Origin of the sequence: Gordonia alkanivorans NBRC 16433 (assembly GCF_000225505.1) — a bacterium.
Taxonomy (GTDB): Bacteria; Actinomycetota; Actinomycetes; order Mycobacteriales; family Mycobacteriaceae; genus Gordonia; species Gordonia alkanivorans.
In genome coordinates this window covers 1-57,671 of record NZ_BACI01000014.1, presented here as the reverse complement: position 1 = coordinate 57,671, position 57,671 = coordinate 1, and the positions used below count along the sequence as shown (strand labels likewise).

At 68.9% G+C, this 57,671-nt stretch carries 46 protein-coding genes (1 of these 46 running past the window's edge); 40 read left to right on the top strand and 6 right to left on the bottom strand.

The genetic code is table 11. From position 1 onward, the window contains the following. The 3 genes from adhE to otsB form a co-directional block, all read right to left on the bottom strand. Positions 1-1,103: the start of a bifunctional acetaldehyde-CoA/alcohol dehydrogenase gene (adhE, locus tag GOALK_RS01445; RefSeq protein WP_006357000.1), read on the bottom strand. Its footprint begins 1,525 nt before the window's first position; the window shows 1,103 of its 2,628 coding nt (coding positions 1-1,103); its start codon is at positions 1,101-1,103; the stop codon falls past the left edge of the window. Positions 1,104-1,258: 155 nt separating this feature from the next. Next, the gene (locus tag GOALK_RS01440) at positions 1,259-2,188 is read right to left on the bottom strand and encodes an alpha/beta fold hydrolase (RefSeq protein WP_006356999.1); all 930 of its coding nucleotides are present in this window, start codon (positions 2,186-2,188) and stop codon (positions 1,259-1,261) included. A 35-nt stretch (positions 2,189-2,223) separates the two neighbouring features. Beyond that, on the bottom strand, positions 2,224-5,874 hold the full coding sequence (gene otsB, locus GOALK_RS01435) for a trehalose-phosphatase (protein WP_006356998.1): 3,651 nt from the start codon (positions 5,872-5,874) through the stop codon (positions 2,224-2,226). Positions 5,875-5,967: 93 nt separating this feature from the next. Between otsB and GOALK_RS01430 the strand changes: the two genes are divergently transcribed. From GOALK_RS01430 to GOALK_RS01315, 24 genes are all read left to right on the top strand, one after another. After that, positions 5,968-6,390: a TIGR02611 family protein gene (locus GOALK_RS01430; RefSeq protein ID WP_040003917.1), complete on the top strand. Its 423-nt coding sequence runs from the start codon at positions 5,968-5,970 to the stop codon at positions 6,388-6,390. A gap of 140 nt (positions 6,391-6,530) precedes the next feature. Next, entirely contained in the window at positions 6,531-8,606 is a 2,076-nt protein-coding gene (gene thrS, locus GOALK_RS01425; protein ID WP_006356996.1) for a threonine--tRNA ligase, read from the top strand. Beyond that, positions 8,599-9,147 carry an ATP adenylyltransferase gene (locus tag GOALK_RS01420; protein WP_006356995.1) on the top strand — a complete coding sequence of 183 codons (549 nt, stop codon included), beginning with the start codon at positions 8,599-8,601 and terminating at the stop codon, positions 9,145-9,147. The genes thrS and GOALK_RS01420 overlap by 8 nt, the downstream gene beginning before the upstream one ends. An 18-nt stretch (positions 9,148-9,165) precedes the next feature. Beyond that, entirely contained in the window at positions 9,166-9,852 is a 687-nt protein-coding gene (gene pgsA / locus GOALK_RS01415; protein WP_006356994.1) for a phosphatidylinositol phosphate synthase, read from the top strand. Further along, the gene (locus tag GOALK_RS01410) at positions 9,849-10,775 is read left to right on the top strand and encodes a phosphatidylinositol mannoside acyltransferase (RefSeq protein WP_006356993.1); all 927 of its coding nucleotides are present in this window, start codon (positions 9,849-9,851) and stop codon (positions 10,773-10,775) included. The genes pgsA and GOALK_RS01410 overlap by 4 nt, the downstream gene beginning before the upstream one ends. Beyond that, positions 10,772-11,896: a glycosyltransferase family 4 protein gene (locus tag GOALK_RS01405; protein WP_035751433.1), complete on the top strand. Its 1,125-nt coding sequence runs from the start codon at positions 10,772-10,774 to the stop codon at positions 11,894-11,896. The genes GOALK_RS01410 and GOALK_RS01405 overlap by 4 nt, the downstream gene beginning before the upstream one ends. Beyond that, positions 11,896-12,384, top strand: a complete 489-nt coding sequence (locus GOALK_RS01400; RefSeq protein WP_006356991.1) for a LemA family protein — start codon at positions 11,896-11,898, stop codon at positions 12,382-12,384. The genes GOALK_RS01405 and GOALK_RS01400 overlap by 1 nt, the downstream gene beginning before the upstream one ends. 113 nt (positions 12,385-12,497) lie before the next feature. Further along, entirely contained in the window at positions 12,498-13,409 is a 912-nt protein-coding gene (pdxS, locus tag GOALK_RS01395) for a pyridoxal 5'-phosphate synthase lyase subunit PdxS (protein ID WP_006356990.1), read from the top strand. Positions 13,410-13,886: 477 nt separating this feature from the next. Next, positions 13,887-14,813, top strand: coding sequence for a DUF4268 domain-containing protein (locus GOALK_RS01390; protein WP_006356989.1), 927 nt, complete (start codon positions 13,887-13,889; stop codon positions 14,811-14,813). 313 nt (positions 14,814-15,126) lie between these two features. Further along, positions 15,127-15,993, top strand: coding sequence for a PP2C family protein-serine/threonine phosphatase (locus GOALK_RS01385; RefSeq protein ID WP_006356988.1), 867 nt, complete (start codon positions 15,127-15,129; stop codon positions 15,991-15,993). Between the two features lie 13 nt (positions 15,994-16,006). Next, complete coding sequence (locus GOALK_RS01380; RefSeq protein ID WP_006356987.1) at positions 16,007-16,777, top strand: hypothetical protein; 771 nt, start codon at positions 16,007-16,009, stop codon at positions 16,775-16,777. A 160-nt stretch (positions 16,778-16,937) separates the two neighbouring features. Further along, positions 16,938-17,417, top strand: coding sequence for a helix-turn-helix transcriptional regulator (locus tag GOALK_RS01375; protein WP_006356986.1), 480 nt, complete (start codon positions 16,938-16,940; stop codon positions 17,415-17,417). Between the two features lie 45 nt (positions 17,418-17,462). Continuing rightward, positions 17,463-18,317 carry an acyl-CoA thioesterase gene (locus GOALK_RS01370; protein WP_006356985.1) on the top strand — a complete coding sequence of 285 codons (855 nt, stop codon included), beginning with the start codon at positions 17,463-17,465 and terminating at the stop codon, positions 18,315-18,317. Further along, complete coding sequence (gene pdxT, locus GOALK_RS01365) at positions 18,314-18,934, top strand: pyridoxal 5'-phosphate synthase glutaminase subunit PdxT (RefSeq protein ID WP_006356984.1); 621 nt, start codon at positions 18,314-18,316, stop codon at positions 18,932-18,934. The genes GOALK_RS01370 and pdxT overlap by 4 nt, the downstream gene beginning before the upstream one ends. Positions 18,935-19,078: 144 nt before the next feature. Next, positions 19,079-19,834, top strand: coding sequence for a YebC/PmpR family DNA-binding transcriptional regulator (locus GOALK_RS01360; RefSeq protein WP_040003920.1), 756 nt, complete (start codon positions 19,079-19,081; stop codon positions 19,832-19,834). Between the two features lie 108 nt (positions 19,835-19,942). After that, positions 19,943-20,512 (top strand): crossover junction endodeoxyribonuclease RuvC, encoded by a 570-nt coding sequence (gene ruvC / locus GOALK_RS01355; protein ID WP_035751443.1) that lies wholly within the window; start codon positions 19,943-19,945, stop codon positions 20,510-20,512. Next, on the top strand, positions 20,509-21,102 hold the full coding sequence (ruvA, locus tag GOALK_RS01350) for a Holliday junction branch migration protein RuvA (protein WP_006356981.1): 594 nt from the start codon (positions 20,509-20,511) through the stop codon (positions 21,100-21,102). Before ruvC ends, ruvA begins: the two co-directional genes overlap by 4 nt. Beyond that, positions 21,102-22,190: a Holliday junction branch migration DNA helicase RuvB gene (gene ruvB, locus GOALK_RS01345; RefSeq protein WP_006356980.1), complete on the top strand. Its 1,089-nt coding sequence runs from the start codon at positions 21,102-21,104 to the stop codon at positions 22,188-22,190. The genes ruvA and ruvB overlap by 1 nt, the downstream gene beginning before the upstream one ends. Before the next feature lie 177 nt (positions 22,191-22,367). Further along, positions 22,368-22,754 carry a preprotein translocase subunit YajC gene (gene yajC, locus GOALK_RS01340; RefSeq protein WP_006356979.1) on the top strand — a complete coding sequence of 129 codons (387 nt, stop codon included), beginning with the start codon at positions 22,368-22,370 and terminating at the stop codon, positions 22,752-22,754. Between the two features lie 189 nt (positions 22,755-22,943). Then, a complete protein-coding gene (gene secD / locus GOALK_RS01335; RefSeq protein WP_006356978.1) occupies positions 22,944-24,638 on the top strand; it encodes a protein translocase subunit SecD in 1,695 nt (564 codons plus the stop codon). Beyond that, positions 24,635-25,840 carry a protein translocase subunit SecF gene (secF, locus tag GOALK_RS01330; RefSeq protein ID WP_006356977.1) on the top strand — a complete coding sequence of 402 codons (1,206 nt, stop codon included), beginning with the start codon at positions 24,635-24,637 and terminating at the stop codon, positions 25,838-25,840. Before secD ends, secF begins: the two co-directional genes overlap by 4 nt. A 10-nt stretch (positions 25,841-25,850) precedes the next feature. Further along, positions 25,851-27,566, top strand: a complete 1,716-nt coding sequence (locus GOALK_RS01325; RefSeq protein ID WP_006356976.1) for an ABC transporter substrate-binding protein — start codon at positions 25,851-25,853, stop codon at positions 27,564-27,566. Between the two features lie 23 nt (positions 27,567-27,589). Further along, positions 27,590-28,165, top strand: a complete 576-nt coding sequence (locus GOALK_RS01320) for an adenine phosphoribosyltransferase (protein ID WP_006356975.1) — start codon at positions 27,590-27,592, stop codon at positions 28,163-28,165. Between the two features lie 52 nt (positions 28,166-28,217). Continuing rightward, on the top strand, positions 28,218-30,581 hold the full coding sequence (locus GOALK_RS01315) for a RelA/SpoT family protein (RefSeq protein WP_006356974.1): 2,364 nt from the start codon (positions 28,218-28,220) through the stop codon (positions 30,579-30,581). Positions 30,582-30,605: 24 nt separating this feature from the next. On the opposite strand, the gene GOALK_RS01310 is transcribed toward GOALK_RS01315, so the two are convergent. Beyond that, on the bottom strand, positions 30,606-31,526 hold the full coding sequence (locus GOALK_RS01310) for a peptidylprolyl isomerase (RefSeq protein WP_006356973.1): 921 nt from the start codon (positions 31,524-31,526) through the stop codon (positions 30,606-30,608). Positions 31,527-31,744: 218 nt separating this feature from the next. On the opposite strand from GOALK_RS01310, the gene GOALK_RS01305 reads away from it, so the two are divergent. Beyond that, the gene (locus GOALK_RS01305; protein ID WP_006356972.1) at positions 31,745-32,494 is read left to right on the top strand and encodes an MBL fold metallo-hydrolase; all 750 of its coding nucleotides are present in this window, start codon (positions 31,745-31,747) and stop codon (positions 32,492-32,494) included. After that, positions 32,491-33,756, top strand: coding sequence for a histidine--tRNA ligase (gene hisS / locus GOALK_RS01300; protein ID WP_006356971.1), 1,266 nt, complete (start codon positions 32,491-32,493; stop codon positions 33,754-33,756). Before GOALK_RS01305 ends, hisS begins: the two co-directional genes overlap by 4 nt. Positions 33,757-33,775: 19 nt before the next feature. Here hisS and GOALK_RS01295 read toward each other — a convergent pair whose 3' ends face one another. Together GOALK_RS01295 and ypfJ are read right to left on the bottom strand one after the other, a co-directional pair. Continuing rightward, positions 33,776-35,458, bottom strand: coding sequence for a DUF885 domain-containing protein (locus GOALK_RS01295; RefSeq protein WP_006356970.1), 1,683 nt, complete (start codon positions 35,456-35,458; stop codon positions 33,776-33,778). Positions 35,459-35,470: 12 nt separating this feature from the next. After that, positions 35,471-36,328, bottom strand: a complete 858-nt coding sequence (gene ypfJ / locus GOALK_RS01290; protein WP_040003919.1) for a KPN_02809 family neutral zinc metallopeptidase — start codon at positions 36,326-36,328, stop codon at positions 35,471-35,473. Between the two features lie 193 nt (positions 36,329-36,521). Here ypfJ and aspS point away from each other — a divergent pair, with 193 nt between their 5' ends. The 14 genes from aspS to aroB form a co-directional block, all read left to right on the top strand. Continuing rightward, on the top strand, positions 36,522-38,354 hold the full coding sequence (aspS, locus tag GOALK_RS01285; RefSeq protein WP_006356968.1) for an aspartate--tRNA ligase: 1,833 nt from the start codon (positions 36,522-36,524) through the stop codon (positions 38,352-38,354). 143 nt (positions 38,355-38,497) lie between these two features. Beyond that, positions 38,498-42,016 (top strand): transglutaminase family protein, encoded by a 3,519-nt coding sequence (locus tag GOALK_RS01280; protein ID WP_006356967.1) that lies wholly within the window; start codon positions 38,498-38,500, stop codon positions 42,014-42,016. After that, positions 42,013-44,769, top strand: coding sequence for a circularly permuted type 2 ATP-grasp protein (locus GOALK_RS01275; RefSeq protein WP_006356966.1), 2,757 nt, complete (start codon positions 42,013-42,015; stop codon positions 44,767-44,769). The genes GOALK_RS01280 and GOALK_RS01275 overlap by 4 nt, the downstream gene beginning before the upstream one ends. After that, positions 44,766-45,728 (top strand): transglutaminase family protein, encoded by a 963-nt coding sequence (locus tag GOALK_RS01270; RefSeq protein WP_006356965.1) that lies wholly within the window; start codon positions 44,766-44,768, stop codon positions 45,726-45,728. The genes GOALK_RS01275 and GOALK_RS01270 overlap by 4 nt, the downstream gene beginning before the upstream one ends. 131 nt (positions 45,729-45,859) lie before the next feature. Then, positions 45,860-47,101, top strand: coding sequence for a hypothetical protein (locus GOALK_RS01265; protein ID WP_035751689.1), 1,242 nt, complete (start codon positions 45,860-45,862; stop codon positions 47,099-47,101). A gap of 7 nt (positions 47,102-47,108) precedes the next feature. After that, entirely contained in the window at positions 47,109-48,482 is a 1,374-nt protein-coding gene (locus tag GOALK_RS01260) for a replication-associated recombination protein A (protein ID WP_006356963.1), read from the top strand. A gap of 102 nt (positions 48,483-48,584) precedes the next feature. Next, entirely contained in the window at positions 48,585-51,260 is a 2,676-nt protein-coding gene (alaS, locus tag GOALK_RS01255) for an alanine--tRNA ligase (protein WP_040003916.1), read from the top strand. Next, positions 51,260-51,709 (top strand): Holliday junction resolvase RuvX, encoded by a 450-nt coding sequence (gene ruvX / locus GOALK_RS01250; protein WP_006356961.1) that lies wholly within the window; start codon positions 51,260-51,262, stop codon positions 51,707-51,709. Before alaS ends, ruvX begins: the two co-directional genes overlap by 1 nt. Further along, positions 51,696-53,456, top strand: coding sequence for an endolytic transglycosylase MltG (gene mltG / locus GOALK_RS01245; RefSeq protein ID WP_006356960.1), 1,761 nt, complete (start codon positions 51,696-51,698; stop codon positions 53,454-53,456). The genes ruvX and mltG overlap by 14 nt, the downstream gene beginning before the upstream one ends. Further along, positions 53,453-54,307 (top strand): shikimate dehydrogenase, encoded by an 855-nt coding sequence (locus GOALK_RS01240; RefSeq protein WP_006356959.1) that lies wholly within the window; start codon positions 53,453-53,455, stop codon positions 54,305-54,307. Before mltG ends, GOALK_RS01240 begins: the two co-directional genes overlap by 4 nt. Before the next feature lie 52 nt (positions 54,308-54,359). Then, a complete protein-coding gene (locus GOALK_RS01235; RefSeq protein WP_040003918.1) occupies positions 54,360-54,755 on the top strand; it encodes an A24 family peptidase in 396 nt (131 codons plus the stop codon). Between the two features lie 42 nt (positions 54,756-54,797). Continuing rightward, positions 54,798-56,006, top strand: coding sequence for a chorismate synthase (gene aroC / locus GOALK_RS01230; protein ID WP_006356957.1), 1,209 nt, complete (start codon positions 54,798-54,800; stop codon positions 56,004-56,006). Beyond that, positions 56,003-56,566: a shikimate kinase gene (locus GOALK_RS01225; protein WP_006356956.1), complete on the top strand. Its 564-nt coding sequence runs from the start codon at positions 56,003-56,005 to the stop codon at positions 56,564-56,566. Before aroC ends, GOALK_RS01225 begins: the two co-directional genes overlap by 4 nt. Then, on the top strand, positions 56,563-57,671 hold a 1,109-nt coding region (gene aroB, locus GOALK_RS01220; protein WP_006356955.1), incomplete at its 3' end, for a 3-dehydroquinate synthase. The genes GOALK_RS01225 and aroB, both read left to right, overlap by 4 nt.

Here is a 57,671-nt window from a genome sequence, read left to right as displayed (position 1 = left end):
GCGTCGATCCCGTGCTGCACGTCGCGGGCGCGGACGAGTCCGAGGACGGGCATCAGCTTCTCCTGCACCAGCGGGTGGATCGCGAGCTCGTCCAGATCCGACGGAAGTGGCGCCAGCAGCACCTTCACCGCGGGGTCGACGGTGAAACCGGCTCGGGCGGCCAACTCGGGAGCCTGCTGGCCGAGCGCGCCGAGGTTGACCTTGTCGCCGTCGCCGAACGCGAAGTCGGCGATGGCCGTCGCCTGCTCGTCGGTGAGCAGGTGAGCGCCCATCCGACGGAACTCTGCAACCGTGGCGTCGTAGATCGCGTCGTCGACGATGCAGGTCTGTTCGGCGGGGCAGATGACGGAGGCATCGAAGGTCTTGGAGATCAGGATGTCGACGACGGCACCCTTGATGTCGGCGGTTCGGTGCAGGTAGATCGGTGCGTTGCCGGGGCCGACGCCGAGCCCTGGTTTGCCGGCTGCGTTGGCGAGTGCGACGATCTTCTGTCCACCGGTGACCCAGATGAAGTCGACGAGCCGGTGCCGGAACAGGTAGTGGGTGACCTCATGGGCGGCGTCGGGAATCACCTGCAGGGCGCCGGGGGGCATGCCGGCCGCCTCGGCTGCCTCGCGCAGGATCGCCACCGTCCGTTCGCAGGAATGCGCCGCCACCGGTGAGGGGCGAAAGATGATGGCATTGCGGGTCTTTGCCGCGATGATCGCCTTGTACAGCACCGTCGACGTGGGATTGGTGACCGGAGTGATCGCGAGGACGACGCCGATCGGCTCGGCCACGCGCGCGACATCGCGTTCGGCGTCCTCCTCGATCACGCCCACCGACTTCTTGTCCTTGAGGTGGTCGTAGAGGAACTCCGTGGCGATGTAGTTCTTGACGACCTTGTCCTCGAAGACCCCGAAGCCGGTCTCCTCGATCGCCACCGCGGCGAGTTCGGCGGCGGCCCTCACCCCGGCCCGTGCCATGGCCGCGACGATCGCGTCGACCCGTTGCTGATCCAGCGTGCGGAACTCCGTCGCGGCGGCCGCGGCCCTCTCGACCGCGGCGTCGACATCGGTCAGATCGAGTGTTGGTGCTTCGGCGTTCTCGCGGATGGTCGACATTCGATATCACCTCGAACCGGTGTGTCGTCGCGCTTTCAGAAGATACGCGGCCGTGTTCGCGCACGTTACTCGCGACCGTGGGGACACGGGCCCCTTTGGGTCTTCCCCGGCACGATCTTCGACCCGGTGTGCGCCGGCAGTCGGGTTTGCCGGCATCAGCCGTCCGGGTTCTGAGCCAGGAAGTCCGCGAGTTCCCGACGCACCCGTTCGCTCTGACCGAGCAACAGGTGTCCACCGGAGTCGAGGCTGACCAGTCGCGCGCCGGGAATCCTCGACGCCGCCTCGGCGGCCGCGGAATACGACGTCAGTGGATCATCCACGGCGTGGACGATGAGCGTCGGGACAGCGATCTCCTCGAGTGGGTACGTGTTGATCTCGGGGTCGGCGACATATGCGTCGAAGACCGCACCCCGCCTGCGTAAGCCGATGGGGAAGATCGCGTTCGACAACTCCGTCAGGACGTGGCGCTGGGCGGGGGAACGTGGGAAACCCCTGGGCACACCCAGTAGGCGGAAGAACGCCGGGCGGGCGAAGTGCTTCAGCCACCACATCGCCGGATCGTTGTAGAACGATCGAGCCCATCGTGGCGGGATGCGTGTCGTCCGGCTGCCCGGGAAGCTGCCCGAGATGACGACCAGATGCCGGACCCGTCCGGGATGTCGAAGCGCGAACCGGACCGCGGCGCTCGTGCCGGCCGAGAGCCCGACGGCGTCCACCTCGTGATACCCGAGGTGGTCGAGCAATTCCGCGAATGCATCTGCCTGGTCGTCGACCGAGGCACCGTCGGGCATCATCGATCCCAGGTAGCCGAAGCGCGACGGCGCGATGATCCGGCTGTCCGCCACCAGGTCGCGCATCGACAGCAGTCCGCCATCGCAGCCCTGAAAGATGCCGTGGCTCACCAACAGTGGGTCTCCGGCGCCGCGTCCCGCGTAATCGATCGCACCGAACCGCGACTCGACCATGTGTCGGGGGGTCGACCCGATCCGTTTGCGAGCTGCGACCAGGTCGCGGACATAGGCGACACGGACGAGTCCGGCCACCGTCGCGACGACGGCGGCGACGATCAGGCGGAGTACGCGCACTCTCACCGGGGTTCGGCGACGGAGAGATCTCGATCTCATGAGAACTCGACCGTTTGTCCGGGGGCGAGTTGCACGAACGAGTCGCGACACTGGACATCGATCGGGTCGACGTCTCGTTGCTCGGAGGTCACCTCGACGCCGCTGCCGCTGACGGTCAGCTTCAGCCGGTGTCGCCGGTAGTAGATGCGAAACGACAGTGCGCCCAGCGATCGCGGCCACCGGGGATTGAGGATCAGCCGGTCGTTGCGGAGTTCGAGGCCGGTGAAGCACCGCTGCAACAGGTCGATGCTGCCGCACATGGCCGCCAGGTGGATGCCCTCCGACGTCGTGCCGCCCTGGATGTCGGTGATGTCGGCGTCGAGCACCTGCTCGAAGAACTTCACCGCGTGCTCGCGGTCGGCTCGGGCGAGGACCCACGAATGGACCACCGAACTCAGCGTCGAACCGTGCGAGGTCCGCGCCATGTAGTAGTCGATGGTGTGCGGAATCATTTCGGCCGGTAGCCCATAACCCAAGTCCTCCAACAGTTCCCGTAGCTCCTCCGCGGACAGCAGATAGAACAGCATGAGGACGTCGGCCTGCTTGGACACCTTGTACCGGGTCACATCGTCGTTCTCGGCCTCGAGGATGCGGTCGAGGCGTTGGATGCTCCCGTACCGGGCGCGGTAGGCCTCCCAGTCCAGTTCTTCGAGCCGGTCGTAGCCTTCGAACTGGCTGATCGTCCCGTCGTGGAAGGGCACGAACATCCGGCGGGTGAGGGACCGCCACAGTTCGAGCTCGGGTTCCCGCAGCCCGAGGTCGACGAGCAGATTCACGCGGTCCCGCTGCGGGATCGTCGCGAGTGCGTCGAGGGCGCGACGGATCACCCACACCGCCATGACGTTGGTGTACGCGTTGTTGTCGATCCCGTCGTAGGGCGCGTCCGGATAGCCGGCATGGAACTCGTCGGGTCCGATGACCCCGCGGATCACGTAGCGGTCGCGGTCGGGGTCGTACTCCGCGAGGTCGGCCCAGAAGCGTGCGATCTCGACGAGCATCTCGGCGCCGGGCCCGATCAGGAAGTCGAGGTCGTGCGTGATCTGGAAGTACTGCCAGACGTTGTAGGCGATCGCCAGGCCGACGTGATGCTGGCGCGCGCTCGGGTCCGGGTTCCACCGGCCCGAACGCGGGTTGAGATGCAGCTTCTGGCTCTCCTCGCGGCCGTCGCTGCCGGATTGCCAGGGGTACATCGCGCCGCGGTGGCCGGCGTCGCGGGCGGCGATCCGGGCCTCGTCGAGCCGGCGGTAGCGGTAGCGGAGCAGCGCTTCGGCCAGGCGGGGGAGTCGGGGGGTGACCACCGGGAGGACATACATCTCGTCCCAGAAGATGTGTCCGCGGTAGGCCTCTCCGTGCAGTCCGCGTGCGGGGATCCCCACATCGGTGTCCACGGTGTTGTGCGAGACCACCTGCAACATGTGCAGCATGTGGAACCGGATCGCCCGCTGCGGGTCGGGTTGGTCCTCGAGGTCGATCCGGCACAGATCCCACAGCCGCACACAGGCACGAGCGTGGTCGGCGAGCAGGCCGTGAAACCGTCCGAGCCGCGTCAGACCGTCGGCGGCGGCCATTCCCGGCTCGGAGATGCCGCGGTCGCGGGAGGTGTAGAGCGTCACGACCTTCTCAACGACGACCTCCTCACCGGCGGTGACGTCGACGGTGAGGAGATGTCCGATCCGACCGTGGTCGGAGACGAGGTCGCGGTGCGCGGGCAACTGTTCGTTCCCGCGCCACACCGTGGTCCGGGCCGCCATCGCGATCTGGACCCGCGACTGGTTGGTCTGCACCCGCAGCAGCACGGAATCCAGTGTGGGTGCGCTGGTCTCGTGCGCGGTCAGGTGCCGGCCGGCGAGTTCGCGGTAGCGATCGACCCCCGTGTTGGCGACCTCCCCGTCGAGAACCGAGGAGAACTCCACCCGGCCCGACCAGTCCTCGGCGAGGACGCTCGTCTCCAGGGCGCACACATGGGGCCGGTCCATCGACACGAAACGACGCTGCCGGAGCTTGGTGGTGCGTCCGTGCGCATCGCGGAATCGGATGTCACGGATCAGAACCGCGCGGCGCAGGTCGAGAATCTGACGGAACGCCAGGATCTCGACCGCGTCGATGTCGAAGTTCTCGCCGTCGTCGATCCGGAAGGTCAGCGGCAGCCAGTTCGGGAGGTTGACCAGGCTCTCGTTCTCCACCATGCCGGCCGGGAGATCGTCGCTGAGCCGGTTGTAGACGCCGGCGGCGTAGGTGCCCGGATAGTGGATCGCGCCGGCCACCGACTCCGGCGCGGCGCCACGCGTCGCGAAACAGCCGTTCCCGACCGTGCACAGGGCTTCCCGGAGTTTCTCCGCGCCCGGGTCGTAGTGGTCGTAGATCAGCGACCAGGCGCTCGAGGGTTGGGCGGCCTGTGCGACCAGGTCGACGACCCGGCGCAGCAGCGCAGGGACGGCCGCGGGCGACTCGACGGCGAACTGCGCGGCCGTGCGACGGTCGCGGTTCTCGTCGGCGCACACCACCACGCCGAGCCCGTCGGTGGCCACCCGGTCGAACGCATCCTCGTCGGGCAGATCGTCGCCGAAGTAGATCGGGATCGACTCGTCGTCGGCCGCGCCGACCTGATGGAGTATCCAGTCCACCGCTCGGCCCTTGTCCCAGTCGACATCCGGACGCAGCTCGAGCACCTTGCGGCCGGGAAGCGCCCGCAATCCGTGCCGGACTCCGATCTCGCGGGCTCCCGCGACGATCTCGTCGGCCAGGTCGGGGGCCGCGTTGCGGTAGTGCACCGCGACGCTGAACTGTTTGGATTCCACCAGGACTCCGGCCGAGTCGGCGAACCGCTGCCGGAGATCGGCGGTCGCGGCGGTCACCTCCGAGGTGGACGCCCGCGCGACGTCGTTGACGCGATGCTCGCCGTCCGGGCCGACGAGCTCGAGTCCATGACACCCGGCGTACCAGAGACCGGGAATGCCGACGCGCTGCCGGATGTCGGGCAGATCGCGTCCGCTGATGATCGCCACCGGGCACAGTTCCGACAGCCGGCTCAGTGCCTCGCCCGCACCGTCGACGAGGGTCGCCGCCGCCGGGTCGTTGACGATCTCCGACAGCGTCCCGTCGAAATCGAGGAAGACCACGGGTCGGCGCGCGACCGCGATGGCGTTCAGATGCTCCAGGTAGGTGACGGCGTCCGGCATCGTGGCGATCCGCGCGCCGCCGAGACGCGTTCTGATGTCTGCGGGGTGCTCGAGGACGGCATCGGCACCGTGACGCCGGAGTTCGTCGGCCGATGCGGTGCCGTCCACGCCGATCACCAGGGCGAACGCGCCGCTTCGAGCCGCGGCCACGCCGGCCGTGGAGGACTCGACGGCAACACATCGTGCCGGTGACACCCCGAGGCTCCCGGCCACGTGCCGGAGGGCGCCGCGGTCGGGCGGGCCGACCAGGGCCGGCAGATCACCCATACCCGCGGCGTCGAGCAGGGCGGGCAGGTCGCGATGCGACGAGTGCACCCCGCACGCGATGCCGAACCCCCGCAGCCGGTGGACGAGTGCCCCGGTGGATCGGAGCAGTGCCGAGTCGGCCTCGAGATCGACCGAATCGAGACCGAAGACCACGCCGTCGTGCAGGCGTGCGTCGATAGTGACCGTTCGCATCGTCCCCATCTGCTCAGCATGAACGCGTGCCCGGGCGTACACGCCGGACTTCGGTAGCCTGGTCCCGACTTTTGACATTGACGGGTCCGACGTAGGGGGAACATGGCGGAGTCGTGGTGGAAGCGCATGCGGGTCCGAGCGCGTCATCGCCGGTACGTAGTGCGTTCCGACCCGCGCTGGCATCGCATCTATCGCATCGGCGTCGCCGTCGTCGGCACGATCGTGCTGCTCTGCGGCATCGTCGCCATCCCATACCCGGGCCCCGGCTGGCTCATCGTGTTCCTCGGCCTCGGGATTCTGGCGTCGGAGTTCGAGTGGGCCCATCGCCTGCTGAAGTTCGCGCGAGCGAGGTACGACGCCTGGATGGAGTGGATCGGCCGGCAGCACTGGTCGGTGCAATCCGTGTTCTGGATCGGCACCTTCGCCATCGTCGTGGGAACGCTCTGGCTCCTGGGAGCACTGCACACGGCGGCCGGATGGGTGAACCTCGACTACCAGTGGCTCGCCAGCCCCATCTTCTCCTGATCGCCCTTCCCGGGCCGCGCCGCGCGCCGGGAGAGGAGGGGTACGGCCGGTCGGGATGACACGCGGATACCATCGGAGTCGCAAACGTCCGCCGACTCCACGCGAACTCAGCGTGTCCGAACCCATTCGAGGAGCGTCCCGTGCCCGACGACGTCCAGGTGACCAGCCCAGCCACGATCCGTGTGCCGGCTGGAACTACCGCGGGCACCGCACTCCGTGACCACGACCTGCCCAACAAGGGCCCCGAGGCGATCGTCGTCGTCCGCGACGCCGCCGGCGACCTTCGTGACCTGTCCTGGGCGCCCGCCGAGGACGCCGAGGTCGAGCCGGTGGCGGCCAACACCGAGGCCGGACGCAGCGTCATCCGGCATTCGTGCGCGCACGTGCTCGCGCAGGCGGTCCAGGATCTGTTCCCCGACGCCAAGCTGGGCATCGGACCGCCCATCAAGGACGGCTTCTACTACGACTTCGATGTCGCCGAACCCTTCACGCCCGAGGACATCAAGGCCCTCGAGAAGAAGATGAAGCAGATCATCAAGTCCGGTCAGCGTTTCTCGCGCCGCGTCTATGAATCCAAGGACGAGGCACGCGCCGAACTGGCGAACGAGCCGTTCAAGCTCGAACTGATCGACGACAAGGGTGCCGCCGACGACGCCGAGGTCATGGAGGTCGGCGGCGGAGAGCTGTCCGTCTACGACAACCTCAATCCGCGAACCGGTGAACGCATCTGGTGCGACCTGTGCCGCGGGCCGCATGTGCCGACCACCAAGTACATCGCCGCGTTCAAGTTGACCCGGTCGTCGGCCGCTTACTGGCGCGGTGACCAGGACAACGCCGACCTCCAGCGGGTGTACGGCACCGCGTGGGAGTCCGCCGAGGCCCTCGACACCCATCTCGAGCTGCTCGCCGAGGCGGAGAAGCGCGACCACCGCAAGCTGGGTGCCGAACTCGACCTGTTCAGCTTCCCCGACGAGCTCGGCTCGGGCCTGCCGGTCTTCCATCCCAAGGGCGGCATCATTCGCAAGGAGATGGAGGACTACTCACGGGCACGGCACGTGGCCGCGGGGTATGAGTTCGTCAACACGCCGCACATCACCAAGGGACACCTCTACGAGGTCTCCGGTCACCTCGACTGGTACCGCGACGGGATGTTCCCGCCCATGCACGTCGACGCCGAGATCGACGAGAACGGCGAGGTGCGCAAGCCCGGCCAGGACTACTACCTGAAGCCGATGAACTGCCCGATGCACAATCTGATCTTCCGGGGCCGCGGACGTTCGTATCGTGAACTGCCGCTGCGCATGTTCGAGTTCGGGTCGGTCTACCGCTACGAGAAGTCCGGCGTGATCCACGGCCTCACCCGGGTGCGCGGCATGACGCAGGACGACGCGCACATCTACTGCACGCGCGAGCAGATGCGCGACGAGCTGACGTCGATCCTCAACTTCGTCCTCGGCCTCCTCAAGGACTACGGCCTGGACGACTTCTACCTCGAACTGTCGACCAAGGACCCGAAGAAGTTCGTCGGCTCCGACGAGGTGTGGGTAGAGGCGACCAACACGCTCGCCGAGGTGGCCGAGGCCTCGGGTCTCGACCTCGTGCCCGATCCGGGCGGCGCCGCGTTCTACGGACCCAAGATCTCGGTGCAGGCCAAGGATGCGCTCGGCCGCACGTGGCAGATGTCGACGATCCAGCTCGACTTCAACCTGCCGGAGCGGTTCGAACTGGAGTACACCGGCCCGGACGGCACCAAACAGCGTCCGGTGATGATCCACCGCGCCCTGTTCGGCTCCATCGAGCGGTTCTTCGGTGTGCTCACCGAGCACTACGCGGGCGCCTTCCCGGCCTGGCTCTCGCCGGTCCAGGTCATGGGCATCCCGGTCGCCGACGCGTTCGCCGGTCACCTGCAGGGCGTCGTCGACGCGCTGCGTGCCGCGGGTGTCCGCGCCGAGGTCGACCACTCCGACGACCGCATGCAGAAGAAGATCCGCAACCACACCACCGGCAAGGTGCCGTTCATGCTGCTCGCCGGCGAACGCGACGTCGAGGCGCATGCGGTGAGCTTCCGGTTCCGCGACGGGTCCCAGATCAACGGTGTCCCGGTGGGTGCCGCGATCGCGGCGATCACCGACTGGGTGGGCGCCCGGCGCAACGAGTCGCCGACCAAGGAGCTTCTGGAGGCGAAGCTCGGCACCGTGGGGGCCGTCGATGGCTGAGGCACCGGGCGAGATCCGCGACGAGGGTGTCGGCGTCGGTGCTCGTCTGGAGCGGCTGTGGAGTCCGCACCGGATGACCTACATCGCCGACCCGCAGCCGGCGGCCAAGACCGGGCACCCCTTCCTCGACATCCCGACGATGTCGGACGAGGACGGGCTGATCGTCGCACGCGGCGAGTCGGTGTATGCGGTGCTCAACCTGTACCCGTACAACCCCGGGCACACGATGGTGGTCCCGTACCGCCAGGTCGCCGACCTCGAGGATCTGACGCCCGCCGAGTCGGCCGAGCTGATGACCTTCACGCAGCGGACGATCCGCACGATCAAGGCGGTCTCCAACCCGAACGCCTTCAACGTGGGACTCAACCTGGGCTATGCCGCGGGCGGCTCGCTCTCCGAGCACCTGCACCAGCACATCGTGCCCCGCTGGATGGGCGACGCGAACTTCATCACGATCGTCGGCGAGACCAAGGTGATGCCGCAGTTGCTGCGCGACACCCGGGGACTGCTCGCCGAGGCGTGGCAGCGTCTCGATGACTGAGGGGGGAGGAGCTCGCGGATGCTGAGCATTCTGGGTCGGGCGTCGGTCTCCAAGGTGACGTTGCCGATGGGGCGGGCGCTGCTGCGTACCGGGCTCACGCCGGACATCATGACCGTGATCGGGACCGTGGCGACCGTGGCGGCCGCGCTCACGCTGTTCCCGATGGGCTACCTGTTCGCGGGCACCCTGGTGATCTGGCTGTTCGTCATGTTCGACATGCTCGACGGTGCGATGGCCCGTGCCCGCGGCGGCGGAACCCGCTTCGGGGCCGTCCTCGACGCCACGTGCGACCGCATCGCCGACGGGGCGATCTTCGCCGGCCTCGTGTGGTGGTGCACCATCACCGAACCCCACCGCCTGCTTCTGATCGCGACCCTCATCTGCCTGGTCACCTCGCAGGTGATCTCGTACGCGAAGGCCCGCGCCGAGGCCAGCGGCCTCTACGGCGACGGCGGTCTCATCGAGCGCCCCGACCGCCTGATCATCGTGCTCGTCGGTACCGGCCTCACCGGTCTCGGCCTGCCCTGGGCGGTACACGTGGCGATGTGGCTGCTCGCCGTCGGCAGCGTGATCACCGTGGGCCAGCGCATGTGGTCGATCTCCAACTCACCGGGTGCGCGGGATCTGATCCCGCTCCAGGCAGAAACCGAAGCCGCCGATCCCGACGCGGACGGCCCGACGACCCCGCCCACCGGGTCACGATGACCGACATCGCCGCACTCGCCGCCGACCTGGGGTACCGGGCCGGCTGGGCCGCGGTCCGGTACGCACCGGAAAGCGCCGCCCGCATCGTGTTCGACCGCGCCGGTGGGTTCGCGGGACGCCGCAACGGCGGTCCGGATCAGTTGCGCCGCAACCTGGCCCGCGTGATCGGGGTCGCCGACCCCGCCGACGTGCCCGACGAGCTGGTCGCGGATGCGGTGCGTTCCTACGCGCGGTACTGGTGTGAGGCCTTCCGGCTGCCCGCCCAGGACCGCGCCGCGGCGGCCTCGACCGGAACCCTGCCCGCCGCCGATCACGCCCGCCTCGACGCCGCGGTCTCGCGCGGTAAGGGTGTGGTGCTGGCCCTGCCGCACACCGGCAACTGGGACATGGCCGGCGTCTGGCTCGTCCAGCACTACGGGAAGTTCGCGACGGTCGCCGAACGGCTCGAACCGGAGTCGCTGTTCAACCGGTTCGTGGAGTACCGGGAGTCGCTTGGCTTCGAGATCTTCCCGCTCAGCGGTGGTGAACAGCCCCCGTTCGGAGTGCTCGCCGACCGCCTGCGGGCCGGCGGCATCGTCTGCCTGCTGGGGGAGCGCGACCTCGCGCGCCACGGCGTCCCGGTCACCTTCTTCGGGGAGCGCACCCGGATGCCGGCCGGATCGGCGAGGCTGGCGATCGAGACCGGCGCAGCCCTGTTCCCGGCCCACCACTGGTTCGAGGAGGCGCCCTACTCGTCGATGAGCGTCGGCGAGGAGATCGATGTCTCCGGCGGCGTGGAGACGGCCACCCAGGCGCTCGCCGACGCGTTCGCCGAGAACATCGCCGCACATCCTGCCGACTGGCACATGCTGCAACCGCTCTGGGAAGCCGACTGGACCGATCGGCAGAGGGCACGGATGAACGAAACCGGGGGAGCCGCATGAGAATCGGGATGATCTGCCCTTATTCGTTCGACGTCCCCGGCGGTGTGCAGGCGCACGTCACCGAACTCGCCCACGTCTTCATCGACCGCGGTCACGAGGTGAGCGTCCTCGCCCCGGCGTCGCGCCGCACCGAACTGCCCGAGTACGTGGTGCGCGTGGGCCCGTCGTTGGCCCTCCCGTACAACGGGTCGGTGTCGCGGGTGAACTTCAGTCCTAAAGGGTATCTGCGACTGCGTCGTTGGATCGCGGAGAACGGCTTCGACGTCCTGCACGTCCACGAACCCAACTCACCGTCGATCTCCATGCTCTCGCTGATGGTGGCCTCCGGACCGATCGTCACGACCTTCCACACGGCGACATCGAAGTCGTTGTGGCTCAGCGCTTTTCAGGGCATCCTGCGCCCGTATCACGAACGCATCGCCGGCAAGATCGCCGTCTCCGAACTCGCCCGGCGCTGGCAGATGGAGTCGCTGGGCTCCGATGCGGTGGAGATCCCCAACGGCATCAACGTCGCCGGCTTCGCCAACGCCGAACCGCTCGACGGCTACCCGCATCCCGGCCGCACGATCCTGTTCCTCGGCCGCTTCGATGAACCCCGCAAGGGCATCGACATCCTGATGCGCGCGCTGCCGTCCGTGGTGGAGAAGTTCCCGGACGTGCGCGTCCTGGTCGTCGGCGGCGGCAACCAGGCCGCGCTGCGCCGGCGCGCGGGAAGCCTCGCCGATCACCTCGTCTTCCTGGGGCAGGTCGACGACGCGACCAAGGCGCGCGCCCTGGCCTCCGCCGACGTCTACTGCGCCCCCAACCTCGGCGGCGAGAGCTTCGGCATCGTCCTCGTCGAGGCGATGGCCGCCGGTGCCGCGGTGATCGCCAGCTCGCTGAACGCCTTCCGGCGCGTCCTCGACGACGGCCGGGCGGGCAAGCTCGTCGACACCGGTTCCCCGGATCAGCTCGCGGCGGGCATCATCTCGCTGCTCTCCGACGACGAGGCGCGCGAGCAGCTGGTCGCCCGGGGACGTGTCCGCGCCGACAAGTACGACTGGTCCCGCGTGGCCGACCAGATCCTCCGCGTCTACGACACCGTGACCGTCGGTGCCGGACCGGTGGTGGTGTCCGACTGATGGCGACCTGGATCGTCCTCGGGGTCGTCGCGGTCCTGCTGGCCGCCGGCTGGGCCTATCACACCGCCAACCGCCTCGACCGCCTCAACGTGCGCGTCGACCTCGCCCGGCAGTCCCTCTACGCGAATCTCGACCGACGGGCCGTCGTCGTGCGTGCCATCGCCGCGGAACTGCCGGGATCCGAGCTGGCCGCGCTGGCGGACCGGGCGGAACGAGCAGCCCCCGAGGCTCGCGAGGATGCGGAGAACGCGCTGTCGTCGGCGCTGGCCCGCACCGACGCCTCCGGACGGTCTGCGGCGCTGGTCATCGAGCTCGCCGACGCCGAGACACGGGTGATGATGGCCCGTCGTTTCTACAACGACGCGGTGCGCGACACCCGCGCCCTCGCCGAGCGGCGACTGGTCCGGTGGTTGCGTCTGGGTGGCCGCGCGTCGCCGCCGACGTATTTCGAGATCATCGAGCGCGTCTCACCGGGCCGGGGCGAGTGATCCTGACACCAGGGCGTTCACCGGGCTGACCTAGACTGGTTTCACGCTGCCGCGGGGTCCGCTGAAGGGGGATCGGCTGCGGCACGCCGAGACAGCGACATGAGGAGAAATCAGTGAGTCACAACGGCGCGACCGTTCCCGAGATCGGACAGGGCACTGCCCGGGTCAAGCGGGGAATGGCCGAGATGCTCAAGGGCGGCGTGATCATGGACGTGGTCACCCCCGAGCAGGCGAAGATCGCCGAGGACGCCGGCGCGGTGGCCGTGATGGCTCTCGAGCGCGTGCCCGCCGACATCCGCGCCCAGGGCGGCGTCTCGCGGATGAGCGATCCGGACATGATCGACGGCATCATCTCCGCCGTCTCGATCCCGGTGATGGCCAAGGCGCGTATCGGCCACTTCGTCGAGGCGCAGATCCTGCAGAGCCTTGGTGTGGACTACGTCGACGAGTCCGAGGTGCTGACCCCGGCCGACTACTCCAACCACATCGACAAGTGGGCGTTCACCGTGCCGTTCGTCTGCGGTGCGACCAACCTGGGTGAGGCGCTGCGTCGGATCACCGAGGGTGCGGCGATGATCCGCTCCAAGGGCGAGGCCGGCACCGGTGACGTGTCCAACGCCACCACCCACATGCGCAAGATCCGCGACGAGATCCGTCGACTCACGTCGCTGCCGAAGGACGAGTTGTACGTGGCGGCAAAGGAACTGCAGGCTCCCTACGACCTGGTCGTCGAGGTCGCCGAGGCCGGCAAGCTGCCGGTGACGCTGTTCACCGCCGGAGGTATCGCCACCCCGGCCGATGCGGCGATGATGATGCAGCTCGGCGCCGAGGGCGTCTTCGTGGGCTCGGGGATCTTCAAGTCCGGCAACCCGGCTCAGCGTGCGGCCGCGATCGTGCAGGCCACCACCTTCCACGACGACCCCGACGTGCTGGCCAAGGTCTCGCGCGGCCTGGGCGAGGCGATGGTCGGCATCAACGTCGACGACATCCCGCAGCCGCACCGCCTGGCCGAGCGCGGCTGGTAAACAAGGCATTCGCGGTCACGCCGTGAAAGTTTGCGGAGTGACCACCTAGGCGGGCGCCCCATGGCCGTGATCTTAGTTAGAAGCCGTTGTCGAAAACCTGACGGCTCACGGCATAGTGAGGCGCCCGCCGGATGCCAGCGTCGACCTCAGCCCTCGCGCATGGTTGGCAGTGTGACAGTCGAGTCGTCGGACGACATGAATCCGTTCTAGCTCTTGCCCGGGTCGACGGTCGCGCCTTCTCATTGGAGAACGCTACCCCACATCCGATTTCGCCTGACGCAAAGTTGTTCTTTCGTGGTTTGCCGCGTGCGCGGGCCGCTCGCCGATAGGATTTGCCTTGGCGCAATCAGGCTGTGATGTGGCGTCGATGTCCCTCCGGGTAGACAGGCGACGTAAAGGTCGCCGCCGACACCGGGAGCGGCGCGATCATGCATGGGAGCGTCAAGAGTCGCCCGACGCGGAAGGACAAAGTGACGCATGACTGTTCTCGGCCGACTCGAGCAGGTGCCCCTACGTGAGGTCTGGAGACATGAAGCGTCTGACTTCACGCAGTGGCTTGCGCTGCCGGAGAACATTGATCAGCTTGCCGAGGTGATCCTCGGCGGCGGCTCGCTGACGGTGACAGACACCGAGGTGAATGTCGGCTCGTACAAGGCCGACATCCTTGCGGTGGACTCCGAGGACCGCGTCGTCGTCATCGAGAATCAGCTCGAGCAGACCGACCACGACCACCTGGGGAAGATTCTCACCTACGGTGCTGGGAAGCAGGCCGAGGTGCTCGTCTGGATCGTCAAGGACGCCCGGGAGGAACACGAGAACGCCGTCAACTGGCTCAACGAGCACACTGATGACATGATCCACCTCTTCCTGATCCAGATCGAGGCGTGGCGGATTGGGAGTTCTGCTGCCGCTCCGCGATTCAACATCATTGCCAAGCCCAATGACTGGCTCAAGGCGGTGAAGCAGAGTACTGCGTCGGGTTCCGTGAGTGACCTCAAGCTGCAGCAACAAGCATTCTTCGAGGAGGTCCGCGAGCTTGGCAACGAGAGTGCCCCGCACGTGAAGAGCTGGGCGCGGCCCCAGCCTCAGCACTGGTACGAGGTCCGTGTCGGCTCGGGCAAGGGGCAGATCTTGATTACGGTGAACTCGCAGAAGTCGTACGTTGGGGTCGAGTTCTATGTGAACGCCAAGGACACCTACTACGATCTCGAGCATCACAAGCCCGAGATCGAGGAGGCCGTCGGCGTGGCTCTTGATTGGCAGGAGTTGCCGACGAAAGCCGCCAGTCGGATCCAGATCACGCGGGCCGGCGACTTCCGCGACGGCGAGATCCGCGCGGCGCTGCGTGAGTGGGCAGTGCAGACCACTGACTCATTCGCCCGCGTTTTTCCGCGATTTCTCTAAACCAGAGGCGGCCACTGCTTCCGTGGGAGGCTTCGTGTCTACGCGAGCCGCACGACCGAGCGTCAACTTAGGGGGTAGACGTGCGCGCGCCTCAACTAAACGTGTCTAGCAGCTCGCCGATCTACTCCATTTACTTGCCGATTACCGGGCTGACGCCTCGGACGGTTAGCGGATACGTTCAGGACGCCGCACCGCCTGGCCGAGCGCGGCTGGTGACCCCCACCGCCGGAACGCCCCCGTTCAACACGCCGGAGACCGAACAGTCGACATGCGTGGCGAGCCGGGGGTGTTCCGGCGGTAGGATCTGCTGATCATGGATGCGGCGACCATCGTTCGGGATGCCTCGGTCTCGGGCACACACATCGTGGGTGAATTGCGGCTCGAGTGGTCGGCGGCGTGCAACGTCGGCCGGGTCCGCGAGACCAACGAGGATGCCGCACTGGCACTGCCGGGCATGTATCTCATCGCCGACGGCATGGGCGGTCACGACAGCGGCGAACTCGCCAGCGAGGCCGCACTGCTCACGCTTTCCGCGGCCACCAGCGCCGGCGAACTGAACGCCACCAAACTCCAGCTCGACGATCTGCTGGTGGCGGCTCAGCGCCGCATCGGCGAGATCGACACCGAGACCGACCGCCGGGCGGGCACCACCGCCACCGGTGCCGTGCTCGTCACCTACGAACAGAGCCCGCACTGGCTGGTCCTCAACATCGGCGACTCGCGCACCTACCGGTACCAGAACGGTTCGCTGCAGCAACTGACCACAGACCACTCACAGGTCCAGGAATTCATCGACGCGGGCTTCCTGACGCCGGAGCAGGCGCGAACCGACCCGCGGCGCAACGTCATCACCCGTGCCCTCGGTGCCGGGATGGTCGATCCCGTCCCGGATTTCTTCAACACCCCGGCCTTCCCGGGCGATGTCCTGCTCCTCTGTACCGACGGGCTCACCGGTGAGCTGCCCGACGAGGAGATCGGCGACATCCTCGCCAACGCGTCGACCTCCGACGAAGCGGCCGAACGTCTCGTCGATGCGGCGCTCGCACTCGGCGCCCACGACAACGTCACCGTCATCGTGGTGACCGTGCACGAGTCGGTTCCGACCCTGACGATGCCTGCTCTCGACGGCGCCGCCGAGGGAATGTCCACCGACGAGGCGACGGTCTCAGACCCCAACTGATGGAGGTGATCTGGTGAACACAGGTCACGATCCTTCGGTCTACGACCCCTCGGACGCCGCCGACACCGGGCTCGACGACGGTGCGACCTACGTCGAGTACTGCGGTGAACGAACCGCGCTCGACGCCGACCGGCGTTTCTTCATCGGCCGTGAGGCCGATCTGTCGATCGACGACAACCCGTATCTCCACCGCCGATTCCTGGTGGTGCACAACGAGAACGGGCTGTGGTGGCTCACCAACCTGGGCACCCACCTGTCGGCGAGCGTGTCGGCCGGTGATGTCGGCTTCTCGGCCACCCTCGGTCCGGGGGCCCGCATGCCGCTGGTGTTCGGCGAGACCACCATCGTGTTCACCGCCGGCCCCACCACCTACGAGCTGAGTGTGTTCGCCCGTGCGCCGCAGGTGAAGTCGGTGACCCGCCCGGAGTTCAGCGGCGGCCACACCACTCAGGGCGTGCCGACCCTGACCGAGAGCCAGAAGCTGCTCATCGTCGTACTGGCGGAGGAGATCCTGCGCCGCGAGGGGACCGGCGCCTCGTCGATCCCGTCCTCGGCCCAGGCCGCCCGACGCCTCGGCTGGCCGCTGACCAAGTTCAACCGCAAGCTCGACAACGTCTGCGACAAGCTCGATCAGCTCGGCGTCAGCGGGATGCGCGGCGGCGGCGGCAAACTCGCGAGCAACCGCCGCACCAAGCTCGTCGAGTACGCGGTGTCCTCGCGCATCGTGACCCGAGAGGACCTCCCGCTGATCGACGCGGAGGCCGCGCGGAACGCCGCAGGCTGACCGGGGTCCTCTGACCTGCGGTTATGGCATGGGTAGTTCTCCCCATGCGGTGGGGAGTTCTCCCCATCGACCGGGGCGCGAAACGCCTATAATCTTCAACTCATCGCCGGCGAAGACCCGGCACAGACCACCCGGTTCGATGAGTGAAGAGGAAGCACACATGACTGCGATCGCCCACCAGGCCCCCCAGCACCTGCGCCAGATCAACGCTCGACGCGACGCCGAGGCGCAGGCCCGTCGCCAGGAGGCACTGGCCCGTCTCGCGGCCCGCCGGATGCCGCTCCCCGGGCAGGTCTCCCGTCAGAACCAGCCCGGCCTCGGTCTCCGCGCCGGGCACCCGCACCTGCACCGCGTCGCCTCGCCGATGCCGGCGCCCGAAACCGCGGTGACCGTTCAGGCGTCCACCGGTCGCGCCAAGCCCAATCTCACCTCCCGCGAGGTCGAGGTGCTGCGGACCTGGATGCTCGTCGACTCCAAGCCCGCCGTCGCCCAGGAGCTCTACATCTCCCTCGGCACGGTCAACACCCACCTGACCCGCATCCGCGCCAAGTACGCCGAGATCGGTCGCCCGGCCCCCACCAAGGCCTCGCTCGTGGCCCGCGCCATCCAGGACGGGATCATGACGCTCGACGAGCTGTAGAGGCTGACATCGGGATGGGTTGCCCGGTGCGGGATACTGGTCGGCGTGGCAGCCATCGAGGACATACTCCAGGTCGAGCAGATCGAGACCGACATCTACCGGGGTGGTGCTTTCCCCAGCCACCTCCAGCGCACCTTCGGCGGCCAGGTCGCCGGTCAGGCGCTGATGTCGGCGACGCGAACGGTCGACGCCGACCATTACGTCCACTCGCTGCACGGATACTTCCTGCGACCCGGCGATCCCGACATCCCGGCGGTGTTCCTCGTCGACCGGATCCGCGACGGGCGGTCCTTCGTCACCCGGCGGGTCACCGGGATCCAGCGTGGTGAGGCGATCTTCACGATGTCGGCGTCGTTCCACGTCCGGACCGACCAGGGCTACGAGCACCAGGACCGCATGCCGCCGGTGCCGGACCCCGAGGAACTCACCGACCGCCTCGACGAGCTGGGCGAGGAAGAGCGTGCGGTGTTCAAGGAATGGCGAAACTTCGACCTCCGCATCGTGCCGCCCGAGAAGATGGTCACCTCCCCGTATCTCGCTGCGCAGCAACGGGTCTGGTTCCGGTATCGGCACCAGCTGCCCGACGACACGGTGTTCCACGTGGGGACGCTCGCCTACATGAGCGACATGACCCTGCTCGGGTCGTCGCGCGTGCCGCACCCCGAGTCCAACCCGCAGGTCGCCTCCCTCGACCACGCGATGTGGTTCATGCGCCCGTTCCGCGCCGACGACTGGCTGCTCTATGACCAGACGTCGCCGTCCGCGGACGGCGGACGTGCCCTGACGCAGGGCCGGATCTTCGACCGGCAGGGACGCATGGTCGCGGCGGTCACGCAGGAGGGGCTCGCCCGCACCGGACGCCAGATGCCCGAGGACCAGCACGCCCGGACCGATCGGTGAGCGCCGGATCGCGACCGCGGATCGGGGTTCTCGCACTCCAGGGTGACGTGCGCGAACACGTCCACGCCCTCGAGGCCAGCGGCGCCGACGCACTGCCCATCCGCAGGCGGTCCGAGCTCGACGAGATCGACGGCATCGTCATCCCCGGCGGGGAGTCGACGACGATGAGCAAGCTGCTGGGCATCTTCGATCTCTTCGACCCGCTCGCCGAGCGACTCTCGGACGGGCTGCCCGCCTACGGCTCCTGCGCGGGCATGATCATGCTCGCCTCCACGATCCTCGACACCCGTCCCGACGCGCGCCACCTCGACGCCCTCGACATCACGGTGCGGCGCAACGCCTTCGGCCGTCAGGTGGAGAGTTTCGAGACCGATCTCGACTTCGTCGGCATCACCGATCGAGCCGGTGCGCAGCCGATGCGGGCGGTCTTCATCCGGGCGCCCTGGGTCGAATCGATCTCACCCGACGTGGAGGTCCTCGCCCGGGTCCCGGAGGGGCCGGCCGAGGGTCGGATCGTCGCCGTACGTCAGGGAAATGTGCTCGCGACGTCGTTCCATCCGGAGGTCACCGGCGACCGACGCGTACATGAATACTTCGTGCAGATGGTGCGTCGGTAAGATCGTGCCGAACCAGCGACAGTGCAAGCGCCTGCGGCAGCAGTCGGCAGGCTTGAGGATCGTCGGATGCGGGGCCACGGGCCCGGCATGCGTTCCGCGGGTGACCACCCGCTGCGCACCGGCACCGGGAAAGGATGCGACGACATGAGCGGCCATTCCAAATGGGCCACCACCAAGCACAAGAAGGCGGTCATCGACGCCAAGCGCGGGAAGATGTTCGCCAAGCTCATCAAGAACATCGAGGTGGCGGCACGAACCGGCGGTGGTGACCCGGCCGGCAACCCCACCCTCTTCGACGCCATCCAGAAGGCGAAGAAGTCGTCGGTGCCCAACGACAACATCGAACGCGCCCGCAAGCGCGGCGGTGGTGAAGAGGCGGGCGGCGCCGATTGGCAGACCATCATGTACGAGGGCTACGGCCCCAACGGCGTGGCGATCCTGATCGAGTGCCTCACCGACAACCGGAACCGTGCGGCCGGCGAGGTCCGCACGGCGATGACCCGCAACGGCGGCAACATGGCCGACCCGGGTTCGGTGTCGTACCTGTTCACCCGCAAGGGCGTCGTCACCCTCGAGAAGAACGGCCAGTCCGAGGACGACGTCCTGATGGCCGTGCTCGACGCCGGTGCCGAAGAGGTCACCGACCTCGGCGACACCTTCGAGATCGTCAGCGAACCGACCGATCTGATCGCGGTGCGCAGCGCCCTGCAGGAAGCCGGCATCGACTACGACTCCGCCGAGGCCAGCTTCCGCGCATCGGTGGAGGTCGCCCTCGACGCCGACGGTGCGCGCAAGGTCTTCAAGCTGATCGACGCGCTCGAGGACTCCGACGACGTGCAGAACGTCTACAGCAACGTCGACATCAGCGACGAGGTCCTTGCCGAGCTCGAGAACGACTGAGGCTCGCCGCCCTCGCGGGGGCGTGTTGATCATCGGAGTTGTCCGCTCTCCCCGATAGGATCTCGAACAGTTGTTCGTAACATCGTTCGGATGCCTGGGAGGGTACGAGTGCGCGTCATGGGCGTCGATCCGGGTCTCACGCGGTGCGGCATAGCGCTGGTGGAGTCGGGTCGCGGAAGGTCGGTGACCGCACTCGACGTGGACGTGGTGCGCACGCCGAGCGACATGGATCTGGCCGAGCGGCTGCTCGCGATCTATACCTCGGCGTGCCACTGGCTCGACGTCCACCAGCCCGATGTGGTGGCCATCGAGCGTGTGTTCGCGCAGAACCAGGTCTCGACCGCGATGGGCACAGCCCAGGCCGGCGGCGTGATCGCGCTTGCGGCGAGTCAGCGTGACGTGCCCGTCCGGTTCCACACGCCGTCGGAGGTCAAGGCCGCCGTCACCGGCAGCGGTCGGGCGGACAAGGCCCAGGTGACCGCGATGGTGACGCGGATTCTCGGCATGCAGACCAAGCCGAAGCCGGCCGACGCCGCGGACGCTCTCGCGCTCGCGATCTGTCACTGCTGGCGCGGACCCATGATGGAGCGGATGGCAGCCGCGCAGAAACAGGCCGATGCGGCCGCCGCGAAGCATCGCCAGCGGCTCGCCCAGGCACGAGAGGGGAGTCGCGCATGATCGCGTCAGTCCGCGGTCCGGTTCTCGAGATCGCCCTCGATCACGCCGTGATCGACTGTGCGGGAGTCGGTTACCGGGTTCTGGCGACCCCGGTCACGTTGTCCCGTCTTCGCCGCGGCGACGAGGCCACGCTGTTGACCTCGATGATCGTCCGCGAGGACTCGATGACGCTGTACGGGTTCACCGAACCCGACGCCCGCGCGCTGTTCGCGCTGCTGCAGACGGTCACCGGCGTCGGTCCGCGGCTGGCGATGGCGACCCTCGCGGTCCTCGAACCCGACGCGTTGCGTCGTGCGCTGGCCGACTCCGACACCAAGGCACTGACGTCGGTGCCCGGCATCGGCAAGCGGGTCGCCGAAAGACTCTGCGTCGAACTGCGCGACAAGGTGGACCGTCCGACGGCCGACACGGCCACCGGCAGCGTTCCCGCAGTCGGAATCCGCGATCAGGTGGCCGAGGCGCTCGTCGGACTCGGCTTCACCGCTGCCCCCGCAGAGAAGGCGGTCACCGCGGTCCTCGCCGAGAACCCCGACGCCGATGCGTCGACCGTGCTCCGCCGGTCGCTGGCGATGCTGGGCAAGGCTTCGTGATGACCGGCGATCCCGACGACCTCGAGGATCGCGAGGTCAACGCGACACCGGTCCGGTCCGACGGCGATCTCGACGCAGGCCTGCGTCCGCGGTCGCTGGCCGATTTCATCGGTCAGCCGCGCGTCTGCGAGCAGCTCGAACTCGTCCTCCACGGGGCCAAGGGCCGCGGCGGGACCCCCGACCACATCCTGCTGTCCGGTCCTCCGGGACTCGGCAAGACCTCGCTCGCCATGATCATCGCGTCCGAGATGGGTGCGGCGATCCGGGTGACATCGGGTCCGGCACTCGAACGCGCCGGGGACCTCGCCGCCATGCTGTCGAACCTCGTCGAGGGCGACGTGCTGTTCATCGACGAGATCCACCGCATCGCCCGGCCCGCCGAGGAGATGCTGTATCTCGCGATGGAGGACTTCCGCGTCGACGTCGTGGTCGGCAAGGGCCCGGGTGCCACCTCGATCCCACTCGACGTCGCCCCGTTCACCCTGGTCGGCGCCACCACCCGTTCCGGCTCGCTGACCGGCCCGCTGCGCGACCGCTTCGGGTTCACCGCGCACATGGAGTTCTACGACCCCGCCGAACTCGTCCGGGTGCTCAACCGGTCCGCGGGCATCCTCGGCATGGAGCTGCGGCCCGACGCCTCCGAGGAGATCGCGCGCCGGTCACGCGGCACGCCCCGAATCGCCAACCGCCTGCTCCGACGCGTCCGCGACTACGCCGAGGTCCGCGGCGACGGCTCGATCACCGTCGACGTCGCCCGCGCCGCCCTCAAGGTCTACGACGTCGACGAACTCGGTTTCGACCGACTCGACCGCGCCGTCCTCGACGCCCTGATCCGGGCGTTCGGCGGGGGACCGGTGGGGGTGTCGACGCTGGCCGTGGCGGTCGGCGAGGAGCCCGCGACCGTCGAAGAGGTCTGCGAGCCGTTCCTGGTCCGGGCCGGGATGATCGCCCGCACCCCACGTGGCCGAGTCGCCACCGCGGCGGCGTGGCATCACCTCGGCCTGACGCCGCCCGCCGGCGCGATGAACGCCTCGTTCGGCGCCCGCCCCCGCGACGTCGGGGGCGAGTCCCTGTTCGGCGAACTCTGACCCGACCCGCGTGCGGAACCCCGGTGTGACGCGGGGCACCACCTGCAGGGATGCTCTCTCCGGTGGACGTGGCACACTGTGTGGAGCACAGCGTGACCATCTGACGCCTCTCGCCGTTCGGCGCGGGGTGGTGGTGCACGCGGTACAACCCGAAACACAAAGGACTGACTCTCACCCATGGACGCTCTGCTCTTCCCCCTCTTGCTGGCACTGCTCGCCGGCTTCATGTTCTTGTCGATGCGGAAGCAGAAGAAGCGCGCGGCCGAGATGCAGGACATGCAGAACTCGGTGTCGACGGGTACGCGCATCCAGCTGACCTCGGGCCTGTTCGGCACCGTCATCGATGCGGCGTCGTCCGACTTCGTCGACGTGGAGATCGCCACCGGTGTGGTCACCCGCTGGAACCGTCTCGCGATCATGCGCGTCATCCCCACCGACGAGGCCGCCGCGACCTACCCGGGCCACACCGCTCCGGAAGCCGACTACAGCGACTACGCGGACGACTCGGACTCGGTCAGCCTCGACAAGCCGTCGTCCGACGACGCGCGCGACACCGACAAGTAATCCCGGAGCAGCGCCGCGCCGGCGATCGGCGTGGCGCCTCCTGCCCACCTCCCGCGCATCGCCTGTCTTGCTGAGGTCTGCGTGCCCCGCTGCCATCGCGGCGCGCGCACGCAGACCTTCGGAGTCGGTGGGTCATGCGGTCAGAGTGCCCTCGGCCGGTTGACGTTCCCAAAGGAGACCTGAACAGCTGTGACAAGTCCTCGCTCGACCGCAAAGGCGGACAAGCCCGCCGGCAAGCGGTCGCGACCGAGTCGAGAGATCCCACCGTGGCGTCCGCTCGTGGCCTTCCTCGCTCTGCTCGCCGTCGTGTACGGGTTGATCTACTTCACCGGTCCCCGGACGCTCGAGCCCAAACTGGGTATCGACCTGCAGGGCGGAACCCGGGTGACGCTGACCGCGCGCACCGAGGACGGCAAGGAGCCGACCCGCCAGCAGCTCGACCAGGCCAAGCAGATCATCGAGCAGCGTGTGAACGGCCTCGGCGTGTCCGGTTCCGAGGTCGTCGTCACCGGCAACAACCTCGTGATCACGGTTCCCGGTGAGGACGGCGCGCAGGCCAAGTCGCTGAGTCAGACCGCGCGTCTGTATGTGCGGCCGGTCGTCGGCGCCACGGCGGCGACCCCGCAGCCGCCCAAGCCGGAGAACCAGGACGAGGACCAGGGCAACGCGATGCCCACCGAGGTGGCCGCGGCGGCGATCGCCGAACAGCGCAAGATCCGTCAAGCGCCCGGCGATGCCAAGCAGGAGCAGCTGGTCCCGCTGCAGGAGCAGATGGCGAAGATGGACTGTTCGCCGACCGCCAACGACCCGCTCCGCGGCAACGATCTGCCCGATCAGTACCTGGTGGCGTGTTCCACCGACGGTAAGGAGGTCTACCTCCTCGGTCCGCAGATCATCGACGGCCGCGACATCAAGGACGCGTCCGCCGGCACCGATCCGCAGACCGGCGAATGGGTCGTCACCCTCGAGTTCAAGGGCAAGGCCGCGGACTTCTGGCCCAAGTACACCGCCCAGGAAGCGCCCAACCGCACGCAGACCGCGTTCACCCTCGACTCGGCCGTCGTCTCCGCACCGGCCATCAACGAGCCGATCCCCGGCGGCCAGACCCGCATCAGCGGCAGCAGCGCCGACCCGTTCACCGAGAAATCGTCCAACGAACTCGCGAACGTGCTCAAGTACGGCTCACTGCCGCTGTCGTTCAACGCCTCCGACGCCGAAACCGTCTCCGCGACACTGGGTCTCTCGTCGCTGAAGGCGGGCCTGCTCGCCGGTGCGATCGGCCTCGTCGCGGTGTTGATCTACGCACTGGCCTACTACCGCATGCTCGGCATCCTGACGATGCTGTCGCTGGTCCTCGCCGGAGCGATGGTCTACGGCATCATCGTCCTGCTCGGCCGCTGGATCGGATTCACCCTCGACCTCGCGGGCATCGCCGGTCTGATCATCGGTATCGGTATGACCGCGGACTCGTTCGTCGTCTACTTCGAACGCATCAAGGACGAGATGCGCGAGGGTCGGAGTTTCCGCTCGGCCGTGCCACGCGGTTGGGCGAGTGCCCGCCGCACCATCTGGTCGGGCAACGCGGTCAGCTTCATCGCCGCCTCGGTGATCTACATCCTCGCGATCGGTGAGGTGCGCGGCTTCGCGTTCACCCTGGGACTCACCACGATCCTCGACGTCATGGTCGTGTTCCTGGTGACCCACCCGCTGGTGGTCTACGCGAGCCGGTCGTCGTTCCTGTCCAAGCCGAGCGTCAACGGCCTCGGCGCGGTCAGCGAGGTGGCTCGCGAGCGCAAGGTCGCGGCCCGCCGCCAGGCCGAGGCCGCCGGCGTCGAAGCTGCTCGTGTCGACGCGTCCACGAGCGAGAAGGGGACTGTGCGATGACCCGTCCGGACAACCCGAACAAGGACCCGCGGGAGACCGGCAACACTGCGGTCGTCGAACCGCCGTCACCGTCCTCCGGTACCGATGCGGACTTCGTCTCCGACAACAGCCGCGGCTTCTTCGCCCGCCTGTACACCGGTACCGGCGCCTTCGAGATCGTCGGCAAGCGCAAGATGTGGTACATCGTCACCGCGGTGATCATGCTGATCTGCCTGGCGTCCATCGCGATCCGCGGCTTCACCTTCGGCATCGACTTCGAGGGCGGCACCCAGATGTCGGTGCCGGTCGCCTCGTCGGAGATCACCGCCGACTCGGTCGAGAAGGTCGTCACCGAGGCCCTCGGCGAGGAGCCCGAATCGGTCCAGACCGCCGGCGCCGGCAACAGCGCCACCGTGCAGGTGCGCACCGAGACCCTCGACCTGGCCCAGGCCGAGGCGGTGACCCGCGCGCTGACCGAGGAGTTCGGTCCCGCCCTGACGGCCTCCGAGGTCAGCATCTCCGACGTCAGCTCCACCTGGGGCCGCGAGATCACCGAGAAGATGGTCATCGCGCTCGCGGTGTTCCTCGTCATCGTGTTCGTCTACATCGCGGTCCGGTTCGACCGGGAGATGTCGATCGCGGCGATGGCGTCGTTGGTCTTCGACATCGTCGCCACCGCGGGTGTCTACTCGCTGGTCGGCTGGGAGGTCACCCCGGCCACGGTGATCGGTCTGCTGACCATCCTCGGCTTCTCGCTCTACGACACGGTCGTCGTGTTCGACAAGGTGCAGGAGAACACCCGCTCGGTGCTGCAGACATCCCGCCGGACCTACGGGGAGCAGGCGAACCTGGCGGTCAACCAGACGCTGATGCGGTCGATCAACACGACCATCATCTCGGTCCTGCCGATCATCGCGCTGATGGTCGTGGCGGTCTGGCTCCTCGGCGTCGGCACGCTGAAGGATCTCGGTCTGATCCAGCTCGTCGGCGTCGTGGTCGGCACGTACTCCTCGATCTTCCTGGCCTCACCGCTGCTGGTGACGCTGAAGGAACGCCGCGACGACGTGTCCCGGCACACCGCCAAGGTGCTGAACCGTCGCGCCGGGATCGAGTCGGGTGTGGCACCGAGCGCCGGCGCCCGCCCGGTGCGCCGACGCCGGGGCGCGGCCGACACGGATGACGCCGACCGGGTACCGACCGGCAAACGCCGTCGCAACCGCTAGTCTCACCCACGTGATCGTCAGGCACCGGGAGTTCATCAGGGCCCTGAGCCTGCTCGTCGGGATCGTCACGGGCGCGAGCGTCCTGACGGCCTGCGGCGACGACGGGCCGCCGACCATCGACTACGTGGTCGATGCCCATGTGACCAGCTACAACGCGAACACCGTCGACGGCAACGCCGACGGCGTGCTCATGGCGACCAGCCGACTGCTGCCGGGCTTCAGCCTGCTCGGACCCCAGGGGCAGGTCATCCCGGACCGCGACGTCGGCACCGTGACCCCGATCCCGGGACGGGCGCCGGCGCTGCGCTACGAGTTCACGCCCGAGGCGGCCTTCACCGACGAGGTCGCGCTCGACTGCGACGACCTGGTGCTGGCGTGGGCAGCGATGAGCGGACGCTTCCCGGGCTTCACGCCGGCGACGACCGCCGGGTACCGCGACATCGAGAAGGTGGAGTGCTCGCCCGGCGAGAAGTCGGCGACGGTCACGTTCGCGCAGGGGCGTGAATACCGCAACTGGCTGTCGTTGTTCGGCGCGGGCACGTTGCTCCCGGCGCACATCGTGGCCCGCGACGCCGGGCTCGCCAACGTCGTCGACGCCATCCGCGCGATGGACCGCGGCGCGCTGGCCCGTATCGCCACGGCCTGGAACACCGGCTTCGACCTGACCTTCGGTCCGGTCGACCACGCCCGGTTCCCGTCTTCCGGGCCATACCGCATCGACCGCTACTCGCGGTCGGGCGGACTGGTCCTGATCCCCAACGAATCATGGTGGGGGAACAAGCCCGAGACCTCGCGCATCGTGATCTGGGGCCGCGGAACCGATTCCACGCGACGGCTGCCCGACGGCAAGTTCGACGTCGTCGACGTCACCGCGGGCATCGTCGAGGGCGATCTCGCCGGGACGTCCGGACCCGACGGACCGGCCTCACCCGCCCGGGCGATCGGGGTCGAACAGATCGTGCTCGCCGGCAAGGGTGTCTTCGGGGACGTGCGGATGCGGCAGGCGTTCGCCTCGTGCGTGCCGCGCGCCGACCTCGCCCGCGACTTCTCCGGTGGCGCCGCCGTGTGGAATCTGCGTGTCCTCGCGCCCGCCGACAACCTCGCGGGACCGATGAACCCCGAGTTCGGACGCGCCTACCAGAGTCCCGACCTCGAGCGGGCACGGAACCTGCTGCGCGCCGCGACCGGTCAGGGCGCGGCGGACGGGACCACGACCACCGCGAGTCTGCAACCGCGTCGCGTCCGCATCGGCTACGTGGCGCCGACCCTGCGCTGGCAGCAGATGGTCGCGGCCATCGCGGCGTCGTGCCGGGAGGCCGGCTTCGTGGTCGAGGACGTCGCCACACCCGACGTGCAGCCGCGCTCACTCGGCAAGGACGTCGACGCGGTGATCATGGCCAGTGGCGACTCCTTCGCCGCAGCCGGTGCCGCCGACCCGAGCCGTGATGCCTACTCGTTGCGCGGCGGCGACCCGCTCAATCTCTCCGGAACCCGGGATCAGCAGGTCAGTCGCGGGATCGATCAGTTCGCGGTCACGGTGTCCGAACCCGACCGGCTCCGGCTGGCCCGCTCGATCGAGAACGCGAGCTGGTCGTCGATGCCGTCGATACCCCTGTTCGCGTCGCCGCGTATCCGGCAGTGGAAGGATCAGGTGGGTGGTGTCAAAGCGGGACTCAGTCGCGCCGGCACCGGATGGAACATGGATCGATGGACGATCCGCCAGTGACGGCAAGTGACAGGGGAGTTCTGATGGGCGGCGTGGTACCCGAACGGACCGCGGAGGCGGTGACACGTGCCCAGGCGGCGATCGCCCGGCACACCCGGCTCGTCGACGACTTCCCGAGCCCCGGGATCGCCTTCAAGGACCTGACCCCGGTCCTCGCCGATCCCGAGGGGTTGTCCGCGATCGTCACCGCGCTGACCCACGGCTGCACCGAGATCGACCTCGTCGCCGGTATCGACGCCCGCGGGTTCCTCCTCGGTGGTGCGGTCGCCCGTGAACTCGAGGTCGGGGTCCTCGCGGTGCGCAAGGGCGGCAAGCTGCCGCCTCCGGTTCATGCTGTCACCTACAGCCTCGAGTACGGCTCGGCGACCCTGGAGATCCCGGCCGACGGCCTCGACCTGACCGGGCAGCGTGTGCTGCTCGTCGACGACGTCCTGGCCACCGGCGGTACCGCGGTCGCTGCGGCGGATCTGCTCAACCGCACCGGGGCGAGCGTCGTCGGTGTCGCGGTGATCATGGAGCTCGTCGGGCTCGGCGGGCGCGACACGATCGCCGGCGGCCTCGGCCCGCACGTACCGGTCCACTCGGTGGCGCTCGACTGACCGTCGGGGATCTAGACTCGGAAAGACCACGACAGACGGAGGAGGACCGGTTATGCCCGATGAATCCGGCACGGCTCAGCACTCCGTGACTCCCGCGGCCGACGCCTCGGACGACGCCGTCGGCGCACCGACCTCGACATCGGCCTCGGCCTCGACCTCCCCGTCCGCCTCGCGGCGTGTCCGCGCCCGTCTGGCCCGCCGGATGACGGCGACGCGCAGCCAGGTCCGGCCGGTGCTCGAGCCACTGGTCACCCTGCACCGCGAGATCTACCCGAAGGCCGACGTCGCCCTGCTGCAGCGGGCCTACGACGTCGCCGAGGAGCGTCACAGCGGGCAGAAGCGCAAGTCCGGTGACCCGTACATCACCCATCCGCTGGCGGTCGCGACGATCCTCGCCGACCTCGGCATGGACACCACGACCCTGATCGCCGCGCTGCTGCACGACACGGTCGAGGACACCGGTTATTCGCTGCAGGCGCTCGAACGCGACTTCGGGCAGGAAGTGGCGCACCTCGTCGACGGCGTGACCAAACTCGACAAGGTCGCGCTGGGCAGTGCGGCCGAGGCCGAGACGATCCGCAAGATGATCATCGCGATGGCGCGTGACCCGCGCGTCCTCGTGATCAAGGTCGCCGACCGGCTGCACAACATGCGGACGATGCGTTTCCTCCCGCCGGAGAAGCAGGCGCGCAAAGCCCGCGAGACGCTGGAAGTCATTGCGCCGCTTGCTCATCGACTCGGTATGGCGACGGTCAAGTGGGAACTCGAGGACCTCTCGTTCGCCATCCTGCACCCCAAGCGCTACGAGGAGATCGTGCGCCTGGTCGCCGACCGCGCCCCGTCGCGCGACACCTACCTCGCGCGGGTGCGGGCCGACATCAACAACGCGTTGTCCGCGGCGCGAATCCAGGCAACCGTCGAAGGCCGACCCAAGCACTACTGGTCGATCTACCAGAAGATGATCGTCAAGGGCCGCGACTTCGACGACATCCACGACCTCGTCGGCATGCGCATCCTCTGCGAGGAGGACCGCGACTGCTACGCCGCCGTCGGCGTCGTCCACTCGCTGTGGCAGCCGATGGCCGGACGCTTCAAGGACTACATCGCGCAGCCGCGGTTCGGCGTCTATCAGTCGTTGCACACCACCGTGATCGGGCCCGAGGGCAAGCCGCTCGAAGTCCAGATCCGCACGCACGAGATGCACCGCACCGCCGAGTTCGGCATCGCCGCGCACTGGCGCTACAAGGAGAGCGGTTACCGGAAGTCGGGCAAGAAGTCCGACACCGCCGAGATCGACGACATGGCCTGGATGCGCCAGCTGCTCGACTGGCAGCGTGAGGCCGCCGACCCCGGCGAGTTCCTGGAGTCGCTGCGGTACGACCTCGCCGTCCGCGAGATCTTCGTCTTCACGCCGAAGGGCGACGTGGTCACGCTGCCCGCCGGGTCGACGCCGGTCGACTTCGCCTACGCCGTCCACACCGAGGTCGGGCACCGCTGCATCGGTGCCCGCGTCAACGGCCGGCTGGTCGCCCTCGAACGCAAGCTCGAGAACGGCGAGGTGGTGGAGGTGTTCACCTCCAAGGCGCCGACCGCCGGGCCGTCGAAGGACTGGCAGACGTTCGTGGTGTCGCCGCGGGCCAAGGCCAAGATCCGCCAGTGGTTCGCCAAGGAACGGCGCGAGGAGGCCCTCGAGACCGGTAAGGACGCGATCGCCAAGGAGGTCCGTCGCGGCGGACTTCCGTTGCAGCGCTTGCTGTCCGCGGAGTCGATGGCGGCGATCGCGAAGGAGCTGCGGTACAACGACGTCACCGCGCTGTATGCCGCGGTGGGCGAGAACCACGTCTCCGCACGGCATGTCGTCAACCGCCTCGTCGCATCCCTCGGTGGCATCGAGGATGCGGAGGAGGCCCTCGCGGAACGGTCCACCCCGTCGACGATGCCGACCCGCTCACGTCAGGGCGGAGACGCCGGCGTGGTCGTCGACGGCGTCGACAACGTGGTGATCAAACTCGCCAAATGCTGTACGCCCGTACCGGGTGACGACATCATGGGCTTCGTCACCCGTGGCGGCGGCATCAGCGTGCACCGGACCGACTGCACCAACGCGACTTCGCTGCAGCAGCAGTCCGAACGCATCCTCGACGTCTCGTGGGCGCCGTCCCCGGAATCGGTGTTCCTCGTGGCGATCCAGGTCGAGGCACTCGACCGCCACCGACTGCTGTCCGACGTCACCAAGGTGCTCGCCGACGAACGCGTGAACATCCTGTCGGCGTCGGTGACCACCAGCCGCGACCGAGTCGCCATCAGCAAGTTCACCTTCGAGATGGGCGACCCCAAGCACCTCGGTCACGTGCTGAACGTGGTCCGCAACGTGGAGGGCGTCTACGACGTCTACCGCGTCACCTCGGCTGCCTGACCGTAACGACAGCAGCGGTTTTCGCTAGTCGATGACCGCGGTTTCGATGGTCACCGGGAGCTTCGGCTTACCGTCGCCCGGCTGGCTGCCGGCGGGGCCGGGGGTGATCCCGCCCTCGTAGACCTTGTCCAGGACCGCGAGTCCGGGCTCGTCGACCTCGCCCACGATGGAGTAGTCGGGACCCAGTTCGCTGTCGTCGATGACGATGAACAGCTGGCTCGACCCGGTGTTGGGGTTCTGGCCGCCCTGGCTGCTGTTGGCGATGGCCACGGTGCCGCGCGGGTAGACGACGGGCTGCGATCCGCTCATGGGATCGGGCTGTCCGACCTTCTTCAGGTCGGTCGGCGGCTCGTCGGGGCTGGTCCAGCCCGGACCGCTCATGCCGGTGCCGGTCGGGTCGCCGCACTGCAGGATCTTCAGCTTGTCGCTGGTGGTCATGCGGTGGCAGGTCGTGTCGTCGTAGAACTTGTTCTCGATCAGCGAGGTGACCGCGGCGACGTTGCAGGGGGCGCCGTCACGTTCCAGGGTGATCGGCAGAACACCCTGGGTGGTCGTGAAGGTGGCCTGCTCGGTACCGGACTTCAGGACCTTGTCATCGGGCTTCGGGGACTTGCGTTCGTTCTTCGCCGCCGCCTTCAGCTCGTCGAGTTCGGCCTGGTACTGCGGCCGCTGATCGGCGGGCACGTTGTCGGGCACCTGGTCGGGAAGCTGGTCGAACCGGCTCGGGGAGTCCTCGAACGCACAACTGGTCCAGCGTGCGGCCTCGCGGTCGTCCATGATCTTCTTCACCACGACGGCGGTCACGCCGGCGACGACGGCGACCACGACGGCGGTCGAGACCGAGGCGATGACGATCTTCCGCTTCCGACGGGCGAGGCGTTCGGTTTCGAGGCGTTCCTCGAGCTTCCGCTTCGCTGCCTCGCGGCGCTCCTCATTGGTGGTCACGCGGGTGGATCCTCCTGAATCTCGGCATAGTCGTGCCGACAATCTGCGCGGATGTCACTTACTCGAGAGGCAAGTCTGCCAGTTGTACCTGAGAACAGCGTTCAGCGGGTGTTGGAGTGGGGTGTCGACGCCGGGGAATCGGTGCGTGGAGAACCGGCTGTCGGTCGCCGTGGGCAGCTAGGACACAATGGAGGGACCCGCGACCCTCGAGGAGTGCCATGCTGATCACCGGATTCCCCGCCGGCATGTTCCAGACGAACTGCTACGTCCTGGCGGCCGAACCCGGGTCGGATGCGGTGATCATCGACCCCGGCCAGGACGCCGCGCCCCGCGTGCGTGAACTGCTCGCCGAGAACGATCTCACCCCGGTCGCCGTCCTGCTCACCCATGGCCACCTGGACCACACCTGGAACGCCACGCAGCTGTGCGACGAGTACTCCATCCCCGCCTACATCCATGCCGTCGACCGGCCGATGCTCACCGATCCCGGCCTGGGCATCGGACGCGCGCTGGGCGCGATGATCGGCGACGAGAAGTTCCGCGAGCCGGAGAAGGTCATCGAGTTCTCCGACGGAGAACCGGTCGAGCTCGCCGGCATCCACTTCTCGGTGGACCTCGCACCCGGCCACACCCAGGGATCGGTCCTGCTGGGCATCGAGGTGACCGTGCCGGGGGAGTCCCCGTCCGACACCCCGACGAGGGTGCCGGTCCGCTTCGCCGGCGACGTCCTCTTCGCCGGCTCCATCGGCCGCACCGACCTGCCCGGCGGCAGCCATCAGCAGCTGCTCGACTCCATCGCGGCGAAGCTGCTGCCGCTGCCGGACGACACCCTGGTTCTCCCCGGCCACGGGCCGCAGACCACCATCGCGCAGGAACGTGCCACCAACCCCTTCCTGGCCGGCCTGCGGGCTCCGGGAACCGACACCACCATCGCGACTGATCGACCGAAGGGACGACACGGACTGTGAGCGGAGCATTTCAGGCACCCCGGGGCATCCCGGACTACTTCCCGCCGAACTCGGCGGATTTCCGGAAGGTGCGGGACACGCTCACCGACGCGGCGCGTCGTGCGGGATACGGGCACATCGAGCTGCCGATCTTCGAGGACACCGCGCTGTTCGCCCGCGGCGTCGGCGAATCGACCGACGTCGTCAGCAAGGAGATGTACACCTTCAACGACCGCGGTGACCGGTCGGTGACGCTGCGCCCCGAGGGCACCGCGGGTGTGGTGCGCGCGGTCATCCAGCACGGCCTCGACCGTGGACAGCTGCCGGTCAAGGTCTGTTACGCGGGTCCGTTCTTCCGCTATGAGAAGCCGCAGACCGGTCGCTACCGCCAGCTGCAGCAGGTCGGCGTCGAGGCCATCGGCGTCGACGACCCGGCACTCGACGCCGAGGTCGTGGCCGTCGCCGACGAGGGGTACAAGCGTCTCGGACTGTCCGGCTACCGCCTCGAGATCACCTCGCTCGGCGACGACGCGAGCCGCCCTCGCTACCGGGAGGCGTTGCAGGATTTCCTCTTCAAGCTCGACCTCGACGAGGCGACCCGAAAGCGTGCCGAGATCAACCCGCTGCGCGTGCTCGACGACAAGCGCCCGGAGATCAAGGAGGCGACCGCGAACGCGCCGCTGCTGATCGACTACCTGTCCGATGAGGCGAAGGCCCACTTCGACCTCGTGCTGGCCAACCTGGACCGGCTCGGCGTGGCCTACGAGATCAACCCGCGACTCGTGCGCGGCCTGGACTACTACACCAAGACCACCTTCGAGTTCGTCCACGACGGCCTCGGTGCACAGTCGGGCATCGGTGGCGGCGGCCGGTACGACGGCCTCATGCGCCAGCTCGGCGCCAAACAGGACCTCTCGGGTATCGGCTTCGGCATCGGCGTCGACCGCACGATGCTGGCCCTCGAGGCCGAGGGAGTCGCGGGCACGCAGGCGGCGCGCTGTCAGGTCTTCGGTGTCCCGCTCGGTGCGGACGCCAAGGCCGAACTGGTCGGTGTCGCAGGCGCATTGCGCGCGGCCGGGCTCAGCGTCGACCTCGCCTACGGCGACCGCGGACTCAAGGGCGCGATGAAGGCCGCCGACCGGTCCGGTGCGCGGCTGGCGCTGGTGCTCGGCGAGAACGAGCTGGCCGAACGCCAGGTCGAGGTCAAGGACCTGAGCAACGGTGAGCAGCACCGTATCTCACTCGATGACGTCGTCGTCGAGGTCACCCGGCTGCTTGGCTGACGTCCGCGCGACGCGCTTTTCAGACGTCGTTGTCGGGGCCGGTCATCTCCTCGGCCAGGACGTCAAGTGACACCCCGCCCAAGGCCAGTGCGCGGGTGTGGAAGTCCTTGAGCGTCCACTCCGGGTGGGCGCTGAGGGCGGCGTGCCGGGTCTGTTCCCAGACTCGTTGTCCCAGTGCATAGGACGGTGCCTGGCCGGGCCAGCCGAGGTATCGGTCGAGTTCGAAACGCAGCACCGAGTGGTCCATGGCCACCGAGGCGGTCAGGAACTCCCACGCCTTGTCGGCATCCCAGATCCCGCCGCCCAGGGACTCCGGTGCGGGCAGACGGCAGTGCACGCCGATGTCGACGACCACGCGTGCCGCGCGTAGCCGCTGTGAGTCGAGCATGCCCATGCGGTCGCCCGGGTCCTCGAGCCAACCCAGTTCGTCCATCAGCCGCTCGGCGTAGAGCGCCCAGCCCTCACCGTGCCCGGAGGTGAACGACGCCAGCTTGCGCCAGGTGTTCAGGTCGGGATCGACGATGGCCGAACCGAGTTGGAGGTGATGGCCGGGGACGCCCTCGTGGTAGACGGTCGTCTTCTCCTGCCAGGTGTGGAAGACGGTCTGATCGTCGGGGACCGCCCACCACATGCGGCCCGGCCGGGACAGGTCGGCGGTCGGCTGGGTGTAGTAGATGATCCCGGTCGACGACGGCGCGAGGCGGCATTCGAGCCGGGACAGGCGGGCGGGGACGTCGAAATGCCGGCCGGCGAGTCCGGTGACGGCAGCGTCGGAGGTCTCCTGCATCCAGTCGACGAACTCGTGGCGGTCGTGGATCTGGTACTGCGGCTGGCGATCCAGCCAGGCGAGTGCCTCGTCGACGGCGCGGCCGGGGAGAAGTGACTCGGCGATCTCGTGCTGTTCGGCGACGATCTGCTCGAGGCGGGTCAGCGCCCAGGCGTAGGCGTCCTCGGGGTCGGCGTCGGCACCGAGGTACGCCGGCAGGTGGAGCAGGTAGCGATCCCGGCCCACCGCGTCGTCGTCGACGGAGGCCGGCAGGACCTCGGTCTCGAGATAGTTGGCGAACGTGCCGAACGCGGTGCGGGCCGCGTCGAGGGCGGTGCCGAGCGTGCCGGCGAGCGCCGGGTCGGCGGCGATGGACGCGGTGTTGTCGGTAATGGCGTCGGTGGCCGAATCGGCTTGTCGCACCACGGCCGCCACCTGTCGGCGCGCAACCGGGGGGCCGTGCCGCAGGCGGTGCGCCAGCCCGTCGACGGCGCGGTTCAGCGCACCCGGGATCGCGGTGAGGCGGGCGAGGAACACCTCGCGGTCGGTCCGGGTGTCGGTGGGCATCAGATCGAAGATGTCCCGCATCGCCTGCAGCGGCGAGGCGATGACGTTGCACTCGCCGATGTGCTCACCGGCGTCGGCGAGGGCGAGTTCACGACGCAGTGACGCAGACATCGTCGCGACCGTCACCCGGTCGACGGCGTCGACGACGGGTGCTTTCGCAAGTGCCGTCAGGGTGTCGGCGGCGACCGCGGCCCGCTCGGCACATGCCTGCGCGGAGAAGTCGGTCAGGGCATCGTCGTGGTCGCCGTGACCGATCTCGGTACCGAGCAGGGGATCGAGCTCACACAGTCGATCCAGGTGCGCCTCGGCGATCGCATCCACCTCGGTGCGTTCGCGCGGGCTCGTGGGGGTCGCGGCGGTGGGGGTCATCTCGAGGTCGCGTCAGAGATCGTTGGTCGCGAAGGTGTCGCACCGGTTGGGGTCACCGGACCGGTACCCGATGCCGAACCACTTCGCGCGTTGCGTGGCCGATCCGTGCGTCCAACCCTCCGGGTTGGAACCCGGGCCCTGGATGGTGTCGTCGCCGATTGCCTTGGCGGTCTGGATGACCGAGGAGATCTGCTGCTCGGAGATCGGGGCGAGCAACGCGTCGGGGCCGTTGTCGGCGTGGTACGCCCAGACACCGGCGAGGCAGTCGGCCTGCAGCTCCACGCGCACCGAACCCGACCGCGGTCCCTGCGAGCCCATCCGCTGCCCCTTGGCCAGGGCGCCGGTCAGGTTCTGGATGTGGTGTCCGTACTCGTGGGCCACCACGTACTCCTGGGCGAGCGGCCCGTCGCTGCCACCCATGCGGCGCAGCTGGGTGAAGAAGGACGGATCGAAGTACGCGGTGCTGTCCGCGGGGCAGTAGAACGGCCCGGTCGCCGCACTGGCCGCGCCGCACCCGGTGTCGACCGAGTCGGCGAAGATGACCGTCTTCGGCGGCTGGTAGCCGGGCATGAGCTCCGACCACACCTCGTCGAGGCTGACGGTGGTCGCCTTGATCCGGCAGATGGTGTTCTCGTTCGCCATCTCCCAGGTGCAGGAGTCGAGCTGCTGCTGGATCTCGGCGGCACCCGACGAGGTGCCCTGCTGAGGGGCCTGGCTGCCGAGGAGTTCACCGGGGTTCACGCCGAACAGCAGCGCCACGATCGTGATGATGAGACCCGCACCACCGCCGAGCGCGATCCGCCCGACACCGCCACCGCCGCCGCCGGAGACGTTGCCGGTGTCGATCGATCCGCTGCCTTGGAATGTCACGCGGTCATTCTGGCACGCCGCGGTGCGCGGACCGGGCATCTCCGGGTGGCCGGGTTCAGGACACCGACGCCGATGCGGCACGATGGGTACCTGGCCTGCGTTTCCACCGGGTCACGAACAAGCCGACACAAACAACGCCTCCGTCGCCGCCCGCGAGACCGGGCCGGCTGCACGACGTTGGGAAGGACTCTCAGTGCTCCGCACGCATTCCGCAGGTTCGCTGCGCCGGGCCGACGCGTCGCAGACCGTCACCGTCGCCGGTTGGGTCGCGCGCCGACGCGACCACGGCGGTGTGGTGTTCATCGACCTGCGCGACTCCACCGGCCTGGTTCAGGTGGTCTTCCGCGAGGAGTCGGTCGCCGCGGCCGCCCACCGCCTGCGCGCCGAGTACTGCGTCGCCGTCACCGGCGTGGTCGAGGTCCGTCCCGAGGGCAGCGAGAACCCCAACCTGAGCTCCGGCGAGATCGAGATCAACGCCGTCGAACTCGAGGTGCTCAACGAGTCGGCGCCGCTGCCGTTCCAGCTCGACGAGTCGCCCGGCGAAGAGGCGCGGCTGCGTCACCGCTACCTCGACCTCCGCCGCGAGGGTCCGAGCGCCGCCCTGCGCCTGCGGTCGAAGGCCAACGCCGCCGCCCGCGGTGTCCTCGCCGCCCACGACTTCGTGGAGATCGAGACCCCGACGCTGACCCGCTCGACGCCCGAGGGCGCCCGTGACTTCCTGGTGCCCGCGCGCCTGCAGCCCGGCACCTTCTACGCCCTGCCGCAGAGCCCGCAGCTGTTCAAGCAGCTGCTGATGGTCGCAGGCATGGAGCGCTACTACCAGATCGCGCGTTGCTACCGCGACGAGGATTTCCGCGCCGACCGCCAGCCCGAGTTCACCCAGCTCGACATCGAGATGAGCTTCGTCGACCAGGACGACGTCATCGCGGTCGCCGAGGAGATCCTGGTGGCGCTGTGGAAGCTGATCGGCGTCGACATCTCGACCCCGATCCCGCGCATGACCTATGCCGACGCGATGCGTCGCTACGGCTCGGACAAGCCGGATCTGCGATTCGACATCGAACTCGTCGAGTGCGCCGAGTATTTCGCGAACACCCCGTTCCGCGTCTTCCAGGCCCCGTACGTCGGTGCCGTCGTCATGCCGGGCGGGGCGTCGCAGCCGCGTCGTCAGCTCGACGCCTGGCAGGAATGGGCCAAGCAGCGCGGCGCCCGGGGTCTCGCGTACGTGCTCATCGCCGAGGACGGCACGCTGTCCGGCCCGGTCGCCAAGAACCTGTCGGAGGAGGAGCGCGCCGGTCTGGCCGCCCATGTCGGCGCGAAGCCGGGCGACTGCGTCTTCTTCGGAGCCGGCGAGGTCAAGCCGACCCGCGCCCTGCTCGGTGCGGCGCGCGGCGAGATCGCCTCGAAGCTCGGTCTCATCAAGCAGGATGACTGGGCGTTCGTGTGGGTCGTCGACGCACCGATGTTCGAACCGACCGCCGACGCCACCGCGTCCGGTGACGTCGCACTCGGACATTCGGCCTGGACCGCGGTGCACCACGCGTTCACCTCGCCCAAGCCGGAGTCGATGGAGAAGCTCGACACCGATCCGGGCGAGGCACTGGCCTACGCCTACGACATCGTCTGCAACGGCAACGAGATCGGCGGCGGCTCGATCCGTATCCATCAGCGTGACGTCCAGGAACGCGTCTTCGAGATCATGGGCATCGGGCACGATGAGGCGCAGGAGAAGTTCGGCTTCCTCCTCGACGCCTTCGCCTACGGCGCCCCGCCGCACGGCGGCATCGCCTTCGGCTGGGATCGCATCACCGCGCTGCTCGCCGGTGAGTCCTCCATCCGCGAGGTCATCGCCTTCCCGAAGTCCGGCGGCGGCGTCGACCCGCTGACCGATGCACCCGCGGCGATCACCCCGCAGCAGCGCAAGGAGTCGGGCATCGACGCCAAGCCGGCACCGCGCGGCGGAGCCGAGCGGGCCGATGGCGCCCCCGAGAAGGCGGCCGAGCAGAAGGCAGCAGCCGACAAGTAGATCCCCAGAGAACGAAAAGCGGTGGCCGAGCGTGAGTTCGGCCACCGCTGTCGTCTGTGCGCGATCGCCGACGGGCGGCCGCTGGGCATCTGTGGTGTGATCACTCCCATGTCTGCGAGCGCGTGCACTCCGGAGGTACGCCGGTGACGATCAAGGTGGCCCTCGAGCACCGGACGAGCTACTCCTTCGATCGCCCGACGAAGATCTACCCGCACGTGGTCCGGCTGCGCCCGGCACCACATTCGCGGACGCCGATCGAGGCGTACTCGCTGAAGGTCGAGCCGGGGGAGCACTTCCTCAACTGGCAGCAGGACGCGTTCAGCAACTACCTCGCGCGGCTGGTGTTCCCGGAACCCTCGACCACGCTGAGCATCACCGTCAGCCTCGTGGCCGACCTGACCGCGATCAACCCCTTCGACTTCTTCATCGAGGACCGGGCCGAGCACTACGGGTTCGAGTACCCGGAGGAGCTGCGCCGCGACCTGGAGATCTTCCTGCGCCCGGTCGGTGTCGGCGAGGGCGAATTCGCCGGTGCGCCGGTGCATCCGGAGGTCGCCGCGTTCGCCGCGAAGCACAAGCCGGTCGGCAGGACACGCGTCATCGACTTCCTGGTGGCGCTGAACAGCGCGGTACGCGAGGCGGTCGGCTACACCGTGCGTCTCGAGGCGGGTGTGCAGACACCCGAGTTCACGCTGTCGAGTGCGATCGGTTCCTGTCGTGACTCCGCCTGGCTGCTCGTGGCCCTGCTGCGCGAACTCGGTCTCGCGGCGCGGTTCGTGTCCGGCTATCTCGTGCAGCTGACCTCCGACATCAAGTCGCTCGACGGCCCGTCGGGTCCCGACGCCGACTTCACCGACCTCCACGCGTGGACCGAGGTGTACCTGCCCGGTGCCGGCTGGGTCGGATTGGACCCGACCTCCGGCCTGTTCGCGGGGGAGGGACACATCCCGCTCGCGGCGACACCGCATCCGGTGGGCGCCGCACCGATCACCGGCGCGACCGGCCCCTGCCACGCCACGCTCGATTTCTCCAACACCGTCACGCGCTTCCACGAGGATCCGCGCGTCACCCTGCCGTACACGCCCGAGCAGTGGGATCGCGTCGTCGACCTGGGTGCGCTCGTCGACGAACGCATGGAGCGCAACGACGTGCGTCTCACGATGGGTGGCGAGCCGACCTTCGTCTCCATCGACAACCAGACCGCGCCCGAGTGGAACACCGCCGCCGACGGCCCGCACAAACGGCTTCTGGCGTCCCGGCTCGCCGAGCGTCTCAAGGCGGCCTACGCGCCGCAGGGCCTCATCCAGCGGAGCCAGGGCAAGTGGTATCCCGGAGAACCGTTGCCGCGCTGGCAGATCGAGATCATGTGGCGTGCCGACGGCGAGCCGGTCTGGCGTGATCCGGACCTGCTCGCCGACCCGTGGTCGACGCCGGAACAATGCGCGTCGGCGATCGAGACCGAGACCTACGGTGCCCACCCGGACAAGACCGTCGACGCCGAGCCCGCACAGAAGCTGCTGACCGCCTTCGCGACCGACCTCGGCCTGCCCACCGACCAGGTGATGCCGGCCTACGAGGACCCGCTGGTGCGCATGCGCGAGCTGGCCGCCATGCCGCCCGGAGACCCGGGCGACGACCCGACCCTGCCCACGGCCCGGAAGTTCGCCCAGTCGGAGTTCGACGTCGACCTGGAGACCCTGCAGGACGGCGACGAGGAGGAGCTGGCGCCCGAGAAGGACTCGGTGGCGCGACGCCGTTCACTGCTGGCCCGGCTCGACGCCGCGGTCGACGACCCCAGCGCCTACGTCCTGCCGCTGAACCGGTCGGAGGACCGGACCGCCTGGCAGAGCGCGGTGTGGTCCCTGCGACGCGGCCGCATCGTCCTCACCCCGGGCACCTCGCCGGCGGGTCTCCGTCTGCCGCTGAACTCGTTGTCGTGGGGGCCGGCGCCGACCATGTTCGAGGCCGACCCGACGGCGCGACGCGAAGCACTTCCGGCCGACCCGGCAGAAGCACTCGGCCACTCCGTACGCGCGGTGGACCCGTCCGAGTTCCTGCCGCGCACGGCGGTGGTCGCCGAGGTCCGCGACGGCGTGACCTATGTGTTCATGCCGCCCACCTCGACCGGCGAGGAGTTCCTCGCCCTCATCGAACTCGTCGAGGGCGCCGCCGCGGCGACGTCGACCCCGGTTGTCATCGAAGGCTATGGGCCGCCGTCGGATCCGCGTCTCACGTCACTGTCGGTGACCCCCGACCCCGGCGTCATCGAGGTCAACATCCAGCCGACGGCGAGCTTCGCCGAACAGTCCGAACTGCTCGAGTCCCTCTACGACCACGCCCGCCAGGTCCGGCTCGGCACCGAGAGCTTCGACCTCGACGGCAGTCACGGCGGCACCGGCGGCGGTAACCACATCACGCTCGGCGGGACGACGCCGGCCGACTCGCCGATGCTGCGCCGCCCCGACCTGCTGGCGTCGATGCTGACCTACTGGCAGCGACACCCGTCGCTGTCGTATCTGTTCTCCGGCCGCTTCATCGGCACCACCTCGCAGGCGCCGCGCGTCGACGAGGGCCGGGAATCGGCGCTCTACGAACTCGAGATCGCCCTCGCCGAGATCGACCGGCTCGCCGCCACGGTCGCGGACCCGCGTGGGACCGGCCCCAAGGGCGCCCACAGCGCCGACGAGCCCGATACGAACGCACCCAATCCGTGGGTCACCGACCGTGCGCTGCGGCATCTGCTCACCGACATCACCGGCAACACCCACCGCGCCGAGTTCTGCATCGACAAGCTGTACAGTCCTGACTCGGTCCGCGGCCGTCTCGGCCTGCTGGAACTGCGCGCCTTCGAGATGCCGCCGCATCACCGGATGGCGATGGTCCAGTCGCTGCTCGTACGCAGTCTGGTGTCGTGGTTCTGGGAGAAGCCCTACCGCGCCCGGCTCATCCGCCACGGCGGCGACCTGCACGGCAAACATCTGTTGCCGCACTACGTCATCGAGGACATCGCGCTCGTCGCCGAGGAGCTCCGTGAGGCGGGCTACCCGTTCGAGACCGCCTGGCTCGACCCGTTCACCGAGTTCCGTTTCCCGCGTCTGGGAACCGTGCAGATCCGTGATCAGGAAGTGGAACTCCGCGGTGCCATCGAACCCTGGAACACGCTGGGGGAGGAGTCGACCGGAACCGGCACCGCCCGGTACGTCGATTCCTCCGTCGAGCGGGTCCAGGTGCGTGTCCTCGGCGGCGAGGACGACCGGTACCTGTTGACCTGCAACGGTTTCCCCATCCCGCTTCGGTCCACCGGCCGCACCGGCGAACGGGTCGCCGGCATCCGGTTCCGGGCCTGGCAGCCCCCGAGCGCTCTGCACCCGTCGATCAGCATCGACACCCCGCTGACCTTCGACCTCGTCGACACCGTCAACGGCCGGTCGGTGGGCGGTGCGACCTACCACGTCGTCCACCCGGGTGGTCGCGCCTACGACCGCCCGCCGGTGAACGCCGTCGAGGCCGAATCGCGTCGCAACGGGCGCTTCGAGGCGTCGGGTCACACCACCGGCACCGTCGACGTCGGATTGCTCCGGGAACGACAGGCCCGGCAGGCCATCGACTTCGGGGTCCCCGGGATCCTCGATCTACGGCGGGCACGTACAGTTCTCCGGTGACCTCTCCACCGGGCAACGCTTCCGCGGTGTTCGATGCATCCACGGTTTTCGACCGTTACCGTGACGAGGGTTACACGCTCTTCGACGTCGCCGGAACCGGCGATCCCGACCTCGTTTCCGGGGCCCACTACGACGAGCTCCTCGACTCCGCCGGCATGGTCCGTCCCGCGTGGGAAGACCTTGTGCGGCTGTATCAGCGGCGCGGTGACAGCCGCCTGCGCGAGTCCGCGGACCGGCTCGCCGCGGCCGTCCGGGACGACGGCGTGGTCTACAACGAGTTCGACGGTCAGACCACCCACACCCGCGACTGGGACATCGATGCGGTGCCGCTCCTCGTCGACGGCGTCGAGTGGGCCGAGCTGGAGAAGGCGATCACGCAGCGCTCGATGCTGCTCGATCTGCTGCTGCGCGATCTCTACCGCGATCAGAAGACCATCACCTCCGGTCTCGTGGCGCCGGAGATGGTCTTCGGGCACCCCGGTTACATCCGCAAGGCGGCGCGCCTCGAGGTCGCCGGACCCCATGCCCTGTTCCTGCACGCGGTCGACATCTCGCGGTCCGCCGACGGTCGGTTCGTGGTCTACCGCGACCGCACCCAGGCCCCGTCGGGCATCGGTTTCTCGATCGTCGGCCGGCGCCTGCTGACCAAGGCCCTCCCGCAGCTCTTCCAGGCGTGCGCGCCGCGCCCGGTGACCGGTTTCGCCGGGACGATGCGCCTCGCGCTCGCCGAGTACGCCCCACCCGGTGTCGACGATCCGACGGTCGCCGTGCTCAGCCCTGGCAGCATGTCCGAGACCGCCTTCGACCAGGCGTATCTCGCGTCGGCGCTCGGCTACCCGCTGGTCGAGGGTGCGGACCTCACCGTGCGCGACGGCGCGGTCTACATGCGCTCTCTCGGCAGGTACAAGCGGGTCGACGTCCTGCTGCGCCGGGTCGACGCCGCCTATGCCGACCCGCTCGATCTGCGGACCGACTCCCGGCTCGGCGTCGCCGGTCTCGTCGAGGCGATCTCGCGCGGCAACGTCACGGTGCTGAACACGCTCGGTTCCGGTGTTCTCGAGAACCCCGCCCTGCACACGGTGCTCGAACGACTCGCACCCGTCCTGCTCGACGAGGAGCTCGCGCTCGGCTCGGTCAGCACCTACTGGGCCGGAGATGACCTGGAGCGCAGCAAGATCCAGAGCCGCGTCGGATCGCTTGTGCTCACCAACACCCGGACCGGCGAGGAGTTCGTCGGCCCGCTGCTCGACGCGCGGACCCGGGCCGAGGTCGTCGCGCGGATCGACGCGCAGACCTGGCAATGGGTCGGACACGAACTCGACGCCTACTCGGTGGCGCCGACCGTCACCACCGGGACACGACCCGGACGCCACACCACCGCGCTGCGCGCCGCACCCGTGTCGATTCGCGCGTTCAGCGTCGCCCAGGGTCCCACCTACGCCGTGATGCCCGGCGGCCTCGGCGCCGTCCTGGCCGACGGCGTCGAAGGGGCCGCCCACCACGTCGTGTCGGCCAAGGACGTCTGGGTCACCAGTACCGAGGTCGGCGGACATGTGTCGCGTCGTTCGGAAACCCGCGTCGAACCGGCCGGTGAGGTCATCCCGGAGGCGGGGCGTCCCGTCTCGCTCGAGTACTCCGAGGTCGCGGCCGCCGCGAGTCCGCGTGTGCTCGCCGACCTGTTCTGGCTCGGCCGCTACGCCGAACGCACCGAGCAGGTCACCCGCCTCGCGAAGGTCTCCCGCCAGCGCTATCAGGACTTCCAGTACCGGCCGTGGATGTCGGGTACCCCGGCGGTGCCCCTGCTGCTCCATGTGGTCACGACGATCACGGGGACCGACGGCTACCTCGACACCGCGGATCTGGTGCTGTCGGGCACCGACCGGCAGCCCTCGCCGGAACAGGTCAACGAGGCCATCGAGAAGATCGCCGACCTGACCGTGGCCCGGTCGATCCCGGGTTCGGTCGCCTACTCGGTCGACCGCCTCGTCGGCGCCGCGCGCGCCGTTCGCGACCAGATGTCGACCAGCACGTGGATGGTCCTGGCGCCCGTCGAGCGGGTCGTCGCGAGTACCGCGCGTCTGGTCTCCCGGTCGCGGGCGGATTCCGCCGACGCGGGCACCGAGGGTCTGGGCGACGCCGCCCTCGACCTCGGTCCGGACCTCGCGCGGGCGCACGAGGAGATCCTGCACGGTGTTCTCGCCCTGACCGGACTCCAGGAGGAGTCGATGGTCCACGACCCGGGCTGGATGTTCATGGACCTCGGTCGACGCATCGAGCGCGCGATCACCCTCGCCGACCTCACCCGGGCGATGTTCACGCAGGCCCACGACACCGACACCGAACAGGCGCTGCTTGAGTCGTACCTCGCCGCCAACGAGTCCTCGGTGATCTACCGGCGCCGCAACCGCGGTCTGTACCGCTTCTCGAGTGTCGCCGAGCTGCTGCTGTTCGACCCGACCAACCCGCGTTCGATGATCTTCCAGCTCGAGAAGATGAACCACGACCTGACCTCGGTCCCCGAACCGCTGCGCTCGGCCGGGGCCGAGCGAGGGGTGCAGGACATGATCGCCGAACTGCGCCGGAGCGGTCCGGCCGACCTCGCCGGCGTCGACTCGCAGGGTCGGCGGACCGACCTCGCCGACCTGATGACCACACTGCGAACCGGTTCCCGTGAACTGTCCGACCTGCTCAGCAGGACCCGCTTCGCCGTGCCGCGCCAGGCGCAGCCGATCTGGGGCGGGGGTGAGATGTGAGCACCCGCGTCTACCGGGTCATGCACCGGACCCGGTACACCTACAACGACGACGTGTCCTCGTCGTACGGCCGTTGCTACCTGACCCCGCGCGACCTGCCGGGACAGCGGGTGCTCTCGGCCACCGTCGACATCGAACCAGAGCCCGACGACCGGTCGACGGGCATCGACGTCTACGGCAACAACGACAGCTACTTCCACGTCCGCACTTCCCATCGGGAACTGACGGTGACCGCGCGCTCGGTCGTCGAGGTCGACGGCGTCGACCAGGGCATGATCATCGGTCCCGCGGCGCGCGCACCCTGGGAGTCGGCGCGCCCGGCGGTGGCCGGTAGTCGCGAGGCCGCGCTCGCCGCCGAGTTCGTCATCGATCTCGATCCGCCGGAGATCACCGCGTCGGTACGCGACTATGCGTCCCGGGTGTTCACCCCGGGACGACCGCTGATCGAGGCCGTCACCGACCTCACCACCCGGATCTTCGACGACTTCACCTACCGCTCGGGATCGACGGCGATCTCGACGAGGGTCGACACGGTGATGCAGCGGCGCGAGGGTGTCTGCCAGGACTTCGCCCGGGTCGCGATCGCGTGTCTGCGCTCGGTCGGACTCGCCGCCCGCTACGAGTCCGGGTATCTGGCGACCGATCCGCCACCGGGCAAGGAGAAGATCTTCGGCGCCGACGCGAGCCATGCGTGGGCGGCGGTGTGGATGCCCGACGGCCGCTGGCTGCCGTTCGACCCGACCAACGACAAACTGGTCGACGAACGCCACGTCACCCTCGCCTGGGGCCGCGACTACGACGACGTCCCGCCGCTGCGCGGGGTCATCTACACCGACTCGACCAAGAGCCACATCGACGTCTCGGTCGACGTCAGTCCGGTCGAGGACGAATCACCCGACCCGGCCGGCGCGACCCCTCCGGTTGTGTCCACCGAGGGCGCAACCCGGCACGAATTGTGAGCCGGTCCGCTAAACCCCTGGGAGGCACCGGAATCGGCGCGTCTGAATCGTCATTCACCAATCCCGAGGTCGTACAGAAGGATGAACACCGGTGTTGCAACACAGTTGCAACGGGTACCTTGGGATACGACATGACGGTCATTACTGAAAGCCGCATCACCAGCGTGGTGCGGGCGGCAGAGGCGCTGCTGTCACACCGCGCCGGTTCCTCCGTAGTCCTCGACGACCCGGAGGACCTCGGTGGTAGCGGCCGTACGACGGTGGTTCGGGTGAGGGTGGCGCAGAACCCCCTCAGCCTGGACCGTTCGCTGGTGATCAAGGCGCTGCCCGAGCACGAGGACCCGCAGGCGTTCCACCGGGAGATCGCCTCGTACAAGTACGCCACCGCGCTCCCGAACGAGTCGCGGCCGGGTCCGCAGCTCATCGCCTCTGACCCCGACCTGCGCCTGATGGTGCTCTCCGACCTCGGGCACGGCCGCTCGATGCTGGAGTACCTCGACGGCGTCGACCCGGTGGAGACCTCCCGCGCGGTGAGTGCCTGGGGCCAGGCCCTGGGCCGCATGCACGCCGCCACCGTCGGCGGCGAGATCGACTTCGACGCCCTGGTCCGCCGCGGCAGGTCGGGCACCGAGGGACGTGACATCCTCCGGGACGAGGCCCGACGCTCCGTCGAGGCACTGGCCGGACACGCCGCCGCGCTCGGCGTGCAGGTGCCGGACCGCGTCATCGAGGCCCTCGAGACCGCGGCCGCCCTGTTCGACGATGGTGAGCACCGCGCATTCAGTCCGTCGGACGTGGGCCCCGAGAACATCATGATCAACGACGACGGCGTGCAGTTCATGGACTACGAGTGGGGCGGTTTCCGCGACGCCACCCTCGACATCGCGTACGCCGTGGTGACCATGACCGCCCAGCTGCCCGCGCGCGCCGCGGCACGTGCCACCGACCTCGAGGTGTCGATGGTCGACGCCTGGCGGTCGGAGGTGAACCCGATCTGGCCGGCCCTCGCGCACGAACGCGAGATGCAGCGCAAGGTGCTCGTCGCCCGGCTGCTGTGGGTGTGGCTGTCGACCGCGTGGATGCTGCCCGCCGACACCGACCTCATCGCCACGGAGAACGCGGTCGGTGCGGATTCCGACGCGAGCCTCGAGATGACCCCGTTCGACCCCGAACTGCAGGGCTCCGCCGCTGGCACCCCGACCGAGAGCACCGGCGGATTCACCCACGACTGGGCACTGCACACGAACGATCCGCGTGTACTCGTGTCCCGCTGGACCGACCTCGCGGCCGCCGCCGGTCGCGCCGGTGAGGACGCGATCGCCGACTTCGCGACTGCAACGGGTCTCGCGTTGCAGCGCATCTGGATGGCCTGATCGGCTCGTGGACGGATTGTTCGACCCGCCCGTGGATCCCCGGGCCGGAGCCGGTGGGCCGACGCCCGGTGCAGACGGCTTGACCGCGGCACCGAAACCGACGGCACCGCTCGCGGTCCGCATGCGTCCGCAGACCCTCGACGAGATCGTCGGCCAACAGCACCTGCTCGGCGACGGCTCGCCGCTGCGTCGCCTGATCAGCGGCGTGGGCGCGGCGTCGGTGCTGCTCTACGGCCCGCCCGGCACCGGCAAGACGACGATGGCGTCGCTGATCGCCCGCGCCACCGGCGGCCGGTTCGAGGCGTTGTCCGCCCTGTCGGCGGGAGTCAAAGAGGTGCGCGCCGTCATCGACGTCGCCCGGCGCCGGCTCATCGACGGTCAGCAGACCGTCCTGTTCATCGACGAGGTCCACCGCTTCTCCAAGACCCAGCAGGACGCTCTGCTCGACGCGGTCGAGAACCGGATCGTGCTGCTCGTGGCGGCGACCACCGAGAACCCGTCGTTCTCCGTCGTCGCACCCCTGCTGTCACGGTCCCTCGTGTTGCAGTTGCGGTCGCTGACCGACGACGACATCCGTGAGGTCCTCACCCGGGCCGTCGCCGACCCGCGGGGCCTCGACGGGCAGGTCGAGGTGACCGAGGCCGCCTACGACCACCTGGTCGCGGTCGCCGGCGGCGATGCCCGGCGGGCCCTCACCGCGCTCGAGGCCAGCGCCGACTCGGCCACCCACGTCGACCTCGCCGACGTCGAGACCGCGATCGACCGCGCGGCGGTGCGCTACGACCGCGACGGCGACCAGCACTACGATGTGACCAGCGCGTTCATCAAATCGATCCGCGGCTCCGACGTCGACGCCGCCGTGCACTACCTGGCGCGCATGATCGCGGCGGGGGAGGACCCGCGCTTCATCGCCCGGCGCCTGATGATCCACGCGAGCGAGGACATCGGCATGGCCGATCCCACCGCGCTGCAGACCGCGGTCGCCGCCGCCCAGGTGGTCAACCTCGTCGGCATGCCGGAGGCCAAACTGGCCCTGACCCAGGCGACCATCCACCTGGCGACCGCACCGAAGTCGGCCGGCGTGGTCTCGGCGATCGGCGCCGCACTCGCCGACGTCGAGGCGGGCAAGGCCCGGGCGGTGCCCGCCCACCTGCGCGACAGCCATTACGCCGGTGCCAAGAAACTAGGCAACGCTGTCGCCTACCGGTACCCGCACGACCATCCCGACGGCGTGGTGCCCCAGCAGTACCCGCCCGACGAACTCGTCGGCGTCGACTACTACGAGCCCACCGATCACGGGCTCGAACGTGAGATCGGGCCGCGCGTGGCACGCCTGAGATCCATCGTCCGGGGTGCCGTCACACGTCGCCGATCCCGCTGATCACGTCGGATGTGCCGGGGTATGACGCCCGGGACCGGTTCCGCGACGCGCCGACGGTACTCTGGGATGTCGCGACAACCAACGGCGAGGACGAGACCAACAGTGCAGACGCATGACATCCGGAAGCGTTTTCTGGACCACTTCATCAAGGCCGGCCACACCGAGGTGCCCAGTGCCTCGCTGCTGCTCGACGACCCCAACCTGCTGTTCGTCAACGCCGGCATGGTTCCGTTCAAGCCGTACTTCCTGGGCGAGCAGACCCCGCCGTACGACCGCGCGACCAGCGTCCAGAAGTGTGTCCGCACCCTCGACATCGACGAGGTCGGCATCACCACCCGCCACAACACCTTCTTCCAGATGGCGGGCAACTTCTCCTTCGGCGACTACTTCAAGCGCGAGGCCATCAACTTCGCCTGGACCCTGCTGACCAACAGCGTCTCCGACGGCGGCTACGGCATCGACCCGCAGAAGCTGTGGCCCACCGTCTATCTCGACGACGACGAGGCCGAGGCCATCTGGCGCGACGAGATCGGCGTGCCCGCCGAGCGCATCCAGCGTCGCGGCCTGAAGGACAACTACTGGTCGATGGGCGTCCCCGGCCCCTGCGGTCCGTGCTCGGAGATCTTCTACGACCGCGGCCCCGACTACGGCGTCGAGGGCGGCCCGGAGGCCGACGAGGACCGCTACATCGAGATCTGGAATCTCGTGTTCATGCAGAACGTCCGCGGTCCGGGCGGCGGCAAGGACAACTACGAGATCCTCGGGCCCCTGCCGAAGAAGAACATCGACACCGGCATGGGTGTCGAGCGCGTCGCCTGCATCCTGCAGGGCGTCGACAACGTCTACGAGACCGACCTGCTCAAGCCGATCATCGACCTGGCCGCCGAGCTCACCGGCCGCGCCTACGGCGCCGGTTCGCATGCCGACGACGTGCGCTTCCGCGTGATCGCCGACCACGCCCGCACCTCGGCGATGCTGATCGGCGACGGCGTGCTGCCCGGCAACGACGGTCGCGGTTACGTGCTGCGTCGCCTCCTGCGCCGCGTCGTGCGGTCGATGCGGCTGTTGGGAGCGGGGGACAACCAGGCGACCATGGGCACGATCATCGGCAAGGTCATCGACCTGATGGCCCCGTCGTACCCGGAGCTCGAGACCAGGCGTGCCGACATCGTGAAGGTCGCGGTGGGCGAGGAGACCTCCTTCGCCAAGACCCTCGCCGCGGGCTCCAAGCTCTTCGCCGACGCCGCGACCGCCACCAAGAAGTCCGCGAGCACCACCATCACCGGGGCCGACGCGTTCACCCTGCACGACACCTACGGCTTCCCGATCGACCTCACGCTCGAGATGGCGGCCGAGGCCGGGCTGGAGGTCGACCAGGAGGGCTTCACCGCCCTGATGGCCGAGCAGAAGCAGCGCGCCAAGGCCGACGCGACCGCCCGCAAGACCGGGCACGCCGACCTGAGCGTGTACCGCGACTTCCTCGACCGCGGACCCACCGAGTTCACCGGCTTCGACGAACTCGTCTCCGAGGCACGCGTTCTCGGTCTCGTCGCCGACGGCGCCCGGGTGCCCGTGGCGACGGCCGGGCAGGAACTCACCGTGGTGCTCAACCGCACGCCGCTCTACGCCGAGTCGGGCGGCCAGATGGCCGACGTCGGCACCATCACCACCGGTTCCGGTGTGCGCCTGTCCGTCACCGATGTGCAGAAGGTCGGGAAGTCGGTGTGGCTGCACAAGGTCCGCGTGGACGAGGGCGAGATCGAGGAGGGCGACGAGGTGCTCGCCGCCGTCGACACCGCCTGGCGTCACGGCGCCACGCAGGGCCATTCGGGCACCCACATGGTGCACGCCGCGCTGCGCGAGGTCCTCGGACCCGGTGCGACACAGGCGGGTTCGCTCAACCGCCCGGGTTACCTGCGCTTCGACTTCAACGCCAGCGGCCCGGTGACCGAGTCGCAGCGTCGGGAGATCGAGGAGATCTCCAACGCCGCGGTCGAAGCCAACTATCAGGTCAACACCTTCGAGACCGGACTCGACGAGGCCAAGGCGATGGGTGCGATGGCACTCTTCGGTGAGAACTACGGCGACGTCGTACGTGTCGTCGAGATCGGTGGCCCGTTCTCGATGGAACTGTGCGGTGGCACGCATGTCGTGTCGTCGTCGCAGATCGGTCCGATCACCCTCATCGGCGAGTCCTCCGTCGGTTCCGGTGTGCGTCGCGTCGAGGCCTACGTCGGTATGGATTCGTTCCGCTTCCTGTCCAAGGAGCGTGCTCTGCTCGCCGGTCTGGCGTCTTCGCTGAAGGTGCCGTCCGAGGAAGTGCCCGGCCGCGTCGAGCAGCTCGTCACCAAGCTGCGCGATGCCGAGAAGGAACTCGCCCGGGTGCGTGCCGAGCAGGCGCAGGCGGCCGTGTCGGGTCTCCTCGACACCGCGACCACCGTGGGTTCCACGCTCGTGGTCGAGGGGCGTGTCCCAGGACTCGACGCCAACGGACTGCGTTCGGTCGTCACCGATCTGCGGGGCCGGGTCGCCGACCGCCAGGCCGTGATAGCCCTGTTCTCGCCGAGCGGCGACGGACCGGATGCCAAGGTGCCGTTCGTGATCGCCACGACCGCCGCGGCCCGCGACGCCGGGATCAAGGCCGGTGATCTGGTCAAGGAGGTGGCGCCGCTCGTCGGTGGCCGCGGTGGTGGCAAGCCCGACCTCGCCCAGGGCTCGGGAACCGAACCCGGCGGGATCGACGCCGCCCTGTCGCGTATCCGCGAGTTCGTCGGCTGATGCCCATCGACCAGGATCCGCGCCTGCAACGAGGCCGCCGCCTCGGTATCGACGTCGGGAGCGTCCGGATCGGTGTCGCGGTCTGCGACCCCGACGGGATTCTCGCCACACCGGTGGAGACTGTCCGTCGAACACCCTCTGCCACAACCGATCTCGATCGGATCGTGGAACTGGTCGCCGAATACGGGGCGATCGGCGTCGTCATCGGGCTGCCGAAGACGCTGAAGAACACCACCGGGGTCGCGGCGGAGACCGCACGCGCCTTCGGTGATCGACTCGCCGAGCGGATCGCGCCGGCCGAGGTGCATTGGCAGGACGAACGATTCACCACCGTGACCGCGCAGCAGGCGCTGCACGCGAGCGGCCGGACGGTGAAGTCATCACGAGGAGTCATCGACCAAGCCGCGGCGGTCGCTATCCTTCAGGGATGGCTGGATGCGCGACGGTGAGTCCGATGATCCCTCGACAGAGTCGGGAGGGGAGCCGGCGGTGACCGAAGAACGGCGTCGCACGCGACACCGGGACAGCCAGGGACGCCGTGCCGACGCGCACCAAAGCGGTGCCGAGGGTATGGATCCGGAGCGTCTGCGGTACTTCACGCAGCCCGGCGAGGGTGCGTCACACACCCGGCATCGTCGCCGGCGTGCAGCCCCGCCCGCGCAGCCCGGCGAGCCCACGCCCCCGGCCCAGAGTGGCCGGCCGGGTGGGATTCCGGGACGTGCGCAGCCCGTCCGGATTCCGCCGGGTGGTCAACCCCCGCAGCCGCCGCGTGCACAGCAGGCACCTCCGCCGCCGGCCCCCCCGCGCCGGCCCGAACCGGAATACGTCGAACCCCGGTACGACGACCACGAGTTCAGCGACGTCGACGCCCAGCCCGCGTACGACGAGCCCACCTACGACGAGCCTGCGTACGGCGAGCCCGCACACCCCGAGCCCGTGGCGACGACGCCGCGTGGACCGCGTGCGCGCGACGAGGACGACTGGTGGCCGGGTGCCGACGACGCGGAGCCGGCCGCGGCGCCACGACGCCCGCGCCGACGCAACCGGGAGAACCAGAAGAAGCGTCGCGTGGTGCTGGCACTCGCCATCGTGTTCATGCTCGCCCTCGTCGGCGGCGTCGGCTACTACGGTCTGCGTTCCATGGGAGTCCTGGAGTCGCGCAAGGACTACACCAACACCGCCGGTGCCAGCGACGTGATCGTCGACATCCCGGAGAACTCGACCCTGTCCGACTTCGGCCGGATCCTTCTCGACGCCGATGTCGTCGGCAGCATGCGTGCTTTCCTCGACGCCGCGGACGGCCAGCCCATGTCCGGCGGCCTCTACAAGATGCGGACCCAGATCCCGGCGTCGACCGCCGTGGAGATGCTCACCGACGACAGTGCCCAGCACCGCGTCGGACGCGTGGTGATCCCGCCGGGTCTGCAACTCGATTCCAAGACCGGTATCGACGACAAGGTCACGCCGGGCATCTTCCAGTTGATCGAGGACGCCACGACGACCGAGATCAACGGTCAGCCCGAGGGTGTCACGGTGGCGCAGCTCGAAGAGGCGGCCGCCACCTCGACCCCCGAGGCGCTCGGGGTGCCGGATTGGGCGAAGGAGAACGTCGCGTCGATGACCGGCGACCATCGCCGCATCGAGGGCCTGATCGCGCCCACCACCTGGGAACGCGTCGAACCCGATCACAGTGCGGTGCAGATTCTCAACGAGATGATCACCAAGAGCGCGGCGATGTTCGACCAGTGGGGTCTGGTGGACGAGAACAAATCCGGACTCTCGCCCTACGAGACGCTGATCGCGGCGTCGATCGTCGAACGCGAGGTGCGCCACGTCGAGGATGCCCCAAAGGTCGCCCGAGTCATCCGCAACCGGCTCGACGAGGATCAGCGGCTCGAGATGGACTCGACGCAGAACTACACCGCCGCCGTCACCAACATCGACGTGCACGGTGAGGCATACAAGGCCGACAACGAGTGGAACACGTACCGCTACAAGGGTCTTCCGCCGACCCCGATCGCGGCAGTGGGTGTCCCCGCACTCGAGGCGATGCTCGACCCGGCACCGGGTTCGTGGCTGTACTTCGTCACCGTCGACACCGCGGGTACCACGCTGTTCGCCGACACCTTCGAGGAGCACAAGCGCAACCGCAACGTCGCCTGCAAGAACAAGCTCGTGTCGACGGGATGCCAGTGACCCGTTCGCCCTACGGTGACCGTCGCCGGGCGGCGGTGCTCGGTTCGCCGATCGCACACTCCAAGTCGCCCGCCGTCCACCTGGCCGCCTACCGGGCGCTGGGTCTCGACGACTGGACCTACGACCGGATCGAGTGCACGGCCGACCGGTTGCCCGAGATCGTCTCCGACGCGGCACCGGAGTTCGTCGGGTTCTCGGTGACCATGCCGAACAAGCTGGCCGCCCTGGACTTCGCGACCGAGCGGACCGAACGGGCGGAACTGGTCGGATCGGCGAACACCCTCGTCCGCATCGACGGCGGGTGGCGGGCCGACTGCACCGACATCGACGGCATGACCGGCGCGCTGGCCGAACTGGGCGTCGACGCAGACCTGGCCGCGGGGGCCGCGCCCGACGCGGTCGTGGTCGGTGCCGGCGGCACGGCGCTGCCGACCGTCATGGCGCTCGCCGAGGTGGGCGTCTCGACGATCTCGGTTGTCGCGCGCGACGCCGGCCGGGCCGCGTCGGTCCTGGAGCTGTGCGAGCGCCTCGGCATCGCCGGTGAGGTCGTCCCCTTCGACGCCGGGACATCGCTCGAAAATCGTTGCCGGGCAGCGTCTGTCGTGGTGTCGACGGTGCCCGCACCGGCGGCCGAGACGCTTGCGCCCGCAATCGCCCACGCACGCAAGGTCGTCGACGTGATCTACGACCCCTGGCCGACGCCGCTCGCCGCCACCGTCGAGGCGGCCGGTGGCGTGGTCGTCGGGGGACTGGTCATGTTGCTGAACCAGGCCTTCCGTCAGGTCGAGCTGTTCACCGGACTGCCGGCACCCCGCGAAGCGATGACGAAGGTGCTCATCCCCAACGCCTGAGGCTGTGGAGACCGTCGACGACGCTGTCGGCGATACGCGCGAGGCTCGGCACATGGTCGAACCCGCGATCCTGTTCTGGTTGCTCGCGATCGCGGTCACCGACGCACGCACCCGGCGCATCCCCAATGCGATGGTCTGGCCAGGATTCTGCGCGGTGGCTGTCGTCGCCGTCGCCCAGCCCGCCGTGGGGCTCGCCGCAGCGGCTGCCGCGACGCCGTACCTGCTGACGTTCACGGCCGGGTGGTGCGGCGGCGGTGACGTGAAGCTCGCCTTCGCCTGCGGCGGTCTCGCGCTGCGTTGGGACACCGCGATGATCATGGTGGCGTGCGCCTCCCTCGTGTCGCTGGTGATCGCCCTGATGGACGTCGGGCGACGGGCACCGCGACGGGGACATGCGCACGCCCCGGCGCTCGTCGGTGCGCTGATCGCCGTGTCCGATCTGGCCTGACGACGCCCGCCCCACGACCGCTGTCGGGGAGTTGTGGGGCACATGGAACAATTGATCACTGTGCTGCGCTGGATAACTGCCGGAGAATCCCACGGACCCGCCTTGGTCGCCCTCGTCGAGGGCATGGTCGCCGGGGTCGAGGTCACCTCGTCGGACATCGCCGAACAGCTCGCCCGCCGTCGCCTCGGCTACGGTCGCGGCGCGCGGATGAAGTTCGAGGCCGACAAGGTCACCGTGATCGGTGGCGTGCGCCACGGACGCACGATGGGCGGCCCGGTCGCCATCGAGATCGGCAACACCGAATGGCCCAAATGGGAGACCGTCATGGCTGCCGACCCGGTCGATCCCGCCGAACTCGAGGGCAGCGCCCGCAACGCGCCGCTGACCCGTCCGCGTCCCGGCCACGCCGACTACTCGGGCATGCTCAAGTACGGCTTCGACGACGCCCGTCCGGTCCTCGAACGCGCCAGCGCCCGCGAGACCGCGGCACGCGTCGCCGCCGGCACCGTCGCCCGCAACTTCCTGCGTCAGGTCTTCGGCATCGAGGTCGTCTCGCACGTCATCTCGATCGGCGCCAGTGATCCCTACGTCGGCCCGCCGCCCCGCTACAGCGACCTCGAGGCCATCGACGCCAGCCCGGTCCGCGCTTTCGACGCCGCCGCCGAGAGGTCGATGATCGACGAGATCGAAGCCGCCAAGAAGGACGGCGACACCCTCGGCGGCGTCGTGGAGATCGTCGCCACCGGTGTGCCCGTCGGCCTCGGCTCGCATGTCAGCGGTGAGACCCGCCTCGACGCACGTCTGGCCGCTGCACTCATGGGCATCCAGGCCATCAAGGGCGTCGAGGTCGGCGACGGCTTCACCACCGCCCGCCGCCGCGGCAGCGAGGCCCACGACGAGATGGTCCCCGGACCCGACGGCGTGCTGCGCTCCACCAACCGTGCAGGCGGCCTCGAAGGCGGCATGACCAACGGCGAGGATCTGCGCGTCCGCATCGCGATGAAGCCGATCTCGACGGTGCCGCGCGCCCTGTCGACGGTCGACATGGAGACGGGGGAGACCGCCAGCGCGATCCACCAGCGCTCCGACGTGTGCGCCGTGCCCGCGGCCGGTGTGGTCGCCGAGGCCATGGTGGCGCTCGTCGTCGCCCAGGCGGCACTGGACAAGTTCGGCGGCGATTCGGTCGCCGAGACCGCCACCAACCTCGGCGCCTACCTGACTGCCGTCCACGCGCGCCCGCCGCGCCCATGACCCAGGTGCCGACCCCCACACGGGCGACCACAGGGCGCCGACCCAGCGCCGTGCTGATCGGCTTCATGGGCGCCGGCAAGTCGACCGTCGGGCGACTGCTCGCCGACCGGCTCGGGGTCGACTTCGTCGACACCGACATCGAACTGGTCCGGCGTACGGGGCGCTCCATCCCGGAGATCTTCGAATCCGACGGGGTCGACGGCTTCCGCACGATCGAGGAGAACGTCGTCTGCGACGTCCTCGACAATCACGGCGGGGTGGTCTCGCTCGGCGGGGGCGCGGTCACCACGGCGGGTGTCCGCGACGCATTGGCCGACCAGCGGGTGGTCTACCTGCGCGTCAGCCCCGAACGCGGCTATGAGCGGGTGTCCGGCACCGACCGCCCGCTGCTCGCCACCGAGGACCCGGCCGCCCGCTACGCGGAACTGCTCGCCGAGCGCACCGACATCTACTCGTCGGTGTGCACCTTCGAGGTCGACGCCGACGCCGCCCCGGACGCCGTCGCCGACGCCATCGTCGCCGAACTCGCCCGCGAACTCGACGTGAGGACACCAGAATGACCGACATCGAACCCGTTGCGATCCGCGTCAACGCGGGTGCGCCCTATGACGTCACGATCGGCCGCGGGCTGCTCGGCGAGGTCGCCGAGGCCGCCGCCGGCGCCGACCGCATCGCGATCCTGTATCAGCCGCCGCTGAACAAGACCGCCGAGCAGATCCGGGAGTTCCTGGCGGACAAGGGCTTCGACGCCCACCGCATCGAGATCCCGGACGCCGAGGCGGGCAAGGACCTCTCGGTCGCCGCCTTCTGCTGGGAGGTCTTCGGCCGGATCGGTCTCAAGCGCAACGACAAGGTCATCAGCCTCGGCGGCGGTGCCGCGACCGACGTCTCCGGATTCGTCGCGGCCACCTGGATGCGCGGCATCGGCGTCATCCACGTCCCGACCACGCTGCTGGCGATGGTCGACGCCGCGGTGGGCGGCAAGACCGGCATCAACACCGAGGCGGGCAAGAACCTCGTCGGCTCGTTCCACGAACCCGACGCGGTCCTGATCGACATCGGCACCCTCGAGACCGTGCCGCGCAACGAGATCGTCGCCGGGCTCGCCGAGGTCATCAAGACCGGTTTCATCGCGGATCCGACCATCCTCGACATCATCGAGGCCGACCCGGAGGCCGCGCTCGACCCCACCAGCCCGGTCCTCCCGGATCTGATCCGCCGGTCGGTGCAGGTGAAGGCAGACGTCGTGTCAGCGGATCTCAAGGAGTCCTCACTGCGCGAGATCCTCAACTACGGCCACACCCTGGGCCACGCGATCGAACGCCGGGAGCGCTACCGCTGGCGTCACGGCGCCGCGGTGTCGGTGGGCCTGGTGTTCGCAGCCGAGCTTGCGCGCCTGGCCGGGCGTCTCGACGACGCGACCGCCGACCGTCACAAGTCGGTGCTCGAACTCGTCGGCCTGCCGACGACCTACGATCCCGATGCCTTCGCCGACCTGCTCGAGGGGATGGCGGGGGACAAGAAGAACCGTTCCGGTGTGCTGCGGTTCGTCGTGCTCGACGGGCTGGCCAAGCCGGGCCGTCTCGAGGGACCTGATCCGGGCCTCCTCGCCGCCGCCTACTCGGCCGTCGCCGGCGGGGCGGGCAAGAGCACGTCGGTCCTGCT

What these genes read in the sequence shown, in the direction of transcription:
- otsB (WP_006356998.1), bottom strand. Translation starts at nt 5,874, where the DNA reads ATGGGGACGATGCGAACGGTCACTATCGACGCACGCCTGCACGACGGC.
- GOALK_RS01430 (WP_040003917.1), top strand. Translation starts at nt 5,968, where the DNA reads ATGGCGGAGTCGTGGTGGAAGCGCATGCGGGTCCGAGCGCGTCATCGC.
- GOALK_RS01420 (WP_006356995.1), top strand. Translation starts at nt 8,599, where the DNA reads ATGGCTGAGGCACCGGGCGAGATCCGCGACGAGGGTGTCGGCGTCGGT.
- pgsA (WP_006356994.1), top strand. Translation starts at nt 9,166, where the DNA reads ATGCTGAGCATTCTGGGTCGGGCGTCGGTCTCCAAGGTGACGTTGCCG.
- GOALK_RS01410 (WP_006356993.1), top strand. Translation starts at nt 9,849, where the DNA reads ATGACCGACATCGCCGCACTCGCCGCCGACCTGGGGTACCGGGCCGGC.
- GOALK_RS01405 (WP_035751433.1), top strand. Translation starts at nt 10,772, where the DNA reads ATGAGAATCGGGATGATCTGCCCTTATTCGTTCGACGTCCCCGGCGGT.
- GOALK_RS01400 (WP_006356991.1), top strand. Translation starts at nt 11,896, where the DNA reads ATGGCGACCTGGATCGTCCTCGGGGTCGTCGCGGTCCTGCTGGCCGCC.
- GOALK_RS01390 (WP_006356989.1), top strand. Translation starts at nt 13,887, where the DNA reads ATGACTGTTCTCGGCCGACTCGAGCAGGTGCCCCTACGTGAGGTCTGG.
- GOALK_RS01385 (WP_006356988.1), top strand. Translation starts at nt 15,127, where the DNA reads ATGGATGCGGCGACCATCGTTCGGGATGCCTCGGTCTCGGGCACACAC.
- GOALK_RS01375 (WP_006356986.1), top strand. Translation starts at nt 16,938, where the DNA reads ATGACTGCGATCGCCCACCAGGCCCCCCAGCACCTGCGCCAGATCAAC.
- GOALK_RS01360 (WP_040003920.1), top strand. Translation starts at nt 19,079, where the DNA reads ATGAGCGGCCATTCCAAATGGGCCACCACCAAGCACAAGAAGGCGGTC.
- ruvA (WP_006356981.1), top strand. Translation starts at nt 20,509, where the DNA reads ATGATCGCGTCAGTCCGCGGTCCGGTTCTCGAGATCGCCCTCGATCAC.
- ruvB (WP_006356980.1), top strand. Translation starts at nt 21,102, where the DNA reads ATGACCGGCGATCCCGACGACCTCGAGGATCGCGAGGTCAACGCGACA.
- yajC (WP_006356979.1), top strand. Translation starts at nt 22,368, where the DNA reads ATGGACGCTCTGCTCTTCCCCCTCTTGCTGGCACTGCTCGCCGGCTTC.
- secF (WP_006356977.1), top strand. Translation starts at nt 24,635, where the DNA reads ATGACCCGTCCGGACAACCCGAACAAGGACCCGCGGGAGACCGGCAAC.
- GOALK_RS01320 (WP_006356975.1), top strand. Translation starts at nt 27,590, where the DNA reads ATGGGCGGCGTGGTACCCGAACGGACCGCGGAGGCGGTGACACGTGCC.
- GOALK_RS01315 (WP_006356974.1), top strand. Translation starts at nt 28,218, where the DNA reads ATGCCCGATGAATCCGGCACGGCTCAGCACTCCGTGACTCCCGCGGCC.
- GOALK_RS01305 (WP_006356972.1), top strand. Translation starts at nt 31,745, where the DNA reads ATGCTGATCACCGGATTCCCCGCCGGCATGTTCCAGACGAACTGCTAC.
- GOALK_RS01295 (WP_006356970.1), bottom strand. Translation starts at nt 35,458, where the DNA reads ATGACCCCCACCGCCGCGACCCCCACGAGCCCGCGCGAACGCACCGAG.
- GOALK_RS01265 (WP_035751689.1), top strand. Translation starts at nt 45,860, where the DNA reads ATGACGGTCATTACTGAAAGCCGCATCACCAGCGTGGTGCGGGCGGCA.
- ruvX (WP_006356961.1), top strand. Translation starts at nt 51,260, where the DNA reads ATGCCCATCGACCAGGATCCGCGCCTGCAACGAGGCCGCCGCCTCGGT.
- mltG (WP_006356960.1), top strand. Translation starts at nt 51,696, where the DNA reads ATGCGCGACGGTGAGTCCGATGATCCCTCGACAGAGTCGGGAGGGGAG.
- GOALK_RS01235 (WP_040003918.1), top strand. Translation starts at nt 54,360, where the DNA reads ATGGTCGAACCCGCGATCCTGTTCTGGTTGCTCGCGATCGCGGTCACC.
- aroC (WP_006356957.1), top strand. Translation starts at nt 54,798, where the DNA reads ATGGAACAATTGATCACTGTGCTGCGCTGGATAACTGCCGGAGAATCC.
- GOALK_RS01225 (WP_006356956.1), top strand. Translation starts at nt 56,003, where the DNA reads ATGACCCAGGTGCCGACCCCCACACGGGCGACCACAGGGCGCCGACCC.